42 protein-coding genes and 1 tRNA gene (1 of these 43 cut by a window edge) are annotated in these 47093 nt (G+C 65.1%); 25 read left to right on the top strand and 18 right to left on the bottom strand.

Translation table 11 applies throughout. The features are described 5' to 3' along the window. On the bottom strand, nt 1-653 hold the 5' portion of the coding sequence (locus tag AB7F41_RS00640) for a UDP-2,3-diacylglucosamine diphosphatase (protein WP_428383472.1). The gene continues 181 nt to the left of window position 1, outside the view; only the first 653 of its 834 coding nucleotides appear in the window; it begins with the start codon at nt 651-653; its stop codon lies beyond the left edge, outside the window. A 253-nt stretch (nt 654-906) separates the two neighbouring features. On the opposite strand from AB7F41_RS00640, the gene AB7F41_RS00645 reads away from it, so the two are divergent. Then, entirely contained in the window at nt 907-1524 is a 618-nt protein-coding gene (locus AB7F41_RS00645; protein ID WP_428383459.1) for a helix-turn-helix domain-containing protein, read from the top strand. Between the two features lie 48 nt (nt 1525-1572). Here AB7F41_RS00645 and bfr read toward each other — a convergent pair whose 3' ends face one another. Both bfr and AB7F41_RS00655 read right to left on the bottom strand, forming a co-directional pair. Then, complete coding sequence (bfr, locus tag AB7F41_RS00650; protein WP_428383457.1) at nt 1573-2052, bottom strand: bacterioferritin; 480 nt, start codon at nt 2050-2052, stop codon at nt 1573-1575. A gap of 26 nt (nt 2053-2078) precedes the next feature. Beyond that, the gene (locus AB7F41_RS00655; protein WP_428383455.1) at nt 2079-2315 is read right to left on the bottom strand and encodes a (2Fe-2S)-binding protein; all 237 of its coding nucleotides are present in this window, start codon (nt 2313-2315) and stop codon (nt 2079-2081) included. 403 nt (nt 2316-2718) lie between these two features. Between AB7F41_RS00655 and glpK the strand changes: the two genes are divergently transcribed. Continuing rightward, nucleotides 2719-4215: a glycerol kinase GlpK gene (gene glpK, locus AB7F41_RS00660; RefSeq protein WP_428383453.1), complete on the top strand. Its 1497-nt coding sequence runs from the start codon at nt 2719-2721 to the stop codon at nt 4213-4215. Nucleotides 4216-4223: 8 nt separating this feature from the next. Here glpK and AB7F41_RS00665 read toward each other — a convergent pair whose 3' ends face one another. Both AB7F41_RS00665 and AB7F41_RS00670 read right to left on the bottom strand, forming a co-directional pair. After that, nucleotides 4224-4490 (bottom strand): Imm74 family immunity protein, encoded by a 267-nt coding sequence (locus AB7F41_RS00665; RefSeq protein ID WP_428383451.1) that lies wholly within the window; start codon nt 4488-4490, stop codon nt 4224-4226. 22 nt (nt 4491-4512) lie between these two features. Continuing rightward, entirely contained in the window at nt 4513-5574 is a 1062-nt protein-coding gene (locus AB7F41_RS00670; RefSeq protein WP_428383449.1) for an A/G-specific adenine glycosylase, read from the bottom strand. A gap of 63 nt (nt 5575-5637) precedes the next feature. On the opposite strand from AB7F41_RS00670, the gene AB7F41_RS00675 reads away from it, so the two are divergent. The 3 genes from AB7F41_RS00675 (at nt 5638) to AB7F41_RS00685 (ending at nt 6715) form a co-directional block, all read left to right on the top strand. Then, a complete protein-coding gene (locus tag AB7F41_RS00675; protein ID WP_428383447.1) occupies nt 5638-6198 on the top strand; it encodes a DUF721 domain-containing protein in 561 nt (186 codons plus the stop codon). A gap of 164 nt (nt 6199-6362) precedes the next feature. Beyond that, nucleotides 6363-6439, top strand: a tRNA-His gene (locus AB7F41_RS00680). Nucleotides 6440-6508: 69 nt separating this feature from the next. Next, nucleotides 6509-6715, top strand: coding sequence for a hypothetical protein (locus tag AB7F41_RS00685; RefSeq protein ID WP_428383445.1), 207 nt, complete (start codon nt 6509-6511; stop codon nt 6713-6715). A 177-nt stretch (nt 6716-6892) separates the two neighbouring features. Here the strand turns inward: AB7F41_RS00685 and AB7F41_RS00690 are convergent, their stop codons facing one another. From AB7F41_RS00690 to AB7F41_RS00705, 4 genes are all read right to left on the bottom strand, one after another. Then, the gene (locus AB7F41_RS00690; RefSeq protein ID WP_428383443.1) at nt 6893-7471 is read right to left on the bottom strand and encodes an HdeD family acid-resistance protein; all 579 of its coding nucleotides are present in this window, start codon (nt 7469-7471) and stop codon (nt 6893-6895) included. A gap of 257 nt (nt 7472-7728) precedes the next feature. Next, nucleotides 7729-8259 carry a transcription termination/antitermination protein NusG gene (gene nusG, locus AB7F41_RS00695; protein ID WP_428383441.1) on the bottom strand — a complete coding sequence of 177 codons (531 nt, stop codon included), beginning with the start codon at nt 8257-8259 and terminating at the stop codon, nt 7729-7731. A 24-nt stretch (nt 8260-8283) separates the two neighbouring features. After that, on the bottom strand, nt 8284-8475 hold the full coding sequence (gene secE / locus AB7F41_RS00700) for a preprotein translocase subunit SecE (RefSeq protein WP_428383440.1): 192 nt from the start codon (nt 8473-8475) through the stop codon (nt 8284-8286). Nucleotides 8476-8659: 184 nt separating this feature from the next. Next, complete coding sequence (locus AB7F41_RS00705; protein WP_428383438.1) at nt 8660-9880, bottom strand: DUF2235 domain-containing protein; 1221 nt, start codon at nt 9878-9880, stop codon at nt 8660-8662. 165 nt (nt 9881-10045) lie between these two features. Here AB7F41_RS00705 and AB7F41_RS00710 point away from each other — a divergent pair, with 165 nt between their 5' ends. The 3 genes from AB7F41_RS00710 (at nt 10046) to AB7F41_RS00720 (ending at nt 11690) form a co-directional block, all read left to right on the top strand. Next, nucleotides 10046-10387 (top strand): hypothetical protein, encoded by a 342-nt coding sequence (locus AB7F41_RS00710; RefSeq protein WP_428383436.1) that lies wholly within the window; start codon nt 10046-10048, stop codon nt 10385-10387. Nucleotides 10388-10511: 124 nt separating this feature from the next. Further along, a complete protein-coding gene (locus AB7F41_RS00715) occupies nt 10512-10853 on the top strand; it encodes a cupredoxin domain-containing protein (protein WP_428383434.1) in 342 nt (113 codons plus the stop codon). A gap of 3 nt (nt 10854-10856) precedes the next feature. Then, on the top strand, nt 10857-11690 hold the full coding sequence (locus tag AB7F41_RS00720; protein ID WP_428383432.1) for an FTR1 family iron permease: 834 nt from the start codon (nt 10857-10859) through the stop codon (nt 11688-11690). A 30-nt stretch (nt 11691-11720) separates the two neighbouring features. Here the strand turns inward: AB7F41_RS00720 and AB7F41_RS00725 are convergent, their stop codons facing one another. After that, nucleotides 11721-13979 (bottom strand): transglycosylase domain-containing protein, encoded by a 2259-nt coding sequence (locus AB7F41_RS00725; protein ID WP_428383430.1) that lies wholly within the window; start codon nt 13977-13979, stop codon nt 11721-11723. Nucleotides 13980-14210: 231 nt separating this feature from the next. Here AB7F41_RS00725 and dnaN point away from each other — a divergent pair, with 231 nt between their 5' ends. The 12 genes from dnaN (at nt 14211) to AB7F41_RS00785 (ending at nt 32331) form a co-directional block, all read left to right on the top strand. After that, nucleotides 14211-15329, top strand: a complete 1119-nt coding sequence (dnaN, locus tag AB7F41_RS00730; protein ID WP_428383428.1) for a DNA polymerase III subunit beta — start codon at nt 14211-14213, stop codon at nt 15327-15329. Nucleotides 15330-15367: 38 nt separating this feature from the next. Next, nucleotides 15368-16225 carry an OmpA family protein gene (locus tag AB7F41_RS00735; RefSeq protein WP_428383427.1) on the top strand — a complete coding sequence of 286 codons (858 nt, stop codon included), beginning with the start codon at nt 15368-15370 and terminating at the stop codon, nt 16223-16225. 120 nt (nt 16226-16345) lie between these two features. Beyond that, a complete protein-coding gene (locus tag AB7F41_RS00740) occupies nt 16346-18799 on the top strand; it encodes a glycogen/starch/alpha-glucan phosphorylase (protein WP_428383425.1) in 2454 nt (817 codons plus the stop codon). A gap of 102 nt (nt 18800-18901) precedes the next feature. Then, nucleotides 18902-21109 carry a 1,4-alpha-glucan branching protein GlgB gene (glgB, locus tag AB7F41_RS00745; protein ID WP_428383423.1) on the top strand — a complete coding sequence of 736 codons (2208 nt, stop codon included), beginning with the start codon at nt 18902-18904 and terminating at the stop codon, nt 21107-21109. A 32-nt stretch (nt 21110-21141) separates the two neighbouring features. Beyond that, nucleotides 21142-22404, top strand: a complete 1263-nt coding sequence (gene glgC / locus AB7F41_RS00750) for a glucose-1-phosphate adenylyltransferase (protein WP_428383421.1) — start codon at nt 21142-21144, stop codon at nt 22402-22404. Beyond that, nucleotides 22401-23858: a glycogen synthase GlgA gene (gene glgA, locus AB7F41_RS00755; protein WP_428383419.1), complete on the top strand. Its 1458-nt coding sequence runs from the start codon at nt 22401-22403 to the stop codon at nt 23856-23858. The genes glgC and glgA overlap by 4 nt, the downstream gene beginning before the upstream one ends. Before the next feature lie 11 nt (nt 23859-23869). Continuing rightward, the gene (glgX, locus tag AB7F41_RS00760) at nt 23870-28087 is read left to right on the top strand and encodes a glycogen debranching protein GlgX (RefSeq protein ID WP_428383418.1); all 4218 of its coding nucleotides are present in this window, start codon (nt 23870-23872) and stop codon (nt 28085-28087) included. Further along, nucleotides 28062-29414 carry a murein hydrolase activator EnvC family protein gene (locus AB7F41_RS00765; protein ID WP_428383416.1) on the top strand — a complete coding sequence of 451 codons (1353 nt, stop codon included), beginning with the start codon at nt 28062-28064 and terminating at the stop codon, nt 29412-29414. Before glgX ends, AB7F41_RS00765 begins: the two co-directional genes overlap by 26 nt. Beyond that, complete coding sequence (locus AB7F41_RS00770) at nt 29411-30775, top strand: S41 family peptidase (RefSeq protein ID WP_428383414.1); 1365 nt, start codon at nt 29411-29413, stop codon at nt 30773-30775. Before AB7F41_RS00765 ends, AB7F41_RS00770 begins: the two co-directional genes overlap by 4 nt. A gap of 49 nt (nt 30776-30824) precedes the next feature. After that, a complete protein-coding gene (locus tag AB7F41_RS00775) occupies nt 30825-31589 on the top strand; it encodes a heme ABC transporter permease (RefSeq protein ID WP_428383412.1) in 765 nt (254 codons plus the stop codon). Beyond that, entirely contained in the window at nt 31586-31744 is a 159-nt protein-coding gene (gene ccmD, locus AB7F41_RS00780) for a heme exporter protein CcmD (protein ID WP_428383410.1), read from the top strand. The genes AB7F41_RS00775 and ccmD overlap by 4 nt, the downstream gene beginning before the upstream one ends. Then, entirely contained in the window at nt 31741-32331 is a 591-nt protein-coding gene (locus AB7F41_RS00785; protein WP_428383408.1) for a DsbE family thiol:disulfide interchange protein, read from the top strand. Before ccmD ends, AB7F41_RS00785 begins: the two co-directional genes overlap by 4 nt. A gap of 17 nt (nt 32332-32348) precedes the next feature. Here AB7F41_RS00785 and AB7F41_RS00790 read toward each other — a convergent pair whose 3' ends face one another. Both AB7F41_RS00790 and AB7F41_RS00795 read right to left on the bottom strand, forming a co-directional pair. Continuing rightward, complete coding sequence (locus tag AB7F41_RS00790; protein WP_428383406.1) at nt 32349-33089, bottom strand: sulfite exporter TauE/SafE family protein; 741 nt, start codon at nt 33087-33089, stop codon at nt 32349-32351. Between the two features lie 25 nt (nt 33090-33114). Next, complete coding sequence (locus tag AB7F41_RS00795; protein WP_428383405.1) at nt 33115-33741, bottom strand: TetR/AcrR family transcriptional regulator; 627 nt, start codon at nt 33739-33741, stop codon at nt 33115-33117. Between the two features lie 193 nt (nt 33742-33934). Between AB7F41_RS00795 and AB7F41_RS00800 the strand changes: the two genes are divergently transcribed. Further along, nucleotides 33935-37393 (top strand): acyl-[ACP]--phospholipid O-acyltransferase, encoded by a 3459-nt coding sequence (locus AB7F41_RS00800; RefSeq protein WP_428383403.1) that lies wholly within the window; start codon nt 33935-33937, stop codon nt 37391-37393. Between the two features lie 32 nt (nt 37394-37425). On the opposite strand, the gene AB7F41_RS00805 is transcribed toward AB7F41_RS00800, so the two are convergent. Both AB7F41_RS00805 and AB7F41_RS00810 read right to left on the bottom strand, forming a co-directional pair. After that, nucleotides 37426-38790 (bottom strand): urea transporter, encoded by a 1365-nt coding sequence (locus tag AB7F41_RS00805; protein ID WP_428406407.1) that lies wholly within the window; start codon nt 38788-38790, stop codon nt 37426-37428. Between the two features lie 124 nt (nt 38791-38914). Continuing rightward, complete coding sequence (locus AB7F41_RS00810; protein WP_428383399.1) at nt 38915-39583, bottom strand: cysteine hydrolase family protein; 669 nt, start codon at nt 39581-39583, stop codon at nt 38915-38917. Between the two features lie 301 nt (nt 39584-39884). On the opposite strand from AB7F41_RS00810, the gene AB7F41_RS00815 reads away from it, so the two are divergent. Further along, nucleotides 39885-42263 carry a PAS domain S-box protein gene (locus AB7F41_RS00815; RefSeq protein ID WP_428406408.1) on the top strand — a complete coding sequence of 793 codons (2379 nt, stop codon included), beginning with the start codon at nt 39885-39887 and terminating at the stop codon, nt 42261-42263. 55 nt (nt 42264-42318) lie between these two features. Then, entirely contained in the window at nt 42319-43272 is a 954-nt protein-coding gene (locus tag AB7F41_RS00820) for an extensin family protein (RefSeq protein ID WP_428383397.1), read from the top strand. A 148-nt stretch (nt 43273-43420) separates the two neighbouring features. On the opposite strand, the gene AB7F41_RS00825 is transcribed toward AB7F41_RS00820, so the two are convergent. Both AB7F41_RS00825 and AB7F41_RS00830 read right to left on the bottom strand, forming a co-directional pair. Then, nucleotides 43421-43702, bottom strand: a complete 282-nt coding sequence (locus tag AB7F41_RS00825; protein ID WP_428383395.1) for a DUF6460 domain-containing protein — start codon at nt 43700-43702, stop codon at nt 43421-43423. Nucleotides 43703-43867: 165 nt separating this feature from the next. Next, nucleotides 43868-44302, bottom strand: coding sequence for a hypothetical protein (locus AB7F41_RS00830; protein ID WP_428383393.1), 435 nt, complete (start codon nt 44300-44302; stop codon nt 43868-43870). Between the two features lie 158 nt (nt 44303-44460). Here AB7F41_RS00830 and AB7F41_RS00835 point away from each other — a divergent pair, with 158 nt between their 5' ends. Both AB7F41_RS00835 and AB7F41_RS00840 read left to right on the top strand, forming a co-directional pair. After that, entirely contained in the window at nt 44461-44886 is a 426-nt protein-coding gene (locus tag AB7F41_RS00835) for an Hsp20 family protein (RefSeq protein WP_428383391.1), read from the top strand. Between the two features lie 125 nt (nt 44887-45011). Next, the gene (locus tag AB7F41_RS00840) at nt 45012-46301 is read left to right on the top strand and encodes a hemolysin family protein (RefSeq protein ID WP_428383389.1); all 1290 of its coding nucleotides are present in this window, start codon (nt 45012-45014) and stop codon (nt 46299-46301) included. 118 nt (nt 46302-46419) lie between these two features. On the opposite strand, the gene AB7F41_RS00845 is transcribed toward AB7F41_RS00840, so the two are convergent. After that, nucleotides 46420-46692, bottom strand: coding sequence for a DUF1150 family protein (locus tag AB7F41_RS00845; RefSeq protein ID WP_428383388.1), 273 nt, complete (start codon nt 46690-46692; stop codon nt 46420-46422). A gap of 107 nt (nt 46693-46799) precedes the next feature. Then, nucleotides 46800-47093: 2-oxo acid dehydrogenase subunit E2 (locus AB7F41_RS00850; RefSeq protein ID WP_428406409.1), on the bottom strand; the 294-nt coding region annotated here is incomplete at its 5' end.

A 47093-nucleotide genomic window follows, 5' to 3' on the forward strand; every position in this document is an offset into this window, starting at 1 on the left:
GTCTTAATCGTCGCGTGATGAATATGTCCGCAGATGACGCCGTCGACGTCGCGCCGGGCGGCTTCGGACGCGAGGGCGTTCTCGAAATCGCCGATGAAATTGACGGCGTTCTTGACCTTCAGCTTCGCCCAGGCCGACAGCGACCAATAGCCGACTCCGAACATCCGCCGCGCGCGGTTGAACCACGTATTGACGACGATGGCGAAATCGTACGCCCAGTCGCCGAAGAAGGCGAGCCAGCGCGCATTGCGCACGACGATGTCGAACTGATCGCCGTGGATGACGAGCATGGTCTTGCCGTCGGCCGTGACATGCAGCGCGTCCTCGACGACTTCGACGCCGCCGAAGTTGAGATCGGTGTAGTCGCGCGCGAATTCATCGTGGTTCCCCGGAACATAGATGACGCGCGCGCCTTTCCGGGATTTGCGCAGCAGCTTTTGGACGACGTCATTATGCGCCTGCGGCCAGTACCAGCCGTTTTTCAGTCGCCAGCCGTCGACGATGTCGCCGACGAGATAGATCGTGTCGGCTTCATTGTGTCTGAGGAAATCGAGCAGGAGCTCCGCTTGAGCTCCGCGCGATCCGAGATGCAGATCGGACAGAAACAGCGTCCGATACCGCTTAACCTCATGTTCGCTCGTCGTATCCGGCATGCGCCCATCATTGGCGCACGCCGCTTGGGAGACCTTCGCTCTGGCGTTTCTGTCGAGCATGAGCCTGTTCGCCTCTCGCCTGCGCCGCTTGCCGTGATTGACCAGATTCGGATCACAGCCAGATGACATGGCCTCTCGCGCTCGACGCTGACGCGCCGGCGCGACGGCATTTGCCGTTCGATATTTCGAACGCAATCGGCTAACTTGCCGGATCGATTCTGAACGGACGGGCGCGGTCGCAGCGCTGGGGCATATGGGCGTCGAAGGCCAGGACAGGCAAAAAATGCTGGAGGCGGGCGCGCTAGCGCTATCAGGTCAACTCGGCGCCACGGTGCAGCGGCTTCGGAAGGCCTATAATCTGTCGCTTTCCGAGCTTTCGCAGCAGTCCGGAGTCGCCAAGTCGATCATCAGCCAGATCGAGCGCAACGAAACCAATCCGACGCTCGCCACCATCTGGCGCCTGGCGCAGGCGCTCGACGTTTCAATCGAACGCGTCCTGCAAACGACGGAGGACGAGCCCTTCCTGGAGAAGACCAGCAAGGCCGACACTCCCATCCTCGTCTCCGACGACGGCAAATGCCGTCTGGCGATCATCGGCTGGATCAAGACCGTCGAATGGCTGCAATGCTACGAATTCGCCGCTGATCCCGGCGGCGTGCTTCTGTCCGACGCGCATCAGCGCGGTTCGGTCGAGAGCCTGTCTGTGCGCGAAGGCGAACTCGAGGTCGAGGTCGCCGGCGCAAAGTCGAGCGTGAAGGCGGGCGAAACGCTGCGCTATCGCTGCGATCGTCCGCACGTCATCCGCAATCTGGGGAAAATCCCGGCGCAGGCGACGATGGTCTGCATCCTGAAGGCGGCGGTGATGGAATGACCGCCGCCGCTGCGTCAGCAGCGCCGCCTGGGACCGAGGACGCGCCCGTCAGGACTCCAGTTCGCCGACGTGCTTTTGGGCGTAGAGCTGGACGCCGAGCTGCTTGATCAACTCGAGCTGAGTCTCGAGAAAATCGATGTGCTTCTCCTCGCTCTTGATCACGCCTTCGAAGAGCTGCTCCGAAACGCGATCATTGATCGAGAGGCAATAGGCGGCGGCCTCGACATAGAGCGCGCGCGCGTCGACTTCGGTCGCAAGATCCGCCTTGATGATCTCCTCGACCGACTGGCCGATGCGCATCGGATCGAGCACCTGCATGTTGGGGAAGCCTTCCAGGAAAAGGATGCGCTCGGCGAAATGATCCGCGTGATGCATCTCCTCGATGGATTCTTCACGCCATTTCTTGGCGAGTTCGAGGAAGCCCCAATTGTTGAAAATGCGGTAATGCAGCCAGTACTGATTGACGGCCGTCAATTCTGCGCGCAACCCGCGATTAAGATACTCGATGACCTTCGCGTCACCGCGCATGTCCGCATCCTTTCCATGAAATAGACTCAGGCCGCCAGTTCGTCGGCGCGACAGCCATCACAATCGCCGGTCCCCGCACACTCGTCCAATCCTCTCGCGGCGTGCTGGTCGACGATGGCGACGATACTGCGCACGCAGCGCCCACATTTCGCCTCGCAACCCATGTGCCGAAACACCGCTGAGACCGACGGCCGATCTCCGCGTGACCCGAGCGTGTCGCGCACATCGCGGTCCGAAAGGACGTTGCACGAACAGACGATCATTGCTTAGCCTAGTTTGGAAAGATTGCAAACTACTTTCTGGAAAGATTGCAAACTTCCTAGTTTGGAAAGATTGCAAACTGCCTTTCCTATCAGTAGGTTACAATACTTGCTTGGGTTTGCCAACTCGTGTGTCGCCTTTTCGACAGACGCCATGTCGATGACTTTCGACTGGCAAGGACCGTGCCGTCATCAAATTCATTTTGGACCGCCCGACCGCCCGGGCAAGGGGCGAAGGCGCGCGCCGCGAGCCGGCGGCGCCGCGGCGCTCGATTTCGACGACGCCGACGCCGCTTTGACGGCTGCGGATCGGTTGAAGCATCCTCCGCGCGGGGCGAAACCGCTCCCAAGATCGCGGCGGCGCGCTGAACCGAGGTTGAAACTTCCGTTCATCAGAGGGTTATGAATGTCGAAACTTCTTGGCGCGCTCGACCAGGGCACGACGAGCACCCGCTTCGTCATCGTCGACCCGGGGGGCGAGATCCTCGCCCAGGCGCAGCGCGAGCATCGCCAGATTTACCCCCGCCCCGGCTGGGTCGAGCACGACGCCGCGGAAATCTGGCGCAATGCGCAGGCGGTGATCGAAGCGGCGCTGGCCAAGGCGGGCCTGTCCGCCCGCGATCTGGCGGCGGTCGGCGTCACCAATCAAAGAGAGACGACGGTCCTCTGGGATGCGGCGACCGGGGCGCCGCTGCACAATGCGATCGTCTGGATGGACACGCGCACGCAAGCCGCCGTCGACCGGCTCGCGGCGTCGGGCGTCGGCGATCTGGCGCGGTCGAAAACCGGCCTGCCGCTCGCGACCTATTTTTCGGCGCTCAAGCTCGGCTGGCTCTTCGACGAAATCCCCGGCGCGCGCGAAAGAGCCGCGCAAGGCGAAGCGCTGTTCGGCACAATCGACTCCTGGATGGTCTGGAATCTGACCGGCGGCCCGAACGGGGGGCGTCACATCATCGACGCCACCAACGCCTCGCGCACGCAGCTGATGAATCTTCAAACGCTCGGCTGGGACGACGAACTCCTGCGGATCTTCGACGTCCCGGCGGCCTGCCTGCCGAAAATATGCGCGTCGAGCGAAATCTACGGCGAATGCGTCGGCGCGCTCGCCGGCGTTCCGCTCGCCGGCGCGCTCGGCGATCAGCACGCCGCCCTGCTCGGGCAGGCCTGCGTCAAAGCGGGCGACGCCAAGAACACATATGGCACCGGCTGCTTCCTGCTGATGAATGTCGGCGAGACGCCGCGCGTCTCGACGAACGGCCTGATTTCAACGCTCGCCTTCAAGATCGGCGACGCGAAGCCGCATTACGCGCTCGAAGGCTCGATCGCGATCGCCGGCGCTTTGGTGCAATGGCTGCGCGACAATCTCGGCGTCATCAAAGAGAGCCGCGAAATCGAGGCGCTGGCGAGAAGCGTGCCCGACAATGGCGACGTCTATTTCGTGCCGGCCTTCTCCGGCCTCTTTGCGCCGCGATGGCGCGGCGACGCGCGCGGACTGATCGCCGGGCTGACGCGATTTTCCAACAAGGGCCATATCGCCCGCGCGGCGCTCGAAGCGGCGGCGTTCCAGACCCGCGAGGTCCTGGCGGCGATGGCGGCGGACGCCGGCGTCGGAATCGCCGCGCTCAAGGTCGACGGCGGCATGGCGGCGAGCGACCTGTTGATGCAGTTTCAGGCCGATATCATCGAGGCGCCGGTCATCCGGCCGCGCGAACTGGAATTGACCGCCGTCGGCGCCGCCTATGCCGCGGGCCTCGCCGTGGGCGTCTACAGAAGCTTGGACGATATCGCCGCGCATAAGCGCGAATTTGACCGCTTTACGCCGGCTATGGCGCCGCAAGAGCGCGCGCGCCTGATCGCCTCCTGGGAAAAGGCTGTCGAGCGTTCGCTTGGCTGGGCGATCTGATCGACGCGCTATTCGAAATCGACGCTTAAACCGTGCTTGTCGAGCTGTTTTTCGACGGCGTCGAGGATCTTCTGCAGTTCGTCGACCTCGATCGGCGTTTCGTCGTCGGGCGCGTCCCAATGGTCGAGATCGTCGAGACGCACCATGAAGTCGGCGTCTTCATCCGATTCCGCGTCCGGCGGCGCGGCCGGGATGGTCAGCGTTTTCCCGGCGCGGCGCACGCGGATCGCGCCTTCCGTCACCTCGACCTGATAGCCGCTTGCGCGTCGCGCCATGGCTCCCTCCAGCCTTGCGTTCTCACCTCTCGACAAGTCCGGCGTGAGCGGCGGCCTTACGCATGAGCGTCGGCAGCCCCTCTTTATCGAGATCGGCGCGCGCCGCCCAGCGGCAATCTGAAGGCGTCGTTGTGGCGCGGGTGTGTGCGGTGAACACGGTCGCCTCGAGCGCGAAATGGGTGAAGACATGCGTCACCGGCGCGTCGAGCGCGCGCCAGCGCGCGGCGCAGGGCGCAAATTGCGAAAAGTCCGCGGCGGCGACGTCCCGGGTGAAGGGCGTCGCGGGAAAGGCGTTCATGCCGCCGAACAATCCTTTGGGCGGTAGCCGGCGCAGCAGCGTCTCGTCGCCGCGCCGCAGAATGAAAATCGCGCCCCGGCGCCGCGGCTTCGGAACTTTGACCTCGCGCGCCGGATATTCCTGCTGCGCGCCGAGACGCCGCGCCGCGCAGAACGGCGAGAGCGGACAGGCGGCGCAATCCGGCGCTCGCGGCGCACAGACGAGCGCGCCGAGCTCCATCAGCGCCTGCACCGAATCTCCAGGCCGCGCGCGGCTCATGAGCGCCGCCGCTGCGTCCCGGATCAGCGGCGCGACCCTGCGCGGCGGCTCCTTGATCGCATGCAGGCGCGCCATGACGCGCTCGACATTGCCGTCGACGGCGACGGCGGGATGGTCGAAGGCGATGGCGGCGACCGCCGCCGCGGTATAGGGGCCGACGCCGGGGAGCCGCCGCAGCGCCGCTTCATCTTGCGGAAATCCGCCGGGCGAGTCCGCGACCGCGCGCGCGCAGGCGTGCAGATTGCGCGCGCGGGCGTAATAGCCGAGCCCGGCCCATTGCGCGAGAACGTCGTCGAGCGGCGCGCGCGCCAGCGCCTCGACCGTCGGCCAGCGCGACAGGAAGGCGCGGTAGCGCTCTTTCACCGCGGCGACCGTCGTCTGCTGCAGCATGATTTCGGAAAGCCAAACGCGATAGGGGTCCGGCGTCTCGCCGCGCTGCGCGCGCCAGGGCAGGTCGCGCCGCTCGGCGTCATACCAGGCCAGAAGCGCTTCGCCCGGTTTGGTCGATTTGACGCGAGCCTTTATCATGCATGCGATTGATAGAGGGCGAAGCCTCGCCCCGGCAAGAAGGGCGGCCGCGCCGCGACTCCGATGAGCCTTCCCTCGCGCGCCAAAGTCTTCACGCGCCCGCTCGCGGATTACGTCCTGCGCGAACTCGACCCGCTCGTCGCCACGCGCGGCTTCAGCGAAGCCTCGCTGCTCCTGTGCTGGCGCGAGATCGTCGGCGCGCGAATCGCGCGCATCTGCGCGCCGGCCGCTCTGCAATGGCCGCCGCGGGCGCGGGGCAAATCGAATGACCCGGCAGCGGCGAAACGCCGTGACAAGACGCCGCGCGAGCCGGCCACTCTTCTGTTGCGGGTCGACCCGGGATTCGGACTCGAAGCGCAGCATCTGACGCCGATCATTATCGACCGGGTGAACGCGCATCTGGGCTGGCGATGCGTTGCGCGGATCGTTTTGCGGCAGGAGCAACTGCTTCCCGCGTCTGCGGCACGGTCGAGCCCGAGCCGGCCGCCAAAGGCCGATGCGGCGACGCGCGCCCGGGCGATCGAGGCGACCGAAGGCGTCGCCGAAGAAAGCCTGCGCGCCGCGCTCATCAGGCTCGGCGAACGCGCGCTCGCGCGTTCGCTTCAGGAGCCCGGCGACGCTTGACGTCGGTCTTGCAAAGGCCTGCAATCGCGCATAGGTTCGCGCCGCGAGAGCGCACTGCGAAAGAGCGGATTCCGGTTTTTCGTATGAGAGCGCTCTTTAAACTTTTGAGATCGATCACGTGATCCGCCTTTGACGATTTTCGTCCAAAGTCGGCGTGATCTAGTGCCGCCATAGCTCAGTTGGTTAGAGCACCAGATTGTGGATCTGGGGGTCCCCCGTTCGAGCCGGGGTGGCGGTACCATGTTTTCGCGATTCTCGCGCCCGAATTCTTAATTCGCTTCCGATCGGCCGCAGCAGCGAGACCGCGACGATGAGTTGGCGAAGAAAGCTCGCAGGCAAGCCGCCCGAGCGGGACCCGCGGCCGATCTATGTCGCGGCGTTCGGCCTGTTGATGGCTGCGGCGAGCTACGCGATTCCCGACGAAGGCGCGGCGGGAGCCCTCTTCGGCTCCGGCCTGATTACGGCGGCCTTTTGCCTCGTCTATTGGCTCGCCAATCCGACCGGCGGCGTGGAGTGAGCCGGTCCCTCGCAGGCTTCTGAAGAGACTTCAGCCGATCCGTTCGCCTGGACTGTCGTCCCCGGCAGGCCGGAGGCCTGCCCGGGAGTCCGGCGCAGCGTTCATGACGTTGGTCGTGACCCGCGGAGTCCCTATCGCGCTTCGCGCGTCGGGACTGACATCCGCGCCCTTGCGAGCCTAGAGCAGACTGCCTTCGGAGATCGCGCGAAGCGCAAAGCCGAGCGCGATGATCCCCCATCCTTTGAACAGAAGATCGATGCCGAGGAAGGTTCCGATCGCCCACATCCCGGTGAACGGCCAGCCGGTCAGCAACAGCGCGCCAAGCAGCAACGCCACGCCGCCCTGCAGGAAATACATCCAGAGACCGTCGATGTGCGAGCTGAACGCGAAGCCGATGATCATCACGCCTTCCACGAGGAAATAAAATCCGATCAGAAGCGTGATCGCCTCGGCGCCGATGACCGGGCGCGTCAATAGAATAACGCCGACGATGGCCAGAAGAACCGCCCACAACACGTGAACGAAGAAGTCCGTCCACAGCCCGGCCGCCGAAAAGGCGAAGATGAGAACGGACACGGCGCTGACAAGGAGCAGCGCCCCGAAGAAACCAACCGTGACGATGGTCGCGATCCTGGCTCGAACGATCGCGAGGATGCCAAGCGCGCCGATCAATATCCCGAGGGCGATGACCCAGCCCCAGTGAACGGCGAGGACGTCGGGCGGGAGCGAAACGAAGGAGTCAAACTGTCGCTGCATCTAATGCATCCATGGCAGAGTGGCGGAAAGCCCGATCTTTGCCGATCGGACGCAAATAGCAAGGCGATAATTGCGGAGAAACGTTGTGATGGCTAACGGCGTTGCGCCGGGCGGCGGCGCGCGGCGCCGTTCGCAGATCCTAAATCCGCTCGGGCGCGAGACCACATGGTCTTGGAGACGGCGCAGCGCTCTGCCCGGTTCGCGTCGCGAACCGCCCGCCTCATGAAGGAGGGCGGCTAAGCCCCGCAGTAAGGGATTTAAACCTTCTCGACCTGGCCGAATTCGAGTTCGACGGGGGTCGGCCGCCCGAAGATCGACACGGCGACCTTGAGGCGCGAACGCGCTTCGTCGATTTCCTCGACGAGGCCGTTGAAGGAGGCGAACGGCCCGTCGGCGACGCGCACCGTCTCGCCGACCTCGAACATGATCGTCGGCTTCGGCCGCTCGACGCCCTCGGCGACCTGGCCCTTGATGCGCAGCGCTTCTTCCTCGCTGATCGGCATCGGCTTGTTGTCGGCCCCGAGAAAGCCCGTCACCTTCGGCGTATTCTTGATGAGCGAGAAGACCTGATCGCTCAGATCGCATTTCACCAGCACATAGCCGGGAAAGAATTTGCGCTCGGCGGAGACCTTGCGGCCGCGCCGCACCTCCATGACCTGTTCGGTCGGGACCAGAATCTCTTCGAACTGGTCGGAGAGACCGCGCTGCGCCGCGCCCTCGCGAATCGCGTCGGCGACCTTCTTTTCGAAGTTCGAATAGGCGTGGACGATATACCAGCGCATGCTCATAGCGGCGCCATCAGCTCCAATTGTTTATCGCCCGACGCCCAGCATCAGGCCGACGCCGAAACGCAGCGCCGAATCGACGATGACGAAAAACAGGCTCGCGAATAACACCATCAGGATCACCAGACCGGTCGTGATCAGCGTTTCGCGGCGCGTCGGCCAAGTGACCTTCGCCGCCTCTGCGCGGACTTCCTGCAGGAACTGAAACGGATTGACCATTCGACTACCGGGCTGTGGGACGCGCGATCCACCCTTGTGACCCGCGCCGTAAAACGATCGCGGCGCGGGACCTGCCGGCCGCGCGCCACGAATGAGCGGGTTTATAGCCCCTTAGCGCCGCGCCGCCAAGCGAAAAACGCGCGTCGACGCACGGCGAGCCGGCGACGTCTGGCGCGTAAGACCGTCATCCCAGCGCGGCGGCGGAATGGAGGATGGCGCGCGCCTCCGCCAACGCCACGAGATCCGGCGGCAACAATCGGGCTTCCTCGGGCGTGATATAGGCGATTCGCCTCGGCAGGTCGGGACCGAGCCGCGCCATCGCCTCTCTGAGGTTCGCCGGATCATAGCGGGTCTCCGCGACGCCGTAGATTTCGCAGCTGCGGCCGAGCTTGGCCAGCGCGCTCCAATGGACCTTCTCATTGACCTGTTCCTCGCCAGGGTCCCCGCTGGAGGTGAAAAAGCTGTTGGCGGGGGCGCCGGCCGGAAACATCTCGCGGCTGCGTGGAAAATTCCGGTCGACGGGATATTTCTCCGCCGAATCCGGAATGTCGCCGTCGATGTTCGGCGTCAGCGTTCGCCGGATCGCTTCGGCGTCGAAGGAGAGGCCGGTCAGCGCCTGCGTGCGCGCGATCATCCAGATCAAGGCGATGTCGGACAAGCCGGATTCCGGATATCCGCCGCCCACATTGCAGTGGACGCCGGGAAACCAGTTCTGCTCGATATTCCGGGGATGCGGCGCCCCCTTCTTCACCGTCCAGAAGGTCGGCGTAAAGGGGCGGCGGCGCTCGTCGACGCCAATCGCATGCAGCGCATGGTCGACATGCCCGCCGAGTTGCGTGTCCTCGAAACCTCCGAACACCGCCAGCGTGATATAGCGGCCGAGCGGCGCAAGCCCGCTGAAGCCTGCGGGCACGCCATATGAGCCGACCGTGTCGAAGACGCCGAGCAGCTTGATGCGATTGTTCGTCTGTATGTCGGGACCGCTCGGCGGCGCGCCCTGCTGCGAGGCCTTTCGCGCGCTCTTATTCGCGCGCGCGATGTCGAAGATGTTTTTGTCTCTGGTCTTTCTGACGCCGCAGTCGCCGATCAGGCCGGCCAAGGCGCGCGCGGCATAGGCGCCGCGCGAAAACCCATAGATGTAGAGCTCCTGATCGTCGCGATAATTGTCGACGACCCAATTGTAGGCGTCCTGCACGATGGCGCGCAGGCCCAGACCTGCGGCGCCGCCGACGATCTTGAACCCTTCGGCGCCGACGCCGGAGAAGTAGCCGACATTCTGCTCGACGCCGTCAGCGCCGTCTCGCGGAATGAGCGGCTCCTCGAATTCCCAGGACTTCTTGCAGATGTTGGTGCAATCGCGCGGCGTGTTCCACGTGCCGTCGAGCAATACGACATTGCGAATCATTTTCTCCTCCAACCGCGCGAATCGAAAACGATGGCGCCGGAAAATGAGGCGCCGCAGATGGTGACGCGCTTTGACGGCGTCCGCAAGCAAACATGAAACGGTTGCCGAGGACGGGCGACCCCAGCTATGAGAAGCGAAACTTCAACCAAGCATTGGAGTGAAACCATGCGCGCACGCCTTTTCCTGCTGGCTGCATGCGCCGCGGCGATGAGCGCCGGCTGCAACGCCGCGCGCCAACCGCAAATCGTTCCTTCGGGACCGGGGGGCCCGCCGCCGGGGCGCATGAGCGAAGCGCCGCCGCCGGGCGCTCCGGGCTGCGCCGGCGCCGTTGCGCGCTATCGGTCCGTGGTCGACAACGACCTCTCGATGGGCCACGTCAACAGGAGCGTTCACGCGCAGATCTCGAATGAGATCGCCGAAGCGGCGTCCGCCTGTTCGAGCGGTCAGGACGGCCGCGCGCTGTCGCTGCTGCGCGCCTCGAAATCGCGGCACGGTTATCCGGGATGAGGGTCGCGCGCGACCGGGCGACAGCTTGGAAGCGATCCAGACTAGATCGATTGACCACATGTTTGGGCGTTCTTACCTTCGGTGAAGACGCGTCAAGACAGGTGGCGCTCGGCGAACTTGGGAGATGCGGTTTTTGAAGCGCCACTATCTTACGACCGTTCTTTTGGCCTTGGCTTTGAGCCCTCCGGGCGGCGCCTTGGCGGAGAACGCCTTCACGCTCACGATCAAGGACCATCGCTTCGAGCCCGCCGAATTGCGCATTCCAGCCAATGAGCCGGCGAAGCTGACCGTGAAAAATCTCGACGCGACGCCCGAAGAATTTGAAAGCAAGAGCCTGCGCATCGAGAAAGTGATCCCCGCCGTCAGCGAGGCGACCTTCACCCTTCGACCGCTGAAAGCCGGCCGCTACAAATTCGTCGGCGAATTCCACGAAGACGTGGCCAAGGGCGAGGTCATCGCGGAATAGGCCATGCTCGGCGCGCTAATCATCGTCTTTCGCGAAGCCATCGAGGCGGGACTCATCGTTGGCATCGTTCTCGCCGTGACGCGCGGCGTCGCGGGTTCGCGCAGCTTCGTCACGGTTGGCGTCGGCCTGGGCGCGCTCGGCGCGATCGTCGTCGCCGCCTTCGCCGACCGGCTGTCGCAGGCCTTTGCCGGCAGCGGCCAGGAGTTGTTCAACGCCGCGATTCTGGCGCTCGCCGTCGTGATGCTCGTCTGGCACAACATCTGGATGGCGCAGCACGGGCGCGAACTGGCGCAGAACCTTTCCGAGGTCGGCCGGGCGGTGGCGCGCGGCGACGAGACGCTGTTCGCGCTGACCGCGGTGGTGGCGCTGGCGGTGCTGCGCGAAGGCGCCGAGGTGTCGCTGTTTCTCTACGGCATTCTCGCCTCGGGCGAATCCGGCTGGGACGTCTTCGCCGGGGGCCTCGCCGGACTGGCGCTCGGCGCGGCGACGAGCGTCGCCACCTTCTACGGGCTTGTCGCGATCCCGGCGAAACGTCTGTTCGCCGTGACGACATGGCTGATCACCCTGCTGGCGGCCGGCCTCGCGGCGCAGTGCGTGGCGTTTCTTCAGCAGGCGGGCTTTATCAGCTCGCTCTCAGACACCGCCTGGGACACGTCCTGGCTCCTGTCGGATAAGAGCATCGTGGGGCGGGTGCTGCACACGCTGATCGGCTACGCCGACCAGCCCTCCGGCATGCAGGTCGCGGTCTATCTGGCGACGCTTGTCGCCATCATTGCGGCGACGAAATTCTTCGCCGCGCGGGCGCATGCGGCCACGGTCCGCGCGCCGGCCGAATAGCGCGGCGCTGGCGCAGCCAGCGCCAGCTTCTCAGCCGCCGCCGAAGAGCTCTTCGAAAATATTCCGTTCCGGCGCGCCGCGCCGTTGCCGCGGCCGCTCGATCGAGCCGACCGTCGGGATGTCTTCCGGCGGCAGGAAATCATCCGGCGCGCGGGACGCAGACGGCGGCGGCCGGTCGTGCGCCGGCCAATCCTGCGGCGCGTCGGCCATCGGCGGCGGCTCGTAGGCGTCGCCTTGAGGCGGCGGAGGCGGAAGCTGCGCCGGCGCCGGGCGCGCGGATTGCGGCTGCGCCGCGGGCCTCGACTCGCCGGTGAACAGGCCGAACAGGTCGTCGATCGGCCGCGCGATTTCCTCGGGGAGCGCCGCGTTCTCCGAACGCCATGCGCCCGAGGGCAGCCCGGCGACCGGCTCGCCCTTCAGAGCCAAGTTCATGAAGCGGCTCCAGATCTCAACCGGCAGATTTCCGCCCGAGGCTCTTTTTGTCGGCGAATTATCGTCGTTGCCAAGCCAGACGCCGGCGATCAGCCGGCCCGTGTAGCCGACGAACCAGGCGTCGCGGAAATCCTGGCTTGTGCCGGTTTTCCCCGCCGCCTCCCAGCCCGGCAGCGCGGCCTTGCGCGCCGTTCCGGTCAGCAGCGTCTCCCGCATCATGTCGTTCATCATCGCCACATATTGCGGCGCGATCACGCGGCCGAGCGAAGCGCTCCTGCGCTGATAGAGCGTCTTGCCGGCGGCGGTCTTCACTCTGAGGATGGCATGCGGCTGCACGGCGATGCCGCCATTGGCGAAGGGCGTATAGGCGGCGACGAGTTCGAGCGGGGTCACTTCCGACGTGCCGAGCGCGATGGAGGCGTTGGCCTGCAGATCGGATTGAACGCCGAGGCGATGCGCGGTCTTCGCGACGGTTTTCGGACCGACTTCGAGGCCGACCCGCACCGCGACGGTGTTGAGCGACAGCGACAGCGCTTTCGTGAGCGTGACCGGCCCGAGATACTGGCGGCTGTAGTTTTCGGGACGCCAGCCCTTGATGTTGAGCGGTCCGTCCTCGCGCACGGTGTCGGGGGTGAGCCCCTGTTCGAGCCCCGCAAGATAGACGAAGGGTTTGAAGGCGGAGCCGGGCTGGCGCTTCGCCGACACGGCGCGGTTGAACTGGCTTTGCGCATAGTCCCGTCCGCCGACGAGCGCCCTGATCGCTCCGGTCGGATCGATGGCGACGAGCGCGCCCTGCCCGACGCCGAACTTGCCGCCCTTTTCGTCGAGCGCCTGTTTGAGCGCGCCTTCCGCAGCCATCTGCATGCGGCTGTCGATCGTGGTGGTGACGACAATGTCCCGGTCGATCGCGCCGACCGTGTCGTCGAGCATGTCCATGACATAGTCGGCGGCGTAATTGATCGAGCCTGCGCCGACGTCGCGCCGCGCGGCCGCTGGATGCGCGAGCGCCGCCTTCGCGACCGCTTCGGTGATATGGCCTTCCTGCGCCATGGCGGCGATCACCTGCGCCGCGCGCTCCGCCGCGCCCTCCGGATTGCGATCGGGCGCCAATTTGCTCGGCGCCTTCATCAAGCCGGCGAGAACGGCGGCTTCGGACAGGGTGATGGTGCTGGCGCCATGGCCGAAATAGCGCTCGGCGGCGGCTTCGACGCCATAGGCGCCCGAGCCGAAATAGACGCGGTTGAGGTAGAGTTCGAGGATTTGATCCTTGGAATATTTGCGCTCGAGCCAGAGCGCGAGAATCGCCTCCTGGATCTTGCGCGAGATCGTTCGCTCCTGCGTGAGAAACAGGTTTTTGGCGAGCTGCTGCGTCAGCGTCGAGCCGCCCTGCATCCCGCCGCGGCCGGTGACGTTGCGGACGACGGCGCGACCGATGCCGATCGGATCGACGCCCCAATGCGCGTAGAAGCGCCGATCCTCGATGGCGATGAAGGCCTTCGGCACGTAAGGCGGCAGGTCGGCGAGCCTGACCGCCGCGCCGCCGGTGTCGCCGCGGTTGGCGAGGAGCTCGCCGTTGACGTCCAGGATGGCGATATTGGGCGGCCGCTTGGGCACCGCGAGCTGGTCGATCGGCGGCAGGCGCGAGCCATAATAGGCGGCGAGGCCGCCGGCGGCGATCGCCCCCCAGAGCGCCATCGTGACGCTCCAATAGATCAGCGCGCCGAAGAACGAACGCGAACGGCGCCGGCGCGGCGCCTTACGAGCCCGCGCGCGAGGCGACGGACGGCGTTCGGCGCGCAATTCGCCGTAGTCGCCGTCGTCGAACCGTGGTTCGCGACGCTTATCGCTGCGCGCCATCGGATACTCGCCTGTCGCCGCCGCACGGCCCCGAAATGCTTGATGCAGCGTAACGAAGGCCGTTTAAGGGCGGGTTAAGGGCCCCATACGTGGGCGCGCCGACAAAATATGTTGGACAAACAGGTTCCCGGCGCGCGCGCCCTTGCGCTTCCGGCCCCGCCGCGCCAAAGTTTCCGCCCCCGGCGCGGCGCCCTGTCGCGCCGCAATAATCCGATCATATGCGGGCGGCTCATGAAGGTCACGATCGAGAGAGCGGCGCTGTTGCGGGCGCTCGGCCACGTTCACCGCGTTGTGGAGCGGCGCACGACCATCCCGATTCTGGCCAATGTGCTGCTCTCCGCCGCGAACGGCGCGCTCACGCTCAAGGCGACCGATCTCGATCTCGAAATCACCGAAAAGACGGCTGCGGAGGTTGCGCAGCCCGGCGCGACGACGCTGCCGGCGCATACGCTCTACGACATTGTGCGCAAATTGCCCGAAGGCGCGCAGGTCTCTTTGGAAGCGACGGGCGACGCCGGACAGCTCACGCTGCGTTCGGGACGTTCGCGCTTCAATCTGTCGAGCCTCCCAGAGAGCGACTTTCCGGACGTCACGTCCGGCGACTTCAGCCATAAGTTCGCGCTCGCGCCGGCCGATCTCAAGCGGCTCATCGAGAAGACGCAATTCGCGATCTCTTCCGAGGAGACTCGCTACTATCTCAACGGCATCTATCTCCACACGCTCGACGTCGACGGCCGCCCGATGCTGCGGGCCGTGGCGACGGACGGCCATCGGCTGGCGCGTCTGGAACTCCCCGCGCCCGAGGGAAGCGCCGGCATGCCCGGCGTCATCCTGCCGCGCAAGGCCGTCACCGAAGTGCAGCGTCTGATCGAAGACGCGCAGGGAGACGTGTCGATCGAACTGTCGATCAACAAGATGCGCTTCACCTTCGGCGACGCGCTGCTGACGACGAAGCTGATCGACGGCACCTTTCCCGATTACGCGCGCGTCATTCCCGCCGGCAACGACAAGCGGCTCATTGTCGAGCGCGACGTCTTCGCCAAGGCCGTCGACCGCGTCTCGACGATTTCCTCGGAGCGCGGCCGCGCCGTCAAACTCTCGCTTTCTGAAGGCAAGCTGGTGCTGTCCGTCACCAATCCGGACCAGGGCTCGGCGGTCGAGGAGCTCGAGGCCGACTATGACGGTCCGCCGCTCGATATCGGCTTCAACGCCCGCTACCTCCTGGACATCACGCAGCAGCTCGACAGCGACACGGCGCTCTTCAAGCTCGCCGATCCTGGCTCGCCCACTCTGGTGCAGGACCGCGACGGCGCCACTGCGCTCTATGTCTTGATGCCGATGCGCGTTTAAGGCTTGGACCGACGCCTCCAGGCCGTTAGGTTCGACGCGTGCTTGCGGAAATCCCTCATCTTTGGCCGTGGCTCCTCGCCTGTTTTGCGATCGGCGTCGCCGCCGGCGCGTCGACGCGCCCTGCGCCGAACAATAGCCGCATCGCCCGCTGGCTGGTGTGGAGCGGCCTCGCCTTCGGCGTCGGCGTGCTCGTCGTCCGTCTGGGCGCGCTCGACGCCGCCGCGGCCTTCGTCGAAGGCGGGCTCGCGGCCTATGCCGTCTTCATTGTCGGCGCCGCGATCGGCGCGCTGATTCGCCATGGCTCGCTGTGGGCGCATGAAGGGTGGTCCGTAGGCCTGGTCGCCGCGGCGCTCGTCTGGGTCGGGGCGATCGTGATCGATCGATCCCATCACGACGCGAGTCGCCGCGACGCAGCGCTCACGAACGGCGCAGCGCCGGATACGGCTTCGGCGCCGTCCGGGCGCGTCGACGAAACGCCGGCGGCCGCGCCGCCGCCGACCAAGGCGTCCATTGAAGCGCAAGCGCCCGGCCCGCAACCTACGCCTGCGCCGAGCGGCATGTCGCTCGTCGATTGCCAGACGGCGCTCGAAGACGTCGCGTCGCCGAGCGAACTTGTCTTTCGCAAAGGCAGCGCGCGACTGACCTCGTCGGTTTCGCTCGCGCTGGACAAGGCGGCGGCGGTCATACGCCGCTGCCCGGAATATGCGACGATCGAGATCAGGGGCCATGTCCGCGGTTCAGCCGCCAAAGCGCATAATGACGCGCTGGCGCGACGGCGCGTCGAGGCCGCGATCAACCATCTCCAAGGTCAGGGCGTGGGTGGGCGGCGTCTCGTCGCCTCCCCCCAGGGATCGGACCAGTCGGAAAGCCGCGCGCTGACCTTTGAGGTTCGGTGAATGCGGCGGCGCCTCAACTTCGGGCGCCGGCGCGCCATAGCGTCGAGGGCAATTTCTCCTTAAAACAGCCTCCCTGAGACACGTCTGCGACCCCCACCGGTCCATCGCGAGAGGATCGCCTTGAACGCATTCAACCCGCCTGGCGTCGCTCACAAGGCGCTCGTCGCCGCGCTGCGCGACGACGTGCAGCGGCGCCTGACCTATACGATCGGCAAGGACAACGCCGACGCGAGTCCGCGCGACTGGTTCGTCGCCACCGCGCTCGCGACGCGCGACCGACTCGTTCCCGCCTGGCTCGCGTCGACGAAGCGCAATTATCAGGAGGACCGGCGGCGCGTTTATTATCTCTCGCTCGAATTTCTCATTGGCCGTCTGCTCGTCGACGCGCTGACCAATCTCGGCCTGACCGACGCGATGCGCGAGGCGCTCGCGGAGCTTGGCGTCGATCTCGACATGCTGCGCGCGGTGGAGCCGGACGCTGCGCTCGGCAATGGCGGCCTCGGGCGTCTCGCGGCCTGTTTCATGGACAGCATGGCGACGCTGGAAATCGCCGCCATGGGATATGGCATTCGCTACGACCACGGCCTGTTTCGGCAGACGATACGGGACGGCTGGCAGCACGAATATCCCGAAGACTGGCTCTCCTTCGGCAACGCCTGGCAATTTCCGCGGCCGGAAATCACCTATGACGTCGGCTTTTTCGGCCAGGTCGAAAGTTCACGCCTCGCCGACGGCATGCTGGCGCATGTGTGGCGGCCGGCCGAAACCATCGTCGCCGTCGCCTATGACACGCCCGTCGTCGGCTGGCGCGGCAAACATGTCAATACGCTGCGGCTCTGGTCGGCGCGAGCGCCGGACGCGTTGCGCCTCGACGCCTTCAACCAGGGCGACCATGTCGGCGCGCAATCGGAGCAGGCGCGCGCCGAAGCGATCTCCAAAGTTCTCTATCCGAGCGACTCGACGCCCGCAGGACAGGAGCTGCGGCTGCGGCAGGAATATTTCTTCGCCTCGGCCTCGCTGCAGGATTTGATCCGCCGTCACATGCGGCAGACCGGCGACATCCACAGGCTCGCCGAGAAGGTGGCGATCCAGCTCAACGACACGCATCCGGCGATCGGCGTCGCCGAGTTGATGCGCTTGCTCGTCGACGTCTACGGCGTTGCGTGGGAGGAGGCCTGGCGCATCACCCAGGCGACGTTCTCCTACACCAATCACACGCTCCTGCCGGAAGCGCTTGAGACCTGGCCGGTGCAGCTGATGGAGCGGCTGCTGCCGCGCCACATGCAGATCATCTATCTCATCAACGCCATGCATCTCGACTGCTTGCGCGCCAAAGGCGCGAGCGACCCGGCGACGCTCTCGTCAGTGTCGCTCATCGACGAGCACAACGGCCGGCATGTCCGCATGGGGAATCTGGCCTTTCTCGGGTCGCACAAGGTGAACGGCGTGTCGGCCTTGCATAGCGCGCTGGTCAAGGAGACGGTGTTCAAGGATTTCCATCGGCTCTATCCCGACCGCATCGTCAACAAGACGAATGGCGTCACCTTTCGCCGCTGGCTGCTCGAGGCCAATCCGCCGCTGTCGCGATTGCTCGCCGAAACGATCGGCGCAGGCGTGTTCGATCACCCGGAGCAATTGATCGAACTCGAGAAATTCGCCGACGACGCCGCGTTCCAGAATCGATTTGCGGCGGCCAAGCGAGACAATAAGGCGCGCCTCGCGGCGACGATCTTCGAACGCGTGGGCGTCAGAGTCGACCCCGCCGCGCTCTTCGACACGCAGATCAAGCGCATCCATGAATATAAGCGCCAGCTTCTGAACGTTCTGGAAGCCGTCGCGCTCTATCGGGACATCGTCGCGCAGCCGGCGCGCGAATTTACGCCGCGGGTCAAGATCTTCGCCGGCAAGGCGGCGGCGAGCTATCACCAGGCGAAGCTCATCATCAAGCTCGCCAACGACGTCGCGAAAGTCGTGAATGAAGACCCGGCCGCGCGCGGCCTGTTGAAGGTCGTGTTCCTGCCGAACTACAATGTGAGCCTCGCCGAAACGATCATCCCCGCGGCCGATCTCTCCGAGCAGATTTCGACCGCCGGCATGGAGGCGTCCGGCACCGGCAATATGAAATTCGCGCTGAACGGCGCGCTGACGATCGGCACGCTCGACGGCGCCAATGTCGAAATCCGCGAGCGCGTCGGCGACGACAACATCTTCATTTTCGGGCTTACGGCGCAGGAGGTTGAGGCGAGCCGCTCTCGGGGCATCGACGCGCGCGAGACGATCGCCGCCAGTCCGCGTCTCGCCGACGCGCTGCGAGCGATCGCTACCGGCGCGTTCTCGCCCGACGATCCGCATCGTTACGCGCAGCTCGTCGATACGCTGACCTATTACGACCATTTCCTCGTCGCCAAGGATTTCGACGCCTATTGGGAGGCGCAGCGTCGTGTCGATGCGCGTTGGCGCGACCAGAAGGCGTGGCGGCGGTCGAGCATTCTCAACACGGCGCGGGTGGGATGGTTTTCTTCCGACCGCACGATCCGTGAATATGCGCAGGAAATCTGGCATGTCGCCGTGTGAGGGCAGGCGCCCAAGCGGAGCTTTTCGGAAGTTTTCCAAGCGTCCGGATTTGCTTCGTCGCCTGGCGCGCGCAATCATGAATGAGGCTTCAGGGACGATCGCGTGACGAAAGCCGGCTGGCGCGCATCCGAAGACGACATCGAGGCCATCATCGCCGCGCGCCATGGCGATCCTTTCGCAGCGCTCGGCCTGCATGAAACGCCCACGGGCTATGTCATACGCGCGTTCGTTCCGGGCGCGACGACAGTCGAGGCGATCGCGCCCGACGGCCGCTTGGTCGCGACGCTCGATCGCATTCGCGCGGAGGGGTTTTTCGAAGGGCTGACTTCGCTCAAGGCCCGCGCGCCCTATCGCCTGCGCGCCGCGAATGACGCCGCGCAATGGGAATTCGCCGACCCTTACGCCTTTTCGCCCGTGCTCGGCGCGACCGACGATTATCTCCTCGTCGAGGGCGCGCATCAGAAGCTTTACGAAAAGCTCGGCGCGCATCTCCTGACGCATGAGGGCGTCGAAGGAACGCATTTCGCCGTCTGGGCGCCGAACGCCCGGCGCGTCTCCGTCGTCGGCGACTTCAATCAATGGGACGGACGCCGCGCGCAGATGCGCAAGCGGATCGACAGCGGCGTCTGGGAAATCTTCATCCCCGGCGTCGGCGCGGGCGCAAACTACAAATATGAGATCATCGGGCGCCATGGCGCGCTCCTGCCGCTCAAGGCCGACCCGCTCGGCTTCGAAGCTGAGCTGCGCCCGTCGACCGCGTCCGTCGTCGCAGCGGCTTCGGCCTATCGCTGGGGCGACGAAACGCATATGCGCGAACGGGTCAAACATGACCCGCGGCGTTCGCCCATGTCGGTCTACGAAGTTCATCTGCCGTCGTGGCGGCGCGCGGAGGACGGACGCTTTCTCACCTATGACGAGCTTGCCGATCAGCTTGTGCCCTATGTCGCGGACCTCGGCTTCACGCATATCGAGCTGATGCCGATCAACGAGCATCCGCTCGACGCCTCCTGGGGCTATCAGCCGATCGGACTGTTCGCGCCGACGCGCCGACACGGCGATTCTTATGGCTTCCGGCGCTTCATCGACCGCGCCCATCAGGCCGGCTTAAGCGTCATTCTCGATTGGGTGCCCGCGCATTTTCCGACCGACGAACACGGCCTCGCGCAATTCGACGGCGGACCGCTCTATGAGCATCCAGACCCGAAGCGCGGCTTTCATCCCGACTGGAACACGGCGATCTATGATTACGGCCGCCGCGAAGTGGCGAATTTTCTGATCGCCAGCGCGCTCTATTGGCTTGACCGCTACCATATCGACGGACTGCGCGTCGACGCCGTCGCCTCCATGCTCTATCTGGATTATTCGCGCGAGCCCGGAGAATGGGCGCCAAATCCCGACGGCTCCAACGACAATCGCGACGCCGTCGCCTTTCTTCAAAGGTTCAACGAACTCGTCTACGCGCTTTATCCCGGCGTCGTGACCATCGCCGAAGAATCGACCGCCTGGGCGGGCGTGACGCGCCCCACATATGCGGACGGCCTTGGGTTCGGCTTCAAATGGAACATGGGGTGGATGAACGATACGCTGCGCTATCTCTCGTCCGATCCGGTCCATCGCAAATGGCGCCACAATGAGCTGACCTTCGGTCTGCTCTACGCCTTCACCGAGAATTTCGTGCTCCCGATCTCTCATGACGAGGTCGTGCACGGCAAGGGATCGGTCGTCGGCAAAATTGCCGGCGACGAATGGCGTCGCTTCGCGGCCGCGCGCGCCTATTACGGATTCATGTGGGGGCATCCCGGCAAGAAGCTTCTGTTCATGGGCCAGGAATTCGGACAGACGAATGAATGGAATTATGCGTCAAGCCTCGACTGGTGGCTGCTCGCATTTCCGCCGCATCATGGGCTTCAGAGCTTCATTCGCGATCTCAACCGCGTCTATCGCGATCACGAGGCGCTCTATGCGCGTGATTGCGAAGCCGAGGGCTTTCAGTGGATCGTGGTGGACGATTCGGAGAGCTCGGTGTTCGCTTTCGCGCGTTTCGGCGCCGATCGGTCGCGCGCGATCGTCGTCGTGTCGAATTTCACGCCGGTGACGCGTAACGCCTACAAGCTCGGCCTGCCGCGCGCCGGACGATGGCGTGAACTGATCAATTCCGACGCCGCGGTCTACGGCGGCTCCGGACTCGGCAATCTCGGGGCGATTCACGCACGCGGCGAGGCGTTCCGCGACTTTCCGGCCAGCGCGGAAATTCTTCTGCCGCCGCTTTCGACTCTCTTCTTCGCGTTCGAAAGCGATGCTCTACAATAAACTTCGAATCGTCGACGTCGATAGGAGTGGCCATGTCCGTGTCTGACAATCCGCCGCTCGCGCGCCACGCCATGGCCTATGTGCTCGCCGGCGGACGCGGCGCGCGACTGATGGAGCTGACCGACCGGCGCGCGAAGCCCGCAGTTTATTTCGGCGGCAAGTCGCGGATCATCGACTTCGCCCTGTCGAATGCGATCAACTCCGGCATCCGGCGCATTTGCGTCGCGACGCAATACAAGGCGCACAGCCTGATCCGCCATCTGCAGCGCGGCTGGAGCTTCCTTCGCACCGAACGCAATGAAAGCTTCGACATTCTGCCGGCGAGCCAGCGCGTCTCCGAGGATCACTGGTATCTGGGCACGGCGGACGCCGTCTATCAGAACCTCGACATCGTGGAGAGCTACGATCCCAGATTTATCGTGCTGCTCGCAGGCGATCACATCTACAAGATGGATTATGAGCTCATGCTGCAACAGCACGTGGACTCCGGCGCCGATGTGACCATCGGCTGCCTCGAAGTGCCGCGCGTCGAGGCCTCGGGTTTCGGCGTCATGCATGTCGACGAAAACGACCGGATCATTTCCTTCATCGAAAAGCCGATTGATCCGCCAGCGCTGCCGGGCCATCCCGACCGTGCGCTGGTCAGCATGGGCATCTATGTGTTCGAGGCGAAGTTTCTTTATGAGGAATTGCGTCGCGACGCCGCCGACACACAGTCGAGACATGATTTCGGCAAGGACGTCATTCCCTACATCGTCTCGCACGGGAAAGCGGTCGCGCATCATTTCGAGCGCTCCTGCGTGCGCGCGGCGAGCGAACAGAACGCCTATTGGCGCGACGTCGGCACGGTCGACGCCTACTGGGCCGCCAACATCGATCTCACCGATTTCACGCCGCAGCTCGATCTGTATGATCGCAACTGGCCGATCTGGACATACGCCGAAATCACGCCGCCGGCGAAATTCGTGCACGATCAGGTCGGACGGCGCGGTCAGGCGCTGTCCTCGCTCGTCTCCGGAGGCTGCATCGTTTCTGGCGCGACTCTGCGCCGAACCCTGCTCTTCACCGGCGTGCGCGTGAATTCCTACGCCACCGTCGAGAACGCCGTCGTCATGCCCTATGTCGACGTCGGCCGCTCGGCGCGGCTCACGAATGTCGTCGTCGATCGCGGCGTGCAGATCCCGCAGGGCCTTGTCGTCGGGGAGGATCCCGAGTTCGACGCGGCGCGCTTCCGACGCACCGAGGCCGGCGTCTGTCTTATCACCCAGCCGATGATCGACAGGCTTGGCGCATGAGGCCATTGCGCGCGCTCGCCATCGCTTCGGAGATGGCGCCCTTCGTCAAGACTGGCGGACTGGCCGACGTCGTCGGCGCGCTGCCGCATGCGCTTGCCGCCGAAGACGTCGAACTACGCACGCTGATCCCGGGCTATCCCGAGGTTCTCGCCGCGCTGCGCGCCGGCGACTCGGTTCTCGAATTCGACGATCTCTTCGGCGGCCCCGCCTGGGTTCACGCGGCGCGCCATCACGGAATGACGATCTACGCGCTGATCGCGCCGCATCTTTTTGCGCGCGAAGGCGGACTCTATGCCGGACCGGACGCCGTCGATTATCCCGACAACGCCTTTCGCTTCGCCGCGCTCGCCTGGGCGGGCGCGCAGATCGGGCTCGGCGCGCTCGACGGATTTACGCCCGACGTCGTGCATGCGCATGACTGGCAAGCGGCGCTCGCGCCGGCCTATATGCATTATGCCGATCACCCGCGGCCCGCGACGATCGTCAGCATCCACAACATCGCGTTCCAGGGCCAGTTCCCCAAGGAGCTGCTCGCGCCGCTGCGTCTGCCGCCGCGCGCGTTCGCCATCGACGGCGTCGAATATTACGGCGCGATCGGCTTCCTGAAAGCCGGCCTGCAATTTGCCGACCGCATCACGACGGTGTCGCCGAGCTATGCGCGCGAGATCGAGACGCCGGAATTCGGCATGGGCCTTGACGGACTGTTGCGCGCCCGCGCGGATTGCGTCAGCGGCATATTGAACGGCGTCGACGAGGAGGTCTGGGATCCCGCGACCGACGGCCATATCGAAACGCGCTATGACCATTGGAGCCTGCCGGCGCGCGCCGACAATAAGGCGGCGTTGCAGAAACGTCTGCGACTGCGGGTCGATCCGGACGCCTTTCTCGTCGGCGTCGTCAGCCGCCTGTCCTGGCAGAAGGGCCTCGACCTGCTGCTCGAAATCTTGCCGCAGCTGATGCGCGGGCGCGCGCAACTCGCGCTGCTCGTCGCCGGAGACAAGATTCTGGAGGAGGGATTTGCCGGCGCTGAAGCGGCGTATCCGGCGCGCGTCGGCGCGCATATCGGCTATAGCGAGGCGCTCGCGCATATGATCCAGGCGGGCGTCGACGCTTTTCTGGTCCCGTCGCGTTTCGAACCCTGCGGGCTGACGCAGCTCTACGCGTTGCGCTATGGCGCCGTGCCGATCGTCTCGCGCGTCGGCGGATTGAAGGACACGATCGTCGACGCCAATGAAATGGCGCTGCAGGCCGGCGTCGCCACCGGCCTGCAATTTTCGCCGACGACGGCGGACGCGCTCGCCATGGCGCTGCGCGAAGCCGAGCGGCTGTTCGGCGACGCCGACGCATGGCGCCAGATTCAGCTCTGCGGCATGAGAACGGACGTCTCCTGGCGCCATCCGGCGCGCCGTTACGCCGCGCTCTTTCGGGACGCGGTCGCCGCGAACGTTGCTTGACCGCGGGAGGCATGAGCCGCGTCACCGATGGCGCGCCGGAGCCGCTTGGCGTTACGCCGGACGAGAGCGGCGCGAATGTCGCGGTCTTTTCCGCGCACGCCGAGGCGATCGAGCTGTGTCTGTTCGATGACGCCGACGTCGAGATCGCGCGCATAAAATTGCCGGCGCGCAGCGGCGACGTTTTTCATGGCTATTTCGAGGGTCTGAGAGAGGGCCAACGCTACGGCTTTCGCGCGCATGGCGCTGATGCGCCGGACATTGGCCATCGTTTCAATCCGGCGAAACTTCTCGTCGATCCTTATGCGCTGGCGCTCGACCGCCCCTTCGCGCTCCATCCCGCGCTTTTCGGCTTTGGCGACACAGCGCAGTCCGACAGCGCCGCGCATGCGCCGAAAGCGATCGTCACGAAACCGATCCATGCGCATGCGCCGCGTCCGAAGCATCGCTGGCGCGATACGATCATCTACGAGCTTCACGTCAAGGGCTTCACCGCGATTCATCCGGGTATCCCGCAAGAGATGCGCGGAACCTTCGCCGCTCTGGGGCATGAGGCCGCGATCGCGCATTTGAAGCGGCTCGGCGTGACGACGCTCGAGCTTCTGCCCTGCGCCGCATGGATCGACGAGCGTCATCTGCCGCCGCTCGGGCTCTCCAACTATTGGGGCTACAATCCGATCGCCATGATGGCGCCGGACCCGCGTCTTGCGCCGGGCGGCTGGCGCGAAGTTCGCGAAGCCGTCGCGGCGCTTCACGACGCCGGGCTCGAAGTCATTCTCGACGTCGTGTTCAACCATACGGGCGAAAGCGACGAATTCGGTCCGACAATCTCCTTCCGCGGACTCGACAACGCCAGCTATTACCGGCTGGCCGACGACCGCGCGCATTACGTCAATGACTCCGGCTGCGGCAATGTCCTCGACTGCGGACATTCGCATGTCGTGCGGCTCGTCATGGATGCGCTGCGCGCCTGGACGCTCTACGCCGGCGTCGACGGCTTTCGCTTCGATCTGGCGACGACGCTTGCGCGCGGTCCGTCAGGATTCGATCCCCATGCGCCGCTGCTTTCGGCGCTGCTTCAGGATCCGATCACGCGAGATCTGAAGCTCATCGCCGAACCCTGGGACGTCGGCCCCGGCGGCTATCGGCTCGGCGCGTTTCCCGAACCCTTCGCTGAATGGAATGATCGCTATCGGGACAGCGCGCGACGCTTCTGGCGCGGAGACTGCGGCGGAGTCGCCGAACTCGCGACGCGTTTTTCCGGCTCGCAGGATTTGTTCTCGCGCAGACGTCCGTCGCGCAGCGTCAATTTCGTCGTCGCGCATGACGGCTTCACGCTGCGCGATCTCGTCTCTTACGCGCATAAGCATAATGAGGCGAATGGAGAGGAGAACCGCGACGGCGCCGACCACAATCTCTCCTGGAACAATGGCGTCGAGGGCGCGAGCAAAGACGTCGCGATCAATGCGGCGCGCGCGCAGGACGTCCGCAATCTGCTCGCGACGCTGCTTTTCTCTCGAGGAACGCCGATGCTCGCCATGGGCGCGGAGCTTGGCATGACGCAGTCCGGCAACAATAACGCCTATGCGCAGGACAACGCCATCTCCTGGATTGATTGGACCGGCGCGGACGACCAACTGATCGAGACGACGGCGAAGCTCGTCGCGCTGCGCAAGCGACATCACGCCTTGCGGCAAGATCGCTTTCTCGAAGGCGTCCCACATGACGCGACGCTGATCGCCGATGTCGAATGGCTGCGTCCCGACGGCGCGCCGATGCGCGAAGACGACTGGCGCAACGGCGACGCGCAGACGCTGATCGCGGCGCTTTACGCCGAAGGCGATCGCGTCATCATCGTTCTGCATCGCGGCGCCGACGAAATCATCGTGCGGCCGCCGCCTGCGCGCGACAGTCACGGCTGGCGATTGGCGTTCACTTCAACGAAGGCGAACGCGAGCGAATGCGTTGACGCGAGCCTCTCCGTAACGGCGCGGTCCGTCGCGCTTCTCGTCGAGGAGAAAAGCGCATCGCGTCGCTCTGCCGCGCCGGCGTCGGAAGAAATTCTGTCGCGTCTCGCCGAGGCGGCGGGGATCGAAAGACAATGGCGAGACGTCGACGGCGCGCTGCACGACACGCCTCGCGAAACGATCTGCGCGCTGCTCGCGCAGCTCGGCTTTCCGGCTGGCGCGCTCGACGTCGCGCGCGACAGTCTCGCGCGGCTTTCCGATTTTCGCGATCGACAGGTCTTGCCCGCGCATTTTTCGACGAGGGAAGACGCGCCTTTCACGCTTCGTCTCGCCGCAGGCGACGCGCGCCGTCCGCGCTGGATCGTCGTCACGCGCGAAGACGGAAGCCAGTCGCGCATTCCGCTGCGCGCGGAAAACGCCGCGTCGATCACATGGCGGGGATTGGACGGCCGGCGCTGCGACGGCGTCGAGGCGCGGCTGCCGCCGCTTCCCGCCGGTCGCCACCGATTGTCGCTCGACAGCGGCGAAGTCTGCGCGCTCGCTGTCGCGCCGGCGAACTGCTTTCTGCCGGACGGCGCGCGCCGCCAGTTCGGCCTCTCGGCGCAGCTTTATTCTCTGCGCCGCGCCGGCGATCAAGGAATCGGCGATTTTTCGTCGCTCGCCGAACTCGCGCGCGTCGGCGCGAAGGCCGGCGCGGCGCTTGTCGCGATCAATCCGCTGCACGCCTTGTTTGCGCAGGATCGCGCCCGCGTCAGCCCATATTACCCCTCCGACCGGCGCTTCCTCGATCCGCTTTACATCGACATTGCCGAGATGCAGGACGCGCTCGGCGCGCCGACCGCTTTCGACGCGCAGGCCGCAGGCGCGCTGCGCGCGGCCGCCGAGGTCGACTACATGGCGGTTCACGGGCTGAAGATGGCCGCCCTCGAGCGCGCCTTCGAAGGCTTCCTTGATCTTTTGCGCCGCCAGCCCGACGCGGCGCCCGCAGCGTCGTTCTCCCGCTTCGTTGCGCAAGGCGGCGCGACGCTCGCGCGCTTTTGCCTGTTCGAGGCGATCAGCGAAGCGCGCAACGGGCAAAGCTGGCGGATGTGGCCGCAAGAGCTGCGCGAGGGTCGCGACGGGGCGCTCTTTGCCTTCGCGAGCGAACATGAGTCGCGCGTCCGCTTCCACCAGTTTCTGCAATGGCTCGCCGACGCGCAATTTGCGCGCGCCGCGCAGGACGCGCGCGCCGCCGGCCTGTCGCTGGGCGTCTGCCGGGATCTCGCCATCGGTGCAGCGCCCGACGGCGCCGAGCGTTGGCGCAGCGCTGGAACCTTCATTGACGGCTTCGCCATCGGCGCGCCGCCTGACGCGTTCAGTCAGGAGGGCCAGAACTGGGGCCTGCCGCCGCCCAATCCGATCAAGATCGAGAAAGATGGCGGCGCGGAGTTCGCCGCGCTGCTTCGCGCGAACATGCGTCATGCCGGCGCGTTGCGCATCGACCACGTCATGGGCCTTGCGCGGCTCTTCGTCATTCCAGACGGCGACAAACCCGCCGCTGGCGCTTATCTCCGCTTTCCCTTCGAGACGCTTGTCGGCCAGCTCGCGCTCGAAAGCCTGCGCGCGGCATGCGTCGTCGTCGGCGAAGATCTCGGCACGGCGCCGTGGGGCTTTCGCGAACGCATCGCGGACGCCGGCGCGCTGAGCTACCGCGTCCTTTGGTTCGAGCGTTCGGGCGAGTCGTTCGCCGCGCCGGCCCATTATCCCAGGAACGCCATGGCTTGCGTTTCGACGCATGATCTGCCGACGATCGAAGGCTGGTGGGCGGCGGCGGATATCGCCGAGAAGGAGGCCTTGAGCCTGATCGTCCCGGCGGCGGCCGACGCCGCCTGCGCCGCGCGACGGGCGGAGAAAGACGCGCTGCTCGAAGCGCTCCGCGCGCAGGCGCTGATCGACCCTGCGCGTCCGTCGTCGCGCCCCTTCGACGACGCATTGGCGCAAGCGCTCCACGCCTTCATCGCGCGCACGCCCGCCCTGCTCGCGATGGCGCAGCTCGACGACCTCGCGGGTGAAATCGCCGCGATCAATCTGCCCGGCACGGATCGGGAGCGCGCGAACTGGCGGCGCAGGCTGCCCGTCGCGATCGACGCGCTCTTCGGTTCGCCGCGCGCGCGCGCCATCCTCGCCGGGCTCTGCCGCAATGTGGACTCTATTTCGGAGGCATATCGGCCTCTTGGCGAAAATGATGCCGCGGATGGAGATGAGCGTTTCGGGCAAGGCGCGTAGCGAGGCGACGAAGCGCGGGCTTCTGTCTGCGGCGCTTCTGGCGATTCCTGTCGCGCTCTCCGCTCATGCCGCGCAAAAGGATCCGGACGCCGGCGACGTTTCCTCGAAGCAACAGGAATTGCGCGGCATCGAAGATACGATCGACGCCGCCAAGGAACGCGCCCGCCGGCTTGAAGAACAGTTGATCGATCACGCCGCCGCGCGCCTGAGGCTGAACGGCGCGCTCATCGAAGCGACGCAGCGGCTGCAGGAGACCGAGGCGCGCGCCGCCGAGATCGAAGAGCGGCTTTCGGTTCTGACCGAGAACGAGCGCAAGATCGTCGCCTCGCTCGAAAGCCGCCGCGGACTGATCATGGAGATCCTGACCGTCCTGCAGCGGATGGGCCGCAGGCCGCCGCCGGCGCTGATGACGCGCCCGCAAGAGATTCTGAAGGCCGTGCGCGCTTCGCTCGCGCTCGGCGCGGTCTTGCCGCAGATGCGCGCCGAAGCGCTCCAGCTTCAGCACGACCTTTCGGAACTGGAGCAGGTCCGGGACGGCGTTCGGCGCGAACAGACGCTTCTGACGGAGCAGCAGGCAAGCCTCAAGGCCCAGCGCGAGCGGCTTGGGCCGATGATCGCCGAGCGTCAGGAAGCGCTGTCCTCGACGCAGGACGCCTTGCAGGCCGAGGCCGAGCGCACGCGGTCTTTGGCGCAGCGCGCGTCGAGCCTCAAGGATCTGATCGCGCGCATGGAGGCGGAAAGCGCGGCGGCGCGGCGCGCCGCCGAGGCTGCGCGCAAAGCAGACGAAGAACGGGCAAAGGCTCAGGCAAAGCTTTCCGAGCAGGAGCGGCTCAAGGCGCTGTCCGCGCCGTTCAAGGATCCGGCGCGGCTTGCGCCCGCGGTCGCCTTCGCAGATCTCAAGGGCCGGCTGCCGGCCCCGGTCTCGGGACCGATCGTTCGTCGTTTCGGCGCGCCTGACGGGTTTGGAGGCAAGGAAAAGGGACTGTCGATCGCGGCGCGCGAGAATGGCGTCGTCATCGCCCCCTGCGACGGATGGATCGCTTTTTCAGGGCCTTACCGAAGTTATGGACAACTCTTGATCATTAATGCTGGCGGCGGGTATTATGTGGTCCTGGCCGGCATGAGTCGCACCAATGTAAATGTAGGACAATTCGTTCTCGCAGGTGAGCCAGTAGCCAGCATGGGAGACGGAGCCGCGCAAACCGCGGCGACCATCGCAATCGGCGCGAAACAACCCATTCTCTATGTTGAGTTCCGCAAAGACGGAGCGTCAATCGACTCGGGCCCATGGTGGGCGAAGTCAGACAGTCGGAAGGTCGGCGGATGATTCGCAAAACAGTTCTTATCGCTACGGGAATCGCCATCGGAGCGGGATGCGCCACGCTGGGTCAGCAGGCGCGCGCCGTGATCGGCGCTCCGGCACTGGCCGCCTCCGCCGACACCTATAAGAATTTGAGCCTGTTCGGCGACGTATTCGACAAGGTGCGCGCCGACTATGTCGAAAAGCCCGACGAGCAGAAGCTCGTCGAAAACGCCATCAACGGCATGCTGACTTCGCTCGATCCGCATTCGAGCTACCTCGACGCCAAGGCGTTCAAGGACATGCGGACGCAGACCGAGGGCAAGTTCGGCGGCCTCGGCATCGAGGTCACGCAGGAAGACGGGCTGGTGAAGGTCGTTGCGCCGATCGACGACACCCCCGCCTCGCGCGCCGGCATTCTGTCGGGCGACCTCATCGGCGCCATCGACGACGAGACCGTGCAGGGCATGACGCTCAATCAGGCCGTCGACAAGATGCGCGGCGCGATCAATACGCCGGTCAAGCTGACGATCTTCCGCGGCAAGTCCAAGGACAAGATCGAGGTCAAACTGGTCCGCGCCGAAATTCACATCAAATCCGTGCGCACCCGCAAACAGGGCGACGACATCGCCTATGTCCGCATCTCGCAATTCAACGAAGAGACGGCGGAGGGCCTGCGCAACGCCATGGCCAAGGCGCAGCAGGATATCCCTGCCGATAAGTTCAAGGGCTATATCATCGATCTGCGCAACAATCCGGGCGGACTGCTGGATCAGTCGATCCAGGTCGTCAACTCGTTCATCGACAAGGGCGAGATCGTGTCGACGCGCGGCCGCAACGCCGACGAAACCCAGCGCTATAACGCCCGCGGCTCGGGCGATTTGTCGAAGGGCAAACCGGTCGTCGTGCTGATCAACGGCGGTTCGGCGTCGGCGTCCGAGATCGTCGCCGGCGCGCTGCAGGATCATAAGCGCGCGACGCTGATCGGCACGCGGTCCTTCGGCAAGGGCTCGGTGCAGACCATCATCCCGCTCGGCGGCAGCGCCGGCGCGCTGCGCCTGACGACGGCGCGCTACTACACGCCGTCCGGCCGCTCGATCCAGGCCAAGGGCATTGATCCGGACATGGTCATTCTGCAGGACGTGCCGGACGAGCTTAAGGGCAAGGACGACACCAAGGGCGAAGCGTCGCTCAAGGGCCATCTCAAGAATGGCGACGACGAAAAGACCGGCTCTCAGGCCTATGTTCCGCCGGACGAGAAGAACGACAAGCAGCTGAACGCGGCGGTCGAGCTTCTGCACGGCAAAACACGGGCGCAAATCCTCGCCGAGCAGACCAGGGAAGTCGCCAAGGACACGACCAAGCCGCCGGCCAAAGCCGCGAATTGACGACGCGGGCTTCGGGGCTTAGGCAGTCGGCGGGAGTTTCCGGCCGTCGATGAGCTTTCTGTCCACTTACGCGAATCCAACGCGCTTTCTGCGTTTTGCAGAACGCGCGTTGCCGTGGCTTTCCGGCGCCACCCTGCTGCTGCTCGCGATCGGGCTGTACGGCGCCTTCACCGCGCCGCCCGATTATCAGCAGGGCGAGACCGTGCGGATCATGTACATCCATGTGCCGTCGGCGTGGCTTGCGATCTTCGCCTATGTCGTGATGACCTCTGCGTCGCTCGGCGTTCTGGTCTGGCGCCATCCGCTGGCCGACGCCGCGCAGAAGACCGCCGCCAGTCTCGGCGCCGCATTCACCTTCATCTGCCTGGTCACCGGCTCGCTTTGGGGCAAGCCGATGTGGGGAACGTTCTGGGTGTGGGACGCCCGCCTCACCTCGATGCTCGTTCTTTTCCTGCTCTATCTCGGCCTCATCGCCGTCCGGCAGACGATGGACGACACGCCGCGCGGCGCGCGCATCGCCGCGATCATGACGCTCGTGGGCGCGATCGACATTCCGATCATCAAATATTCGGTCGACTGGTGGAACACCTTGCACCAGCCGGCCTCGGTCTTCCGTATTGACGGGCCGGCGATCTCCGGATCGATGCTTTGGCCGCTGATCGTCATGGCGCTGGCCGCGACGCTGCTGTTCTCGACGCTGCATGTGATGGCGATCCGCAACGAGATTTTGCGGCGACGCCTCGCGCGCCTGTCGATGCAGGCGGTCCGCGCCGGCGAATGCGCCGGCGACGAAAGCATGGAGGCGGCCGAATGAGCAGCCATTGGTTCTATATCGTCGCCGCCTATGGCGTCACCTTCGTCACGATCGGCGTCGTGACCTTGCGCATCGTCCTCGACTATCGTCGCCTGCGTTCGGCGCTGGCGCGCTTCGGCGCAGCAGGCGCGCGCGACGAGGGAGAGGGCGCGTGAGCGACGCCGTCGCGCCGCGTTCGGCGCTGCGCTTTCTGCCGCTCGCCCTCTTCGCGCTGCTGGCGCTGGTTTTTCTGGTGCGGCTGTTCTCCGGCGACGCGTCGCGCATACCTTCGGCGCTGATCGGCAAGCCCGCGCCCGCCTTCGATCTGCCGGCGCTCGAAGGACTCGCCGGCGTTCCGGGACTGTCGGCCGAAGATTTGCGCAAGGGTCACGTCAGCCTCGTCAATGTGTTCGCCAGCTGGTGCGGGCCATGCCGGCAGGAGCACGCCGTGCTGATGGCGATCGCCGGCGACGAAGCGCTCAAGGCGAAAGGCGTCGCGCTCTACGGGCTTTCCTATAAGGACGAACCGGCCAAGGCGCTGGCCTTTCTGGAGGACGGCGGCAATCCTTTCGCGCGCGTCGGCGTCGATCCGGCGGGTCGCACGGCGATCGACTTCGGCGTCTATGGCGTGCCGGAAACCTTCGTGATCAAGGGCGACGGAACCATCGCCTATAAGTTTGTCGGCCCGCTGACGCCCGCCGCGGTCGCGACGACGCTCATTCCCGAGATCGAAAAGGCGGGCGGCGGCGCTGCGGCGCGCTGAACGCCGACGCGGGCGCCTCAAGGCGCTCTGACGAAGAGTCCCACGGTCAGCGCCGCGCCGATCACGACGATGAAAATGCGCAGGAGCTTTTCATCGATGTGATGGATCAGGCGCGCGCCGGCAATCCCGCCGATCGTCGCGCCGGCGCTCGTCACCAAAGCCTGCGGCCAGTGCAGATCCGGCGAAAACAGAAAGATGGCGACGGCCGAGGCGTTCATGACGCCCGCCAGAACGTTTTTCGTGGAGCTGGCGACGCGTACGCCCTGCCCGGCCATGGTGAGCGCGGCCACCATGAGAAAGCCGATGCCGCCGCCGAAATAGCCGCCGTAAATCGAGATCAGAAATTGCGCGAGCCCCGCGCCCGGCGCGCTGAGATGCGTCGGCGTTTCGCCCGGCCTGCGAAGGAAACTTCCCCAGGCGAAGACGCCGGTCGCGAAGAGCACCAGCCACGGCACGAGACGCGCGAAGAGCCCGCGCGGCGTGGCCAGCAGCACCGCGGCGCCGACGGCCCCGCCGATGATGCTGATGATGAAGAGCGTGCGCAGCGAAAGTCCGTTGGCGCCCCGCGCAAGTTTGCGGCCGGTCCAGCCGGTCGCGACCTGCGCCGGAAACAGCGCCACGCATGAGGTGACATTGGCCGCAAGCGCGTCCATGCCGGTCAGCATCAGCGTGGGCAGCGTGAGGAAGGAGCCGCCGCCGGCGAGCGCATTCTGCGCGCCCGCCCAGATCGCCACGGCAAACAGCAGAATGAAGGCCATGCGCGCCTATGTCAGCTCGCGACATTCAAATCAAGCGGGTCGACTCCATCATCAGCCCATCCGCGAGGACGCGCACGAGCTTCTCCAGCTGCTCGTCGAGCATTTTCGGCGGCGTCTCGGCGATCTTTTCGTCAAGTCCGAGCGCCACGACGCCATGGACGGCCGAGAAAAGCGTCCGCGCGAAGGCCTCGCGCGCCCTGTGGCTCGTTCCGGGCAGCAGCCGCGAGAGCGGCCCGTCCAGCCGATTAAACAAGCGGTTGCGCGCGTCGACATACCATTGCGGCGGCGCCGCGCCCGGCGGCAGACGATGTTCGAAAAGCGCGCGCCAGCTCGGCTCTTCCTTTCGCGCGAAGGTCAGATAGGTCCGCGCCATGGCCTGGAGAGACTGCTCGGCGGCGGCGTCCCCCAGCGCCGAATCGATCGCCGCCTCGAGCCGCGCCAGGGTGCGCGCGTTGACGCGCAGGATCAATTCGTCGAGGTCTCCGAAGGCGGTATAGATGGCGCCGAGCGCGCAGCCGGCCGCAGCGGCAAGGTCGCGCGCCTTGAGGGCGGCGAGGCCATGGGCGGCGATGATCTCCTGCGCAGCCTCGATCAGCCGCTCGCGCAATTGGGTCCGGCGGTCGGCGCCCGTCTCAGTCATGTTCTCATTCACGGAACGTCTCCCGGTCCACGATGAACGTTGTTCATTTTTTAGTTGACGGCAGCGCCAAAGCGCTGCACTCTCCATAATGAACATAGTTCATGGCGAAAGGCTGACCTTCAACGCCTATTGCAACGCGTGTGACTTGACCGATCCTTAACAGTGATCGGCGAAAGTCTCTGCGCCCCTTCCCGGAAGTTCCAACATGACGCATTCGCTTCTCGCTTCGCGGCGGTTCGCGCCGTTGTTTTGGCGTCAGTTCTTCGCGGCCTTCAATGACAACTTCTTGAAGAACGCCCTGGTGCTCCTGATTCTGGCGCATGTGGCGGAGCGCGGCGCATCGCTCGTCACGCTCGCCGGCGCGGCCTTCATTGCCCCGTTCTTTCTGTTGTCGGCCATCGGCGGCGAATTCGCCGACAAATACGACAAGGCGAAGGTCGTGCGCTGGCTGAGTCTCGCCGACATCGGCGTGGCCGGCCTCTCGGCGGTGGGCTTTTTCTTCTCGAATGTCCCGACGCTGTTTGGCGCGCTGATTCTCTTTGGCGTGACCGGCGCGCTGTTCGGACCAATCAAATACGGCATCCTGCCGGATCACCTGACCCGCGAGGAGCTTCCGGCGGGCAATGCGCTTGTCGAAAGCGCGACCTTCTTTGCAATTCTTGCCGGCACGGTCGCCGGCGGGGCGGCGATTCACATTGGCGACGGGGCGATCCTCGCCGCGGGCGTCATGGGCGTCGCCGTCCTGGCCTATGGCGCGGCCTGGCTGATCCCGCCGACGCGGCGCGGCGACCCGGATCTCAAGATCGACGCGAATATCTTCCGCTCGACCTTCAAGCTGCTGCGGGATCTTCGCGCCCAGCCGGAGTTGCGGCGGCTTGCGGTGGTGACGAGCCTCTTTTGGCTGTTCGGCTCGATCGCGATGTCATTGACGCCCTCGCTCATCACCCAGACGCTGCATGGCGCCGAGATCCTCGTAAGCATCCATCTGGCGTTGTTCGCGGTCGGCATCGCCGTGGGCTCGGGTCTTGCCGCCTTCTTTCTCAAGGGCAAGATCGTGTTGCTCCCGTCCGCCGTCGGCGCCGCGCTCGTCGCCTTCGGAGCGGCCGATCTCGGCCTTGCGCTGCTGCTTTCGCCGCCGCCCGACGCAGCGACCGCGCTGTCGCCGCAGGCCTATTTCGCGCAGCCGCTCGCCTGGCGCGCGGCCATCGATCTTTCGCTGCTCGCCCTCGCCGGCGGCCTGATGATCGTTCCGTCCTTCGCCGCGATTCAGGCGCAAAGCGCGCCGCAACAGCGCGCCCGCACCGTCGCCGCGGTCAATGTGCAGAACGCCGCCTTCATGGCGCTCGGCGGCGTCGGCGTGGCCGGGCTGCAGAGCTTTGGCGTCTCCTTCGCCGCGCTGCTGATCGGCTTGGCCGTCGTCTCGCTCCTCGCTTCGCTCTGGATCGTCACGGCGGTCGTCGCGTCGCCGTTGCAGGATCTGCTCTCCATCTACTTCCGCGCCTTCTACCGGCTCGAGGTGAAAGGGCTCGAAAATTTCGACAAGGCGGGGCCTAATCCGATCGTCGCGCTCAATCATGTGAGCTTTCTCGACGCCGCGGCGATTCTCGCGGTCATGCCGAAGGAGCCGGTCTTCGCCATCGACCGGGCGATCTCAAAGAAATGGTGGGCGAAGCCGTTTCTGCGATTCACGCGCGCGATTCCGCTCGATCCGGCGAGTCCGCTTGGCGCGCGCGCGCTCATCACGGCGGTCAGAGACGGCGATCCGCTCGTCATTTTTCCGGAAGGCCGTCTCACCGTCACCGGCAGTTTGATGAAGGTTTACGACGGCGCCGGGCTGATCGCGGAGAAATCCGGCGCGATGATCGTGCCCGTCCATATCGACGGCGCCGAGGCGACGATGTTTTCGCGTCTCTCGCGCGAACAGGCCCGGCGGCACTGGCTGCCGAAGCTCACCCTCACCGTGCTCGAACCGGTCCGTCTTTGCGTCGACGACGCCTTGAAGGGCAAGGCGCGGCGGATGGCGGCCGGCGCCGCGCTCTATCAGATCATGTCGGATCTCATGTTCCGCGCAACGAACGTCGACCGCACGCTGTTCGAAGCGGTCGTCGCGGCGGCGCGGACGCATGGGCTTTCGCGCGTCGCGCTCGAAGATCCGATCGCCGGCGCGCTCAGCTATCGCAGGCTGCTGATCGGAACCCGCGCGCTCGCCGGCCAGATCGCGCCGATCGGCGAGCCGGGCGACGCGGTCGGACTCATGCTGCCGAACGCCAATGGCGCAGGCGTCGCATTTCTCGCGGCCATTTCGGCCGGCCGCACGCCGGCGATGATCAATTTCACCGCCGGCGCCGCGAATATTCTCGCGGGCTGCGAGGCGGCGCAGGCGAGAACCATTCTGACGTCGCGCGGCTTCATCGAGAAAGCCAAGCTCGAAAAGCTTCTCGCCGCGCTCGAAGAGAAGGTCGCCATCGTCTATCTCGAAGACCTGCGCGCGCGCATCTCCTTCTCTGACAAGCTCGACGCCTTTCGGCGGTTCCGCAAACCCGTCGTGGCGCGCAAGGCGGATGATCTCGCGGCGATCCTCTTCACGTCAGGTTCGGAAGGCGCGCCAAAAGGCGTGGCGCTTTCGCATAAAAACATGCTCGCCAATGCGGCGCAGGCCGCCGCGCGCATCGACTTCGGACGCACGGACAAGGTCTTCAACGTGCTGCCGATGTTTCATTCCTTCGGGCTGACGGTCGGCTTCATGCTGCCGCTCATCTCCGGCGTTCCCGTCTACCTCTATCCCTCGCCGCTGCACTATCGCATCGTGCCGGAGCTCGTTTACGGCTCAAACGCCACGATCCTTTTCGGGACGGACACGTTTCTCGCCGGCTACGCCCGCGCGGCGCACGCATATGACTTTCGTTCGATCCGCTATGTCATCGCCGGGGCCGAGCCGGTGAAGCAAGCGACGCGCGATTTGTGGATGGAGAAGTTCGGCGTTCGCATCCTCGAGGGTTACGGCGTCACGGAAACGTCGCCGGTGCTCGCCCTCAACACGCCGATGTTCAACAAATTCGGCGCCGTCGGGCGGCTGATGCCGGGCGTCGAACATCGGCTGGAGCCCGTTCCGGGCGTCGAGGACGGCGGACGTCTCTTGGTGCGCGGTCCGAATGTGATGATGGGCTATCTCAAGATCGACAAGCCCGGCGTGGTGCAGCCGCCGGAGAACGGTTGGCACGATACGGGCGATATCGTCACGATCGACGCGCAAGGCTTCGTGACGATCAAGGGCCGCGCGAAACGCTTCGCCAAGATCGGCGGCGAGATGGTTTCGCTCGCGGCGGTCGAGCAGCTGGCGGGCGAACTCTGGCCCAGCGCGCTGTCCGCCGCGGCGACCGAGATCGATCCGCGCAAGGGCGAGAGAATTGTTCTCCTCACCCAGCAGAAGGACGTCACGCGCGCAGATTTCCTGACCTATGCGAAATCAAAAGGCGCCTCCGACCTCATGATCCCGGCGGAGATCATGTTCGTCGAACAGGTGCCGCTGCTTGGTTCGGGCAAGATCGATTTCGCCGCCGCGACCAGAATGGCGCGGGAGCGTGGACGCTATGTCCTTCCCAGTCCGCGGCTGCCCAATGGACTGCACGGACGCATCGACGGCGACGCCGCAGTGTCGGCGTGACGCGGCGCATCCGGTCAGCGCCCGGAGCGGCGTCATTCAGGCGCGACGAACTTGACGGCCCTGTCGTATATCAGCAGCGCCAGACAACCGCCGTGGCTGCCGGGCGAGTGCCGCGTGCCCGGCGGGTGAATGACGAAGCTGCCCTGCGGGTATGCGCCCGCCTCGTCGAATTGATCGCCCTCGAGCACGAACATGTATTCATAGCCGACGTGCTCGTGCAGCGCGACGCGGGCGCCGGCCTCATAGCGTAGCAGCACGGCGCTGTGACCGCCGTCGCCTTCGCTATAGAGCCAATGCGCTGTCACGCCCGGCCGGAAAAACTCCCAGTCGCTGGTTCTGCGGAGCGTATCCGCTTGCGCGAGAAGATTCGTGATGACGATCGAGTCGGTGGGTGCTGGCATGGATCCGTCTCCTGAAAGGATCGGCGTGGACGATCGCTCCGCGTCGAGTATTGACGCAGATGCGCCCGTGGCGGGAACAGATTGCGGAACGTCAAACCATCGATCTTCGATCCAGCCCAATGCGAGCATGAGCCATGTCGTGAGGACGTATGGCGCCGAAACCGTCGGTACGCCAAATATGTCGAGCGCCGACACGAGCAGCGTCGCCAGCAAGGCGCCGAGGATGGCGAGCCTGAGCTTGCCGCCGCAGAGGAAAAACACCGACACGGCCGTCAGCACGCCATTGAAGCCGTAAAGACCGAGGTTGACGCTCGCCGCATCGACGTCGTGGTAATAATAGGACACAAGCGCGCCGATGACGGCCCCGAAGAATGCGACCGTCCCGTGCCGCCAGTTGCTGAGCAGAACGCCGCAGAGAACGAAGAGCCCCGACCATATGTTTGGCGAGAAAACCGTCTGACCGAGACTGAGCAGCACGGCCGTTACCGGATGAAATGTCGTCGGCTCGACGGGTCCGAAGTCGATCGGCTGCAGCGGTTCAAGATAAGGCGCCAGCGCATACAGCGCCCAGAATACGATCAGAAACGGCAGTGCGAGCGTCGGAAACGGCAGGATCGCAACGCATAGCCGCACCAATCCGACGGTGGCCGCGACAGAGACGGCAAGCACGCCCCACATGCCGAGATTTGTCCAGCTTGTATGAAAAAAAGCCGGCAGCGCGAGCGCAATCAAACATGGATTCAGGCCGGGAAGTCCTGTCTCCAGAATGGACCCACGACTCCCCAGCAGCATGCGGCCCGCCGGCGCGACCATCGCCGCCAACAGCAGATAGGCGAAGGCGATCGGCGAGGCGACCAGCGCCGCCGCCAAAAAGAAGACGCCGGTCAGCTCATTCGCTTGAAAGCACAGCTGCGAGCACCCGCGCAGCGCGAGCCGCCAGTACGGAATCTGGCCCGTCTTCACGGGCGGAAACACATAATCGACGGGGTCTTTCATGAGCAGAAGTCTACATATGTTCGTCCGCTGATGCGTTCGCTTGTCGTCAGGCGCACGCTCAGTCGATGAGATGTCCGCACAGACTGGAGGGCTGAGGCCGCGGGCCTCGCCGCGCTCGATCGCTCTAGAGCGACGCCAAGAGTTTCAGCACGACGTCGGACTTGCAGGTCCAGCCGACGATGCCGCCCTGCGCGACGAGCGCCTTCAGGGTCATGGCTTTGAAATCAGGAAAATAGCTGTCGGTGCCGTCCTCGATCAACAGACAGTCGTAGCCCCGATCATTGGCGCAACGCATCGTCGTCTGCACGCAGACTTCGGTCGTCACGCCGGTGATCACCAGATTCGTGATCTTGCGCGCCATCAGATAGTCGTTGAGGATCGTGTTGTAGAACGCGTCCTTGCCAGGCTTCGGGATGACCAGCTCCATGTCCACAGGCGCGTTCTCGGGAATGAAATCCGACCCTTCCTCGCCATCGATCAAGATCCGTCCCATCGGCCCGGCGTCGCCAATCTTGGTTTTTGGATTGCCGCGATTGCGCTTGGCCGTGGGAAGATCCGACAGATCCGGTTTATGACATTCCTTGGTGTGGATGATCGGCAGGCCGGCCTTGCGAAACGCCGTTTGCAGCTCGGCGATGACGGGGATGCAGGGCGCGATATTCTTGATGTCGTTGCCGAGCGATTGCGCGAATCCCCCCGGTAGACAGAAGTCCCGCTGCATGTCGATGCAGATCAGGGCGATGTGGTCGATATCGAAATGATATGGAAATGGATTCGCATTGATCGTCGTCATGATATCGGCTCCTCACTGCATATTTGCGCGCGCGCAGACGAGCGGAAACGCTTTTCGTTCACTTCATTTTTGCGTCGTCTGCAAGAAACCCAAAGCGCGTGGATGATTGCTGTGGGTCATGAACTGAGCGGATCCGGCCCGCCGTCGCCGGCCGAACGCATGTCCTCGTGTCGCGGTCAAAAGCTGTTGCGCTCTAGATAGATAGCTCTATCAGGCGCTCTCGTCCATGCGCGCCCATCGCGATCTTGCTATATTCCGGTCCCAATTCCTTCTGCCGCGCGCTTGAAACGAGCGCCCCACATTGTTTGAAACGATGAATCGTCTCTGGGTCGTCAGTTGGACAACAGATTGCAAAGGCCTCTGCACATACGTCGACCCCTGCTGGCTTCAGATCACAGGACAGAGCGCCGAGTCGGCGCGCGGCGAAGGATGGTTCGAAACCATCCATCCGGATGATCTTGCGCGCGTAAAGATCGACCTCGATCTCGCGGCGCGCGCAGAACGCGCGTTTCAGGTCGCAGCGCAGCTGAGGCGCCAGGATGGGCAGTTTCGCTGGGCTCTGGCGGTCGGCGCGCCGCGCTATGACGCGCAGCGCGCATTTGTCGGCTACAGCGGTTCAATCATTGATTTTCAGGATCGGATGATCGCGGAGCGCGAACTCGCCGATACGCGGCAAAGACTTGAAGCCATCATGGACGCCGCGCCGGTCGGCCTTTGCTATACGAGCGATTTGAGCTGCGCGCATGTCGTCGGCAACAAGGCGCTTCTGGCGCAATTCGAGTTTGAGCCGGCGCAGGAGATATCCGCATCGGCCGCGGCTCCTGAGGCTGCTGGCCGCCGGATTCGCTATCTCAAGAATGGGCGAGAAATGGCCGACGCGGAGCTTCCGCTGCAATCGGCCATGCGCGAGGCGCGCGTCATCGAGCCCGAAGAGATCGAAGTGCTTCTGCCGAGCGGTCGGCGATGGTTCTCGGAAACGTCGGCGGCGCCGATTTTCTCCGACGGCGGCCGCCTGCTGGGCGGCGTCGCCGTCACCGTCGACATCACCGAGCGCAAGGAAACGGAAGCGGCGCTCCACGACAGCGAGGAACGCTTCAGGGCGCTTGTGCTCGCAAGTTCCGACGCGGTGTATCGGATGAGCTCCGACTGGGGCGAGTTGCGTCAGCTCGTGGGACGCGACTTCATCGCGGAATCGACCACGCCGAGCCAAACCTGGATCCAGAAATACATCCTCCCCGAGGATCAGCTGCTGGTCATGAAAGCCATCAGCGAGGCCATCCGCGCCAAGAACGTCTTTGAGCTGGAACACCGATTCAAGCGCATCGACGGGAGCATCGGCTGGACGCAGTCACGCGCCATCCCGATTTTGGACGCGTCAAGAGAGATCACCGAATGGTTCGGCATGGCGCGCGACATCACCGAGCGCAAGCAGGCGGAAGAGACGTTGCGCTGGCATATGCGCCGCAGCGAATTGCTGTCCGAAACGGCCGCGCAACTTCTTGCAAGCGACGATCCGCAGCTGCTGGTCGACGAGCTCTGCAACAAGGTCATGGCGTTTCTCGATTGCGATCTCTTCTTCAACTATCTCGTCGACGAAGACAGCGGGCGGCTGCGTCTGAACGCCAGCGGGGGCATCTCCGAGGACTGGCTGCATAGGCTCGAGTGGCGCGAATTCGGCGCGGATTGCGGCTGCGTCGACGTCGGGCGCGAACGCATCATCGCCGAGGACATTCAAAACCGGACCGATCTACGGACCGAACGGGTGAAGTCCTTCGGGATACGGGCCTACTGCTGTCATCCGATCTTGCATCACGATCGCGTAATCGGCACGCTCTCGTTTGGAACGCGGTCTCGCGCGCATTTCAGCGCCGATGAAGTCGCCGTCATGAAGGCCGTCACCGATCTCGTGGCGATCGCCATACGGCGGGCCGAGACGGAACAAACGATGCGCGAGGCCGACCGCCGCAAGGACGAGTTCATCGCCACTCTGGCGCATGAGCTCCGCAATCCGCTCGCGCCGATCCGAAATGCGGCGCACATCCTTAAGACGAAATATGGTCCGGACTTCCCGGACACGCCGTTGTTCGACATGATCGGGCGTCAAGTCGATCATCTGGTCCGCCTTGTCGAAGATCTTCTCGAAGTTTCGCGAATTCGTCGCGGCAAGATCGAGTTGCACAGGAAGAAGGTCGCCTTGCAGGCGAGTCTGCGCGACGCGTTGGAAAGCTGTCAGCCGCTCATCGACGCCAAAGCCCATCGCGTGGTCCTGAATGTCGCGGCGGAGCCGATCTGGCTCTTCGGCGATCCGGTGCGTCTGGCGCAGATTGCAGCCAATATCATCAATAACGCGGCGAAATACACGCCGCCGGGCGGCCGTATCGACGTCGAGGCCGCGCGCGCTGGCGACGAGGCCGTTCTTCGCGTTCGCGACACCGGGGTCGGCATCAGCGCCGACATGATGCCGCGCGTTTTCGATCTCTTCGCGCAGACGGAAGGGCATATTCGGCTGTCCGACGGCGGACTTGGAATCGGGCTTGCGCTCGTGCGCAAACTCGTGGAGCTGCATGGCGGACATGTCGAAGCGCATAGCGACGGCGTTGGGCGAGGCAGCGAATTCGTCGTCCGGCTGCCTCTCGGCGAGGAACCCGCGTCAGCGGCGCCACAGTCGGCAAATATTTGATCGTTAACCACAATTCTCGACCCAGAATTAACGCGAGAGCGTCCATCCTCGCGATATGGTCCGCCGCGCCTATCCATTGCCGCCGTTGCTGGCGCTCGCTGCGGCGGCGACCCTTTCCGCTTGCTCGATCGGCCAAAAGCCCCAGCGGCCGGCTTGGCGCACGCAGGCTGAAAGCGCCTGTCTCGCCGAAAGGCGCGTCAATCCTTCCGACTTCATCGCGCTCGCGCCCGAGATCGACGGTCCCGGCATCTGCGGCCTCACCAGGCCGTTCAAGGTGACCGCGCTTCAGGGCGGCGAAGTCGCCTTCAACGCCACCGCGACGCTCGACTGTTCGATGGTCGCCGAGCTCGACGCCTGGCTCGCCGACAGCGTTCAGCCCGCGGCGCAGGCGCGGTTTGGGCAGCAGGTGGTTCAGATCAACTCGATGGGGTCTTACGCCTGCCGCGGCATGAACAATCAGCGTGGCGCGCAACTTTCGGAACATTCCTTCGGCAACGCGCTGGACATCGGCGGCTTCGTGCTCGCCGACGGACGCGAGATCAAGCTGGTGCGCGACTGGCGCCACGGCGACGAGCAGACGCGCGCCTTTCTCATGGACGTGCATCGCGGCTCGTGCGGTCACTTCACGACGGTGCTGTCGCCTGGCTCGAACGCGTTTCACTACAACCATATTCACGTCGATCTGGCGATGCATGGCCGATCGGGACGCAGCATCTGCAAGCCCGCGCCGCAGGAGACGCTGCCGCCGCCTGATCCGTCGCCGCTCATCGCGCAGGGGCAGGCGTCGCCGGCGCCGGACGACGAGACCGACAATGACACGACCGGCAAGCCGCCGCTTGCGGCTTTCGAGGGGCCCGGAGTCGGCGCGCGGGATGGATATGGGGCCTTCGCCGGGCCAGAAGCCTATGCGCCGCCCCCACCGCCAACACGGCCGCGCCGCGACGGCATCGGCCAGCTCATCGAAGATCCGGATCAGACGTCGAGCATACGCCGGCGCCGGAGACTCTAAGCCTTCCGACTTCCGTCGCGCCGGCTGATCGCTTTTGCGTCCAGCCTTCGCGCCGACAATCTTCAGCGAAAATTTTCAGGATGTCGGCGGCGGTCCAGCCGCGATTCGCTTCCTGCCCGGTCTGCGCAGCCAGCGGGATCGCCGATCGTCATCTCTTCGAACCCGTCATATTGACGAGCCTCAGAATGAGCCAGGCCGGCACGACAAAGACGGCGCCGGCGAGCACATAGGCGAAAAGCTCCCGTACGGCGCCGAAACCCAGCTGATAGATGCGGTCGAAAAACGCTTGGACGCCGCGAAAAATATCGATTGGCCGCAGGTCGAGCCACATCAGCAGAGCGCCGACGACGAGCGAAATGAAGAACAACCGCGCGAAAGTGTTGAGCGGCGAGCCGCCAAGGAAATTTTCAAGCGTGTTGTTCGACGCCATTGGGTTGCTTTCCTGTGCAAATTTTTCGGGCCCCGGCAGAAGCGGGACGTCGGGCTCGGGTTCTCGAGGCTCTGACGGCTGACGCGGCTTGTCGAGGTGCGGCCAATTGGCGAATGGTCCCTGATCAGCCACCGCGCGCTCCTGCGGATGCGTCGATCCCTCGCCTCATAGAGTGCGCCCCGGCGACGTTTCTTCGCGGAAGACGCGCATTATGCGGCGCAGCAGGCGCTCGGTAAAGGAGAGCGCGCGTTCAAATTCCTCCTCGCTCGGCGTGGCGTTCGGCCGCGCCGCCTGCGGGCCCGGCGCGGCGTCGGCGCGCGCTTTGAGCTCGGCGTTCTCCTTGCGCAGCCGGTTGATCTCCGCTTCGAGCGCGGCGCGCTCTTCGGCGCCAAGTCGACAGACCGTGACGCCGTCCTTGACCGAACAATAGGAGACCGCGCCGGTTTCCTTGTTCAACCGGACAAATCCCCCCTCCGCCGGGGTGAGCGTGAACCGCTCGCCTTCCGGCGCGATGATCGGGTGCGGCGTCTCAGCGGCCGCGGGCGCGCCGCTGGCCGCGGCGAGGACGATCGGGAGAATGAAATGCCGTGCGTGGCCCATGACCGCCGTTCTCGAGGGAGGATTGCTGGCACATGGGCGCTCGGCGGCGCCGCGTCAATGGCGGCCGCGCTTGAACGCCGCCGCCGGCTCGGCCATATAGCTGTGGCCGGGGCGCTCGACGGGCCTCGGCCGAGAGGCGCCAACAGGGCTTCAGAAAAATGTCGCGTCCGCCGCTGAATTCGCCGTTTCTGCTCGGCTTCGATGAAATCGAACGGGCCCTCGACCGAGTCGCCCGCACCGCGTCCGACGGCTATCCCCCCTATAATATCGAGCGTATTCCGCGCAGCGAGAGCGCCCCGGAGCGGCTTCGGATCACGCTGGCGGTCGCCGGCTTCACCCGCGACCAGCTCGACGTCTCGCTCGAGGAAAACCAGCTCGTCATCCGCGGCCGCCAGACCGAAGAGCGGGAGCGTCACTTCCTGCATCGCGGCATCGCCGCGCGGCAGTTCCAGCGCGCCTTTCTCCTGGCGGAAGGGATGCAGGTGATGGGCGCCGATCTCGTCAATGGGCTGCTCTCCATCGATCTGGCGCGTCCCGAGCCCGAGCGGGTCATCAAGAAAATCGAAATCGCAGCGCGCGACTGAGCGGCCGCGGCCCGTCCGGCCGACCCATGTCTGCGGCGGCGCGCCATCTCCCTGCTGGCCCTTCTAGACTTGTCGCGGTTCAGCCAGTTGCTTGAGCGCCTGCGCAGAAAGCTCTATCAGGAATCATGTTCGAGCTCGCCGTCGCCTTGGCATTGATCGTCATCAACGGGATTTTCTCGTTGTCCGAACTCGCCATTGTGTCGTCGCGCAAGGTGCGGCTGAAGACCTTGGCCGCGGAAGGCCGCCGCGGCGCCGCGGCTGCTCTGGCTCTGGCGGAGGATCCGGGACGCTTTCTGTCCACGGTGCAGATCGGCATCACGCTGGTCGGCGTTCTGGCAGGCGCGTTTTCCGGCGCGGCGCTCGGTCAGAGACTGGCGCAGGAACTGCGCGCGCACGGCGTTTCGGGCGCCGCGGCCGACTGGATCGGCTATGGCGGCGTGATCAGCTTCATCACCTATCTTTCGGTCGTCATCGGCGAATTGCTGCCAAAGAATGTCGCGCTGCGCCATGCGGAAGCCATCGCCTGCCGCATGGCGGCGCCAATGGCCTTTCTCTCCACGCTCGGCGCTCCCATCGTCTGGCTGCTCGACGCCTCGACGAAGCTCATCCTGCTGCTCATCGGCCAGGCGAACCAGCCCCAGGCCGCCGTCACCGACGAGGAGATCAAGACTCTCGTCGCCGAGGCGCAATCGGCGGGCTCGATCGAAGCCGACGAGCAGCAGATGATCGCGGCCGTGCTGCGGCTGGGCGACCGCGCCGCGCGCGCGCTGATGACGCCGCGCGCCGAGGTGGACTGGCTCGATCTCAGCGAACCTGAGGACATTCTGCGCCAGAAGCTCGTCGAGGCGACGCATGCGCGCCTGCCGGTCAGCCGCGGCGACATGGACGACATGATCGGCGTCCTGCTGATCCGGGAGCTCCTGGGGCCTGCGCTGCGCGGCGAACCGCTCGACCTCGAGGCCCATGTGCGTCCGGCGCCCGTCGTGCCCGATTCGATCGATGCGCTCGATGCGCTCAACGTCCTGCGCGAAGCCGAGACGCCAATGGCGCTGGTGCATGACGAATATGGCCACTTCGAAGGCGTCGTGACCCCGGCCGATATCCTCGACGCGATCGCCGGAGCCTTCAGATCGGACGAGGGACATGAAGAGCCTGAGGCGGTTCAGCGCGAAGACGGGAGCTGGCTTCTGGCCGGCTGGATGCCGGTCGATGAAATGGCCGAGCTGTTGCGCGTGTCGCTGCCGGAGAACAGGAGCTTTGAAACGGTGGCCGGCCTCGTTCTCGACGGCCTCATCCGCTTCCCGACGCTCGGCGAAACGGTCGACAAGCTCGGATGGCGTTTTGAAGTCGTCGATCTCGACGGGCGGCGCCTGGACAAGGTGCTCGCCTGTAAGCTCCCTGTCCAAGAATCTTGACGCAGACCAAAATCGCTTCCGCAATCGCGGAGACGCTAAGTCGTGACGGTTTGGGAAAATCGGGTCGCCGGACGGATTCGCCCAGCGCGGCGCGCCGCTGGCGCGCCCTGGGGAGAGCCTAGTGCAGGCTTACCATCTGCAGATGGTTTTCACGCGCGTTGCCGATACAGCCCTCTTCCGAGTCCGCAAGCACAATCGGCGCGCCGTCCGCGCCGAACAGCGCGAAGACCGTCAACCCCGGCGCGATCTGAGGCGCCTGCGGGTACAGCCGATTGACGTCTTCCGAACGCATCGGCCGCACATAGGCGATGAGGCCATCGCCAAGATGGGCGAACTGCTCGGCCGTCAGCGGAGACTCTCTGGGTTCGATCGCGGTCTTCATCATGTCCATCTTCACCTCCCTGGCGGTCCTTTCGCCCCGCCGGCGGCGCCCATTCAACGGCGCGCCGCCTGTAGTTAGATGTGCATGATTCGGAGATTTTGAAGGGGTCTTTCGACCTATACCCCAAGCGCAAGCCTGGCCGGATCTTCCAGCAACTCCTTGACGCGCACCAAGAAAGTCACCGCCTCCTTCCCGTCGACGAGGCGATGGTCATAGGACAGCGCCAGATACATCATCGGCCGCGCTTCGATTTTGCCGTCGACGACCACGGGGCGCTCCTCGATCTTGTGCATGCCGAGAATGCCGGATTGCGGCGCATTCAGGATCGGCGTCGACATTAGCGAGCCATAGACGCCGCCGTTGGAAATCGTGAACGTTCCGCCCTGCAGATCGGCGATGTCGAGCGCGCC

Origin of the sequence: Methylocystis sp., assembly GCF_050251305.1 — a bacterium.
GTDB lineage: Bacteria > Pseudomonadota > Alphaproteobacteria > Rhizobiales > Beijerinckiaceae > Methylocystis.

Bases quoted from the DNA above. Each gene is read 5' to 3' on its own strand.
- AB7F41_RS00710 (WP_428383436.1), top strand. From the start codon at position 10,046: ATGCGCGCACGCCTTTTCCTGCTGGCTGCATGCGCCGCGGCGATGAGC.
- AB7F41_RS00825 (WP_428383395.1), bottom strand. From the start codon at position 43,702: ATGGCGTCGAACAACACGCTTGAAAATTTCCTTGGCGGCTCGCCGCTC.
- AB7F41_RS00690 (WP_428383443.1), bottom strand. From the start codon at position 7,471: ATGCAGCGACAGTTTGACTCCTTCGTTTCGCTCCCGCCCGACGTCCTC.
- glpK (WP_428383453.1), top strand. From the start codon at position 2,719: ATGTCGAAACTTCTTGGCGCGCTCGACCAGGGCACGACGAGCACCCGC.
- bfr (WP_428383457.1), bottom strand. From the start codon at position 2,052: ATGCGCGGTGACGCGAAGGTCATCGAGTATCTTAATCGCGGGTTGCGC.
- AB7F41_RS00770 (WP_428383414.1), top strand. From the start codon at position 29,411: ATGATTCGCAAAACAGTTCTTATCGCTACGGGAATCGCCATCGGAGCG.
- AB7F41_RS00835 (WP_428383391.1), top strand. From the start codon at position 44,461: ATGTCGCGTCCGCCGCTGAATTCGCCGTTTCTGCTCGGCTTCGATGAA.
- AB7F41_RS00715 (WP_428383434.1), top strand. From the start codon at position 10,512: ATGCGGTTTTTGAAGCGCCACTATCTTACGACCGTTCTTTTGGCCTTG.
- glgC (WP_428383421.1), top strand. From the start codon at position 21,142: ATGTCCGTGTCTGACAATCCGCCGCTCGCGCGCCACGCCATGGCCTAT.
- AB7F41_RS00665 (WP_428383451.1), bottom strand. From the start codon at position 4,490: ATGGCGCGACGCGCAAGCGGCTATCAGGTCGAGGTGACGGAAGGCGCG.
- AB7F41_RS00725 (WP_428383430.1), bottom strand. From the start codon at position 13,979: ATGGCGCGCAGCGATAAGCGTCGCGAACCACGGTTCGACGACGGCGAC.
- nusG (WP_428383441.1), bottom strand. From the start codon at position 8,259: ATGAGCATGCGCTGGTATATCGTCCACGCCTATTCGAACTTCGAAAAG.
- AB7F41_RS00765 (WP_428383416.1), top strand. From the start codon at position 28,062: ATGAGCGTTTCGGGCAAGGCGCGTAGCGAGGCGACGAAGCGCGGGCTT.
- ccmD (WP_428383410.1), top strand. From the start codon at position 31,586: ATGAGCAGCCATTGGTTCTATATCGTCGCCGCCTATGGCGTCACCTTC.
- glgA (WP_428383419.1), top strand. From the start codon at position 22,401: ATGAGGCCATTGCGCGCGCTCGCCATCGCTTCGGAGATGGCGCCCTTC.
- AB7F41_RS00830 (WP_428383393.1), bottom strand. From the start codon at position 44,302: ATGGGCCACGCACGGCATTTCATTCTCCCGATCGTCCTCGCCGCGGCC.
- dnaN (WP_428383428.1), top strand. From the start codon at position 14,211: ATGAAGGTCACGATCGAGAGAGCGGCGCTGTTGCGGGCGCTCGGCCAC.
- AB7F41_RS00720 (WP_428383432.1), top strand. From the start codon at position 10,857: ATGCTCGGCGCGCTAATCATCGTCTTTCGCGAAGCCATCGAGGCGGGA.
- AB7F41_RS00810 (WP_428383399.1), bottom strand. From the start codon at position 39,583: ATGACGACGATCAATGCGAATCCATTTCCATATCATTTCGATATCGAC.
- AB7F41_RS00805 (WP_428406407.1), bottom strand. From the start codon at position 38,790: ATGAAAGACCCCGTCGATTATGTGTTTCCGCCCGTGAAGACGGGCCAG.
- AB7F41_RS00670 (WP_428383449.1), bottom strand. From the start codon at position 5,574: ATGATAAAGGCTCGCGTCAAATCGACCAAACCGGGCGAAGCGCTTCTG.
- AB7F41_RS00820 (WP_428383397.1), top strand. From the start codon at position 42,319: ATGGTCCGCCGCGCCTATCCATTGCCGCCGTTGCTGGCGCTCGCTGCG.
- AB7F41_RS00775 (WP_428383412.1), top strand. From the start codon at position 30,825: ATGAGCTTTCTGTCCACTTACGCGAATCCAACGCGCTTTCTGCGTTTT.
- AB7F41_RS00655 (WP_428383455.1), bottom strand. From the start codon at position 2,315: ATGATCGTCTGTTCGTGCAACGTCCTTTCGGACCGCGATGTGCGCGAC.
- secE (WP_428383440.1), bottom strand. From the start codon at position 8,475: ATGGTCAATCCGTTTCAGTTCCTGCAGGAAGTCCGCGCAGAGGCGGCG.
- AB7F41_RS00840 (WP_428383389.1), top strand. From the start codon at position 45,012: ATGTTCGAGCTCGCCGTCGCCTTGGCATTGATCGTCATCAACGGGATT.
- AB7F41_RS00685 (WP_428383445.1), top strand. From the start codon at position 6,509: ATGAGTTGGCGAAGAAAGCTCGCAGGCAAGCCGCCCGAGCGGGACCCG.
- glgX (WP_428383418.1), top strand. From the start codon at position 23,870: ATGAGCCGCGTCACCGATGGCGCGCCGGAGCCGCTTGGCGTTACGCCG.
- AB7F41_RS00645 (WP_428383459.1), top strand. From the start codon at position 907: ATGGGCGTCGAAGGCCAGGACAGGCAAAAAATGCTGGAGGCGGGCGCG.
- AB7F41_RS00675 (WP_428383447.1), top strand. From the start codon at position 5,638: ATGAGCCTTCCCTCGCGCGCCAAAGTCTTCACGCGCCCGCTCGCGGAT.
- AB7F41_RS00845 (WP_428383388.1), bottom strand. From the start codon at position 46,692: ATGGACATGATGAAGACCGCGATCGAACCCAGAGAGTCTCCGCTGACG.
- AB7F41_RS00800 (WP_428383403.1), top strand. From the start codon at position 33,935: ATGACGCATTCGCTTCTCGCTTCGCGGCGGTTCGCGCCGTTGTTTTGG.
- AB7F41_RS00705 (WP_428383438.1), bottom strand. From the start codon at position 9,880: ATGATTCGCAATGTCGTATTGCTCGACGGCACGTGGAACACGCCGCGC.
- AB7F41_RS00790 (WP_428383406.1), bottom strand. From the start codon at position 33,089: ATGGCCTTCATTCTGCTGTTTGCCGTGGCGATCTGGGCGGGCGCGCAG.